Origin of the sequence: Lactobacillus sp. B4026 (assembly GCF_026535825.1) — a bacterium.
GTDB lineage: Bacteria > Bacillota > Bacilli > Lactobacillales > Lactobacillaceae > Lactobacillus > Lactobacillus panisapium.
This window is the reverse complement of sequence record NZ_JAFNPD010000012.1, coordinates 1-57671: the sequence shown is the minus strand read 5'-3', so window position 1 is coordinate 57671 and position 57671 is coordinate 1. Positions and strand designations below refer to the sequence as shown.

The following is a 57671-nucleotide window of genomic DNA, read 5'->3' as shown; positions in this document are numbered from 1 at the left end:
GTCAGGGATAACCAGCGCGTTGAAATTGCAGCTAATTTTGCCAAGATAAATCAGCCAGTAGATCACTCTATCTGGATCATGTCAGCAATTGATGCCAATGCTTGTTACGATCCGCAAAATAACGATGTCACTTTACCGGCAATCATTTTGCAAAAGCCTTTTTATAGTTTAGATCAGGACCGCGCTGCTAATTATGGCGGTTTCGGCACGGTGATTGGTCATGAAATTTCCCATGCTTTTGACAATAATGGAGCTCAGTTTGATGAACTGGGCAATATGAAAAATTGGTGGACAGATAAGGACTTCGCTGAATTTAATCAACGGGTTAAAGCAGAAATTGCTTTGTTTGATGGGGTAGAGGTTGGTTCAGTAAAATTAAACGGCAAATTGTGTGTTTCTGAAAATATTGGCGATCAAGGTGGGTTGACTGTCGCACTTGAGGCCAATAAGAAGGATGGTGGCGATGCAGCCACTTTGTTTAATAGCTATGCTCGGATTTGGGAGACCAATTCAACTACTGAATTTTTACAGTTGCTTACTTCAATTGATGTTCATGCTTTGCCTCAAGCTAGGGTAAATGTTCAAGTGCAGTGCCAAGACGAATTCTACCGGGCTTATGATGTTAACCCAACTGATGGTATGTGGCTTGAACCCGCTAAACGAGTACAGATCTGGTAAAGCTGACAGATATAATCCTATAGAAAGTAAACTTAACAGAGGATTGCTAAAACTATTTAAAATAATTTTAAAAAGTTAATAATCTAACTATAATTCAATAAATCTCATTGTTAGAATATATTTATGTTAATTTATTTTTGAAATTTTGATAGGAGAAAGTTATGAGATTAGTGCAAAAAATAATGGAAATACTGGCAATTGTTTTGTGGATTTTAGTAATTGGCACATTTGCTGTGGCAATTGTTAAACATCAATTATGGAGCATGGGACCAATAATAACGTATAATCGGCCGCGTAACTTTCTTGGTTGGATGATTGTTGGTGCAATTGCTTCAACAGCAGTCAGTGCGGTTTTAAAATTGGTGCAAGGAAAGTAAATATTATAAATGGATAAAAAGTATTACACTACGAAACTGGGTCAAATTGCATATTCCGGTAGAGCAGGCAAGCCACTAATTGTTTTTCTCAATAGTTTTGGCAGCTTTGATACTGCGCAGAGTTTTAGCAAAGTAATCGACGAGTTGTCCGCAGAAGATGGCATATTTGCACCTGATTATTTGAATACCGGCTTTAGCGGCAAATCAACTGTGTCTTACACAATCACAGCAGAAGCAGATGAACTAGCCAAAATGATTAATAGTTTTAATGCCGCAAAAGTAATCATCGTGGCGCACAGTATTGGCGGCGTTTATGCTTTTCAAATGCAAGCAAAAGTAAAAAATCTGCGTGCCCTCATTTTGATTGAACCAACGACGAGGGAAATAATATTAAATCCGCCAAGAGAGCAGGGCTATCTTGACCAGGAAAAACAAGAACGCAATGCAGAACAGTTTATTCATGACAAAATTTTTAGCTTATTTTCTGAACAAGAGGCAATGGCTTTTTGGCAAACTACAGAAAAGAATGCAGATCAGTTTGATGACCAAGCAAGCCAAAATGCCATTAGTGCGATGAAAAACGACCATTTCTGGCAGTCAACTATGCGAATGAACGATGACATTCCGGTATTTATTTTTACGGAGGCATACCGCCAAAAAGAATACGAACGTTCAGAATACAATAATCGCAAAGCTAAAATTATCCCGTTAGGTACATTTCATTATATTCAGTGGGAATATCCTGAAGAAATTGCTCAAGCAGTTATCTTGTCTTCTGGCAGTTAATTTACTAAAACGAATAACTGACTTTATTAAAAAAGCGCCTTAGTATAATCTGATTCCCTAATCTTTCTTTTTAGGGCCTTGTATTAGTAACGGTAAGTGCGCTTTTTTCTTTTACACATTTTAATTTAGCTGGCTTGATACTTAACTATATCAACGATATCGGTATCAATATATATTTGTAATTAGATCCGCTTAATGTATAATCAATATCATCTTTGATTAATGACAGAAAAATGAGAAATAGTGTGGGCAATCGCTGTGCCTAGCTTAAATATCATTGATTGTCATTTGCAAGTACTAGGTAAAAATTAGTCATAAGCATAAATAATCTGATTACTTTGCTAATGTCAGGCTACTATAGCCTTCAAGTTGATACGGAGAAAATAATAATGGATAAAAAGTATTACGCTACGAAATTGGGCCAAATCGCATATGCTGGTAAAGAAGGCAAGCCACTAATTGTTTTTCTTAATGTTTTTGGCACTATGGATACCGAGCAAAATTTTGCTAAAGTAATTGCTAGACTGCCTAAAGAATATGGCATTTTTGCCCCTGACTATCTGAATACGGGCTTTAGCGGAAAATCAAGTGCACCATATTCACTCACAACGGAAGCAGACGAATTGGCCGCAATAATTAATGGTTTTAATGCCGCAAAAGTAATTATCGTGGCGCACAGTGTGGGTGGTGTTTATGCGTTTCAAATGCAAGCTAAGATTAAGAATTTACACGCACTTATCTTTATTGAACCAACCACGAGGGAAATAATATTAAATCCGCCAAAAGAAAAAAGTTATCTGGATCATGATAAAAAAACCGCTGATACTGATCAATTTATTCATGATAAAATTTTTGCATTGTTTTCTGACCGAGAAGCAAATAATTTTTGGCAAACAACATTGGCAAATGAGGCTCGTTTCGATGAGCAATCTGAGCAGGAGCTTGCTAGTGCGATAGAAGATGATCGCTTTTGGCAGTCAAGTAAAAAACTAGATGGTAAAGTACCCGTGACTATTTTTACGGAGGCATACCGGCAAAAAGAATATGAGCGTTCAGAATACAATAATCAAAATGCTAAGATCATTCCGTTAGGTACATTTCATTACATCCAGTGGGAATATCCTGAAGAAATTGCTCAAGAGATTATCTCGGCGAGTGCTGATTAATCAATAGTGAACTGGCATGGTTTTAAACCAAAAAAGTTTAAAACGATCCTCATTGTGTAAGCTTTTAGCTAAACTTTGGGGAAGCACAATCGAATAGTATAATGAGTTTCAAAGTTGTTTAGACTTTGAAACTTTTTTGCTAAATTGGTGGTGATCCATATGAACAAAGGGCATAAATTCACTTATATTTTGTTGGTACTAATTGCTTTACTAGTAAGCTATCTCTGGTATTTTTTTCACTCGGAATTATATATTTCCTATGAGTTAGACTATCAAGTTAACGCGATGATCAAAAATCATGATATTAAAAAGATGAGAGCGGTATCTAAAGACAAAAAGATTTATACTTTCTTAGTTCATCTTAATAAGAATGATTCTTGCCAAAATACCTCTGATTACCAGGGCGGAACTCAGAATATTTATTGGTATGGAACAGAAATCAAGAAAAAGGCAATAGGAGTTGATATGAAAAAAGAAAATAACATCTACTGGAAAGTGGACAAACTATATTTTACGAAAAGATAAAGTAGTGCTGTTAAAGCAGGAAGGAATACTTAAAATTAGATTGTGACGAGATAAAGAATGGAGTTTAGTAATATAATGATTAAATATAAAACTACTATCGCTGAGCATCTGTTAACACCACATGCTTATAAAATTATACGGTGGATTGCGCTATGCGAATTCGTAATAGTTTTAATCTTACCGTGGTTTAAGCTAATGGATTTAAGCATCGGTGCTTTAGGCTGTCATTCGCTGACTTTAATGGATTTGTTGACAGAATTCTTTCAGCGTCACCATATTAATTTCTTTATAAGCTTGTTTTTAGGAACAATTTTGACTCTAATAGTTTGTGTTATTTTTCTTGTTTATATTATCTGGGCTTCAGGCAATATGTACTTTGAAAAATAAGAGATAATATTGAAAATAACTGCCACTATTTGTTAACACTGCCGATTATGTTAATTCAATGAAGTGGCAGATAAGAGGTTTACTAGACGAGAGGGGCGATCCACATATGGATCGCTTTTTTATTGGCTTTATTAGATTTCAAACAAAAATTTGCGCGCATCCTGGGTAATACCAAGGAGCCAAAAATAATTTTTTAGTAACTTGCGGTGGTCTTCTCAGTCACCCCTTTAGTGGGTAAATCTTGAAAAGGAAAAGCAAAAAAAGCCTTGACAACTATTGGGAAGCGCATACAATATGAACTATAAACTTTGTTAACCGGTTAACAAGAAATAAACACAAATCACTGTAAAGGAGCTGATTAAAAACTGGCACGCAAAATTTGCTGAGTCGGAATCAATTTTAAAGTGGGCTGACGCAGCAGCTTATGTTCAAGCTTTTGCTTAAGAATGTGCATAGCAACTTTACCAATGGAATATGAATCTTGGTGGATGCAGCTAATTGCTGGTGTCATTACTTGCATCCAGTCAAATTCTTCATAAGTTGCTACACCATAGTCTTGAGGGTAAGAATAACCGAGTTGCTGCATTGCCTGAAGTAGACGTAAAAGTACGCGAGCATTCATACAAAAGAAACCAATCTTGCTGGTATTATTGCGCTGCATGATTGAACTGATATTTTGCGTGAATTGCTGATATTCAATTTCTTTACCGTGATGAGGCACGGCAATCAAATGGTTTAGAGTTGAATAATTTGTCGCCTTGATAAATCCTTCGTAGCGCTGGGTTCTAGTACTGATATTTTGGAACGGCCAAGTGACAAAATAAAGGTTGTCATAATCTTTGTTTTTCATCTGTTCAACCAAATTTTGAACGGATGTCATATTATCTGTTGCCACGGTATCAATAATTAATTTATTAGACTGGCGGTCAACCATTACTGTATTTTGGTTTGATAAGGATTCATAAATGGGGCTATCAGGATTAACCGGATCAACAATAATTCCGGCAACACCTTCATTTTGTAAACGTGTAATATTATCAATTTCTTTTTGCTCACTATTACCAGCATTAGTGAATAGGACACGGTAGCGGTAATTATCGCACTGCTCATAAATACCTGATAAAACCTGTGAAGTGAACGGGTTGGTAATATCTGCAATGGAAACGCCAATAGTTTTATTTTCGTTTTTTGCTAAATTGCGAGCGGTAGAATTAGGCCGAAACTTAGTATCACTAATTATTTGACTGAGATTTTTACGCGTTTCTAAAGACATGTGATCATAATTGCCATTAAGGTAATTTGATACAGTAGCAGTTGAAACATTAGCCATCGTAGCAATGTCTTTGATTGTTAGTTTTCCCATAATTATTCCTCAATAAATACTTTATATATTAAGTATAACAAGTATAGCGTACTTTTTTATGACTTAAAGGGATAAATCTCGTAAATTTGTTAACCGATTAACATTGATCACAACTGATCAATGTTGCTGAATGGCAACCATGAATTTGGTAAAGATAGCCGATCACAGCAGAAATCAGCCGCAAATTTACGGTTGGTTAAATAATTTCCTTTTTAAAAAAGGGGGATGAGGTTATGTTAGAAACTGTTAATCGCATTTTTCAAATTTTTGGTGCTAGCGTTGTAGTACCACTGATGATTTTTATAGTTGCATTATGTTTAAGAGTTAAACCAAAAACGGCGATGATGAGCGCTTTTTATGCAGGCGTTGGCTTAACCGGCTTTGGCTGGATAATTCAAGCCTTTACGCCCACTATCACTAAGATTATTAGGCAAATGGTGAGTATTACCGGCATTAAATTACCAATTGTTGATATTGGCTGGCAAGCCGGCTCACTTGCTTCCTTCGGCTCAACGGTCGGACTTAGTTTCTTTGTTTTTGGGTTGATCGCTGAAGTTTTACTGTTTGCCTTGGGCGTAACCAAAATATTTATGGCTTCCAATTTGTGGAATAACTTTGGTTTTATGATTTGGGGCACGATGTGTTATTACGTTACCCATAATTTTTGGTTGTCACTGGGCTTATCATTTTTTATGTTGCTTTACGCACTAGTTTTAGCAGAAATCCAGGCGGATCGTTGGTCAGATTATTATGGTGTAAAAAACGCTTCGGTTGCCTCCCTGCATAATATTGAGCAGGTTATCCCGGCGATCTTGCTAGATCCACTGTGGAATCTGCTTGGATTCAATAAGGTAAAAATGACGCCGGAATATTTTAAAAACAAACTTGGCGTTTTCGGCGAACCAACGACCCTAGGAGCGCTATTAGGTTTGTTAATCGGTATTTTAGGTAATTTAACGAGTCTGGGTAAACTGCAAGCCTGGGGTCAAATCTTAACGGTAGCAGTTCAATTGTCAGCTGTTATGACCATTTTTCCATTAATTACTAACGTTTTTTCTAAAGCTTTTACGCCATTAGCTGATGAAATTGATAAAAATACGCATAAAAATGCATCGGCTTCAAAGGCAGATGCAGTGGCTGCAACGAGTAAAAAGCGGTGGTTCTTGGGCGTTGATGATGGTGTTGGTTATGGCGAGCCCGCAACGATTATTGCCGGCGTCATTCTAATTCCGATTATGGTAGTGATTGCCTTCATTCTTCCCGGTAATAAAACATTACCCATTGTGGATTTGATTTCTTTGCCCTTTATGGTGGAATCAATCGTTGCTTTAACTCGTGGTAATATTTTAAAGGTAATTGCTAACGGAATTGTTTGGTTCAGTTTGGGCTTATATGCGTCAAGCTGGCTTGGCACTTTTTACACTGGGGCGGTAGCACATTATGGCGTTGCTTTACCTGCTGGCATTGTTTTGATTACCAGTTTTAACTTGATGGCACGGCCACTAAATGCTTTAGTATTTGCGGCTTTTGTATCACAAAATCCGCTTTATATTGGCTTAGCTATCTTAGTTTATTTGGCTTTATTGTACGGCTTGCGGCGCTATCGACCTCAGATTTGGCAATACTTAGACAAAATGTCTGCCAAAAATGTTGGCTATTCTGGGAGTAATGAAAAGATAACTTATTAATAAAAAGGAGATAATTACGATGAAGAGAATTGATGGACACTTGCATTTGGTTCGGTCAGTGGCGGGCTTATCTGCTAAGGGCCGAATGACGCCTTTAGGCAATGGCAAGGCGATTTGGGATAACGGCATGTTCTTAAACCTGATCCCAGAAGGCTGGGGTGATCATGATTTTACGGCTGAATCGGCATTGAAGGTAATGCAAGAAAATGATGTCGAAAAAGCTGTGCTGCTTCAGGGCAGTTTATACGGTTTTCAAAATTATTATTCTTACCAGGCTGCTAAAAAATATCCCGATAAGTTTATTGCCGCTTTTTCAGTCGATCCGTTTGCGGATAATGCCATGGAAATTGTCAGACGTCATGTTGAGGATTTGGGCTTTCGGGCAATTAAGTTTGAGATTAGTCAGGGTGGGGGTCTGCACGGCTACCACAAGCCATTCCGTCTGGATACGTCACCCGAATTGGGAAAAATCTTCCATTTCTTCGCTGATTATCCTGGCTTTGTCATAACCGTTGATTACGGCGACTACACGCAATATAGCTATGAGCCAGAGGCAATTGTTAATTTGGCGCAAAGGTACCCTAAATTAGATTTTGTCGTCTGTCACCTATCGTTTCCGAATGCCGATCATTTAAATCGTTTGGAAAACGCACTTCAGCAGTGGGAGCCGTATGATAACATCTACACCGAGATTTCCGCAATTCAAGATATTGAAAAAGAAACAGAATTTCCGTTTCCACGTTGTCAAAAAGATGTTGCTTTAGCTAAAAAGGTGCTAGGTGCTAAAAGAATCTTTTGGGGAACCGATTCGCCATGGTCATCAACGTTCAATTCCTATCACAACTTAGCAACATGGTTAGAAGCAACGGATATCTTTACTGAATCAGAATTAGAAGACGTTATGTATAATAATGCCAACCGCATTTACTTTAAGCCGCAAAACGTGCAAGCAATGCGTGATAGTGAAGATCCAGTTTTTAAAAACAAATAAAGGAGCTAGAAGATGAGCAAAATAAAAGTATTGGTAACAGGGATTATTCCCGAGGCAGGACTTACCGAATTAAGGAAAAACTTTGATGTAACCTATGAGCCTGAGAAGGAAACGCGCGAATGGGTGTTAGAGCATTTATCTGAATATGAGGGCCTACTTATTATGGGGCTGAAAGGTGACCGTGAATTGATTGATGCGGGAACAAATCTCAAAATTATTACCGCTAACGGCGTGGGCTTTGATCATATTGATATTGAATATGCTAAACAAAAAGGGATTGTTGTCGCTAATTGTCCGCAAGGCGTCCGGATTCCAACTGCTGAAATGACCTTTACCCTATTATTAGCTACTGTGCGTCATTTGCATTTTTACGATAAAGTCGTGCGCTCAGGTAACTGGATTGATGTTTCAGAACCCAAATATATGGGGATGAGCTTACAGGGGAAAACACTAGGTGTTTATGGTATGGGCAGAATTGGCTCTGAAGTTGCTAAATTTGCTCAGGTATTCGGCATGAAAGTAATTTATAATGATGCGCATCGCTTGGATAGTGCATTAGAAACAAAGCTTGACGTTAAGTACGTTGATTTTGCCACAATGGTTAAAAATTCAGATGTGATTACGCTGCATGCGCCAGCGCTACCATCAACTACGGGAATTTTTAATGCGGAAGTCTTTAAGGAAATGAAAAACTCGGCTTATATCATCAATGCTGCGCGGGGTCAGCTGATTAAACAGGATGATTTAATTGCAGCCCTTAAAAATGGTGACATTGCTGGTGCTGGTCTGGACGTTTATGAAACAGAACCAAATATTCCGCAAGCACTGCGTGACTTAGATAATGTAGTTTTATCCCCACACGCTGGAACCGGAACTTTAGAAGCAAGGACTGCGATTGCGGCTGAAGCATCACAGAACTTGATTTCTTATTTACGAGATCATCAACCGTTAAACCAAGTTAACCAGTAAAATTTTTCTAGCTCTTAGGTCAAGGTGCTTGATTGCTAGTGCATTCACAGAGCAATCTCCAAGTTCATCCGGGGATTGCTTTTTTTAAAGTTAATTACTTGAGGTAAATAGATGAAATTTAGCAAAATTTTTAGTGACCAGTTGGATCACTGTTATGCAATCATGCGTCTGCAAGCTTTAGACCGTGATTTTATCATTGTCGCTTCGGAAGAAAACCAACCATGTTACGCCTATGATTTGGATAATCACTTTAAAAAAACGACGGTTTGGTCAACTGTTGGTGGCACAATGACTTTAGTGCCGCTACCGGGAAGTCTGAATTTTTTAGCTACACAAAAGTTCTATCCCGGTTTCAACTCCCAGCATTGCCGCATTGTGAAGGAGACCTTTAACGGGACAGGCTGGGACCAAACTGTCATCGGCGAATTTCCGTATATTCACCGTTTTGACCTGATTCCGCAATCTGAAAGTGGTGCTTACTGGTACGTTGGCTGTTCGATTGCCAATTCCAAAAAATTTACTGATGATTGGTCGGATCCTGGCAAAGTCTGGGTTGGCACTTATGACGATGAGCAAGCAAAATTGACGGATTTACGTGCTTTGCCAATTAGAATTACTAAAAATCACGGCTATCACCGCATGGCGGGTTATTCACTAATTACCGGTGCTGAGGGTATTTTCAGGCTTGATTATCCCAGCCAAACGAGTGATTGGCACTTGCAGCAGTTAGCACAAAAAGAAACTTCAGATATTGCCGCAGCAGATATTAACGGTGATGGTCAACTGGAATATTTGGCAATTGAGGGCTTCCATGGCTCACGTTTGCGAATGTATGATGCGAATTTTAATTCTGTAGCAACTAGCAAATTTGCAACACCGTTTGGTCACGCAATTTGGGGTGGAGAAATTGCTGGACGTGATTATTTCTTATTCGGCTGGCGTGCAGGAAAGCAGGGCCTTGAATTAATTAAAGATCTTCAGTTAGACGCGACACTGATTGGTGAGCACTTAGGACCAAGTAATGTGACCGTTTTTGCCAAAAATAAGCAGCAATATTTATTATCCGCCAACCGCGAAGCTAATGAAGTAGCGGTTTATCAAATCAGTACTAAATAGGGTGAATAAAATGAATTACTTTTTAACCATTGATAATGGAGGAACTAATACTAAGGCAATCATTATTGATGCACAAGGTCACCAGCTAGGTAAGGCGTCATTTGGCACTAAGAGACTAACACCTCAGCCTGATTTTCAAGAAATTGCTCTAACTACGCTGTTAACCGATATTGGTCATGTCATTCAAAAGGCCTTGCAAAATGCCCAGATTATGCCCGAGCAAGTTAGTGCGGTAGCCGTTGTTGGACACGGTAAGGGATTATACGTGCTTGATCAAAATGGCAAGATTTTTATGAACGGTATTTTGTCAACGGATAATCGTGCTAAAAAGATTGCCGCAGCGTTAAATCGGCAAGTAGCACGGATTTATCCGCTTAGCCATCAACAAGTTATGGCTAGTCAGGCACCGGTTATTTTGCACTGGTTAAAAGAAAACCAACCAGAAAAGTATCGACGGATTGGTTATGTTTTATCCAATAAAGATTTTATCCGCTATTTATTAACGGGAAAAATTTACCAGGAATTGGGTGATGCTTCTGGTAATAACCTAGTTAATTTGGATACCGGTTCGTATGATTTACACCTGTTAGACTTTTTTGGAATACCAGAAATTTATCCTAAACTGCCACCAATCATTCATGCAACTGATTATGCTGGTGAAATTACTGCTGCGGCTGCCCAAGCTACTGGTTTACGGCAAGAAACGCCGGTTTATGGTGGGATGTTTGATATTGATGCTTGTGCCCTGGCAACAGGAGTGTTGGATGAGCAATTATTCAGTATGATTGCTGGGACGTGGAACATGAACATTTTTCCTAGCAAGAAGCAAGCTCCGATTACGGCAGGCCTAATGAATTCAATCTTTCCAACGGGTGAAAATCTCATCGAAGCTTCTAGTCCGACTTCCGCTGGTAACCTTGATTTGATGCTGAAAATGTTGCTAGCAGACGAAAGTCAAAACGCCCAAGCCAATCACAAATCAATCTATGATTATTTGGAAACAATGCTCGAAAACACTAATGCAAATTATGCACAGCTAGTGTTTTTCCCATTTTTATACGGTAGTAACGTTGATCCAAACGCTGAAGGTGCCTTTATAGGGATTCAAAGCTCAACAACGAAGTCAGAAATGATTAGGGCCGTTTATGAAGGAATCTGTTTTGCCCATCATTATCACGTTGATCAGTTGTTAAAGGTTTTAGGGCATCCACCAGTTGCCATTCGCATGTCTGGGGGAGCTTGCAATTCTAAACAATGGGTTCAAATGTTTGCGGATGTTTTAAATTTACCGATTGAGCTCACGGCAGCAACCGAACTTGGTGGGTTAGGTGGCGCGATTGCTTGTGCCGTCGGTTCTGGTGTTTATCCGAATTTTCTAACGGCAGTGAGCAAAATGACCCGGGTAGTTGCGCGCTACGAGCCGCGCGAAGCAGCAACAAAGATATATGAGCAAAAATATCATGTGTACAGATCCTTATTGCAGGCGCTTGATGGCAATTGGGCTGGATTAAACGACTTAAAAAGGAGTTGAATAGTAATTATGACCGTTAATTCACTAGGTATTTATGAAAAAGCCCTGCCACAAGACCTATCTTGGCAGGAAACCTTTGAACTCACCCATGAACTGGGCTTTAATTTTTACGAATTTTCCGTTGATGAAAGCGATGCTCGCTTGGCCCGGCTTGACTGGAGCCACGAAGAACGCAGCCGCATGCGCAGCTTAATGTGGCAAACGGGGATGCGGATCAACAATCTGATGTTATCAGGGCACCGCCGTTTTCCACTGGGGTCAAAGGATCCTGCTGTCCAGCAAAAGTCTGTGCAGATGCTGGCTAAAGCCGTCGACTTATGCGTTGATTTAGGCATTCACAATATTCAGATGGCCGGCTATGATGTCTATTATGAGGACAAAAGCGCCTTATCGCGCGAATTATACGTTGAAAATCTAACGAAGTGTGTGCACCTAGCAGCTAAAAAGAATGTGATGCTATCAATTGAAACCATGGATGACCCGTTTATTAATAACCTGGCCAAGATCAGTCACTACCATGACTTGGTCAAAAGCCCGTGGCTGCAGGCCTACCCTGACTTGGGCAATCTAAGCGCCTGGCCTGAAAATGATGTCCCGGTAGAATTAGAAAACTACATTGACACCATTTGCGCAATCCACTTAAAGGACAGTAAACCGGTAACGGTCACTTCTAAGGGGCAGTTCAAGAACGTGCCCTTTGGCCAGGGCTGCGTTGATTTTGCTGGCCTGCTGCGGCTGCTTGTCCGGTTAAACTACAGTGGTAGTTTTACCATTGAAATGTGGTCCGGTGATAATGGCGATGAACAGGCAGTGGAAGAAGTCAAGGCTGCCAAAGCCTTTTTTGATCAAATTTTTGCTCAAGTAGGGATTAAGCAGGAAGCAATTTAAGTAAGAGAGGAGCCAAAGATGCTCGAACAATTAAAACAAGAAGTCTATGAAGCCAACATGCAGCTGCCTAAGCTGGATCTAGTTACCTTTACCTGGGGCAATGTTTCTGGCATTGACCGCAAGCAGGGATTATTCGTTATTAAGCCTTCTGGTGTGCCATACGAAGAACTGACGCCCGAGGATTTGGTCGTGGTTAATTTAAAGGGCGAAGTGGTGGAAGGCAGCCGCAACCCGTCGAGCGACACGCCGACACACACTTATTTATACAATCATTTTCCTAAGATTGGCGGAATCGTCCACACGCATTCACCATGGGCGGTAGCCTTTGCGGCGGCACAACTGGATATTCCGGCACTAAACACGACGCATGCCGATACCTTCTATACTGATGTCCCGGCCGCTGATGCTCTGACTAAAGCCGAAATCGAAGAAGACTATGAGGGCAACACTGGCAAGACGATTGTGCGCACCTTCAAAGAGCGTCACCTCGATTATGAAGCAACGCCGGGCTGTTTGGTCAGTCAGCACGGCCCGTTTACTTGGGGTGAAACTGCTGCTAAGGCGGTTTATAATGCGAAGGTCTTAGAAGTAGTGGCTGAGGAAGATTACCACACCTTGCAATTAACGCGGGCAAACAGCCACTTGCCGCAATATCTGCTGGATAAGCATTACTACCGCAAGCACGGTCAAAATGCGTATTACGGACAGGACAATGCGCAATCAAAAACACATGCTAAACGAAAATAAGGTTAATTAATAATAAAAAGTAGGCCTAGATACCATGAGAATGATGATAGAAGGTCTACTTTTTCTTTTTGGCTATTGAAACATGTTTCATAAATTAATTGACTTTTTGAAACAAAATGCTATTATTTAATGTAAGCGATTGCAAATATTAGCAGTCACAAATTAATTTGTAGGAGTAGATAAAAATGGCTGAAAACAATAAGGAGAATTTTCTTAATGAGAAAGTAATTCCCTTTTTTAACCGCATTTCGAGTGCTAGACACATGGTTGCCTTACGTGACGGGATGACTGCCGCAGTGCCAATGATTATAATTGGTTCTCTTTTTATGATTGTGGGGCAGTTCCCTGTCAAAGGCTATCTGGACTTTATGGCACATATTTTTGGTCCTAACTGGGCGAATGTTGTGCAGTATGTTACTAATGCATCGTTTAATATTATGGGCTTAATTGCTGTTGCCGGGATTTCTTATAGCTTAGCTAAAAGCTACCGCGACATTGATCCTTTTTCCGCGATGATTGTGGCGATTGCTGCCTTTATTTTGACCATTCCACTTCAGGTCGGTAAAGATGGCGGATTGCTGATTCCGTTGAAACAGTTTGACTCATCAGGTCTGTTTACTGCCTTGTTAGTAGGGTTATTTGTTACCGACCTATATGTTTGGTTGATGCATAAAAATCTGGTTTTCAAAATGCCAGATACGGTTCCGCCAGCAGTCAGCAATTCTTTTGCAGCTCTGTTTCCGGGGGCAATTTCCTTATTCGTAGTTTGGCTAATTAGAATTGGTGTTGAAGCGACGCCAATGAAAAGCATCCCTAACGTTATTACCTTCTTCTTGCAAGACCCAATGAGCAAGGTAACCAATACTCTTGGCGGTGCCTTAGTTATTGAACTAGTTATTTGTATCTTGTGGTTCTTCGGTATCCATGGTGCCAACGCAATTTCCGGTATCATTGATCCAATTATGTATGCGGCACTTGCTGCTAATGCTGCTGCAATGAAGGCTCACCAACCATTACCTAACATTATTACGAAAACCTTTTTTGATAATTTTGTTCATATCGGTGGTTGTGGTGCTACCTTGGGCTTTGTCATTTTGATGACTTTTGTTGCTAAAGACCAGGAAATGAAGGCATTAGGAAAACTATCAATTGCTCCAGCCTTTTTTAACATTAATGAACCGGTTATTTTTGGGGTACCAATTGTTTTAAACTACCGCATTATTATTCCATTTATTTTGGCACCAATGGCCAATATCGTTGCCACATATTTTGCCATGAAAATGGGCTGGGTAGCTAAGACAATCGGTATTTATCCGCCATGGACCACGCCACCATTTTTATCAGGAATTTTGGCAACGGGTCACATCTCCGGTGGTATAATGCAATTGTTTAACATTGTCATGGATACAATAATTTACTATGGTTTCTTTAAGAGCATGGATCGCGCTAAATTAAAAGTTGAACAAAAAGCGACCGATTAATTAAGATTGAGCTGAAGGTGTAAAGGTGCGCAAAAATAAGAAGCTGACGGCCACGCAGTCACAGATTTACAATTACATCGTGGCTAACAAAGAACAGGTAATAACTATTACCTTACGCGAACTGGCACAGATTTTACACGTTGCACCAGCTTCTGTTGTGCGCACTCTGACAGCCTTAGGATACAAGCATTACTATGAATTGCAAAGCCAAATTAGGGAAGAGTTAAGTCGAAATAAGGTTGTCGACGACATTACGTATCAAGCACAATATTATTTTTCAGCGAACTTTTTGCCGGATTATGAAGAAAAAATTGAGCAGTTTAAGCAATTTGCCCGTGAAACTAAGGACTTTATCTTTTTCGGAATTGGCACTTCTGGAGATTTATGTGATTATGGCGCACGCCAATTTGTTAACAATGGCCGTAATGCCTTTGCAATCGGTGACCCATATTATCCTATCGAACTTAGTCGTGACTCTTATCAAAATAAAACGGTTATTGTCCTATCTGTCAGTGGTGAAGGACAGCCGACAATTGACCAAGTCAAGCATTTTCGCGAGCAAGGTGCTAAGATTGTTAGCATTACTAATGATGAGGATAATACGATTGCTAATCTTTCGGATCTTAATTTTTCCTATCATTTAGAGTTCAAAATTATTGATCGGACAATTAATTTAACTACGCAGGTTCCGGTTGTCTACCTACTTGAGCGGCTATCACGGGCCCTTGCTGGATGACTAATGAAATTTAATTAAGCTGATGAATCATTCTGATTTGTTGGCTTTTTGTTTTAGCGAGTGCTATTTTTTCAGCGCAATGACATTCTTCAACAGTCATATTTTGATTAGAGACGGGAGTGACAGAGCTACTAATCAATGATATAGTAATAAAAATATTGACTTAATTAGCTATTGAATTGCAGTTAATAAGCTGTCTACTTAAAAATAAAATAGTAAAAGTCTAAAGGGGATAACATGGAAAAAGTTTTTTTAGCATCATACTTTGCCGGCGTAACCGCACAATTTCAAGATTTTATTAAGAGCAAAGCAATTACCGACCGAGAAATTGTCTTTATCCCAACTGCGGGTAATGTTGAGGATTATACTGACTATATTGATGAAGGACGAGCAGCTTTAGCGGCAATGGGCTATCAAGTTGACGAATTAGATGTTGCTAGTGAAAGCCAAGCTGCAGCAATTGCCAAAATAAAGGCTGCGCAAATAATTTATATTAGCGGCGGCAATACGTTTTATTTATTACAAGAATTAAAGCGCAAGCAGTTATTGCCCGTAATTAATGAGAAAATCAATGCTGGAATACCCTACATTGGCGAATCAGCCGGGGCGATTATTATGGCACCTAACATTGAATATAATAGTTTGATGGACGATACAAGTGTAGCTCCTGATTTAACCGATTACTCTGCTTTAGCACAAACTGATTTTTATACGCTGCCGCACTTTGAGGAAGAGCCGTTTGTTGAAGCAGATGAAAAAGTTATTGCCACCTATCAAAATCAAATTAATTTAGTACCGATTAATAATTCTCAGGCAATTATTAGTGATGGTGAAACCTATCAAATAGTTTAAGTTTAACCTAACTTTCTGCTAAGTTCGTGCACAGATTGCATAAATAGTCCTAAACTAATTTTAGAAGTAAAAGACTTTAAGTGATGCATGGAGGTGCGTTATGGGCTTTTGGATAATGATTTTGTCTCTTGTCATTGGAATTGCACTGATCGTTATGGCTTTTAAGCGGGACTTTTCAAACACAAAAAATGTTTTACTTTTAAAAGCATCATTAACAGTCTTAGGTGCCATATTAGTAGTATTTGCAGTTTTTTTGGCTACTCCTTTTGGGGCGGAGATTATTATGGAATTAACCTAGCAAATGTAGTGTACTAATTTAAAACTGCGAATTTGATTGTATTTTAAAGGGGTCACGATGTTGACTCCTTTTTATTATTTAAAATTTGGATTGCGCTAATTATTTTTGTAGTGCGGAGTATTTGAAGTGATACATGCAGTAGAATCAACCGAACTTGCAGCTTTAATTTCGGAAAAAGGCCGATTGGATGATATTATCAAATTGAATAATAGTGGGGCGATGAATGTGGAAAAAGATGGAGTACTGAAACGATATTTAGATGCCAATGGAGTAGTTAAAGCCTGGCCAGGTAAAGCCCAAAATAGGTTGGTAATTTTAGAATACTTAGCTTCTAAGTTTAAACCAGGAAAGCAGTATTCGGAGCAGGAAATTAATTTGATTTTGATGAAGTACCTTGATGATTACGTCACGCGAAGACGCGATTTAATTGAGTATCATTTTTTAACCCGGACTGATGACGGTCGTTTTTACTGGGTTAACCAACAAAAGCAAAAAAATGCTGATTAATGACAAGAAAAAATAATTTTAACTTTTTGAATTTCGAAAGAATCCTGTTCTAGAGCCAATCTCGCCTATTACTGCTGTTATCGATGCTAAAAGTTTAAATATTAACCGTGATTTTTTAACTTAATTGTGTTTAAATAAATCATAGGAAGAATGATTATGCAAACAAAAAACTGGTAAGTCTTTTAGATTTATCAGTTTTTTGCTGTCTATTTTTGTAATATAAGTATTTAGTGAATCCGCTTATTATAGCAGTGCCAGTTAATGTACTTTTTTCAATGCATCATCAACTGCACTTTTGACGGCTTTAGCGGCTTAATCACTTTTTTGCGCTTGTTCCACAAAATAATCCTCTCGCAAGTAAACGTCAATTGGCGTTAACCGATTTTGACCGTCAAAGCTTGATTTTCATTGATAATAACATCGCCGGAGTCGAATTAATTAGGCTACAAAATAAGGTTAAAAATACTTGTCAAACGCTTAATATTACCTATACTAACGATATTGCCAGTGCCTTAATTCTAGTCAATGCCTTACAGGGTATCACATTTGGACTCAATTTTATTTATACTGGGTTAAATGAAGCACTCACCCAGGTGCCGTTACAGACTAGCCCAGAGGTAACTTATGGAGCTGTGATCAACAGCCATAATGAACGTAAAATCGTCAAGGAATTTATTAAGTTTATTCAAAATGAAGTCTAGAATTGACGCCAATACTATGCCTTTTTAGAGGCACCTGAACTAGCATCTACCGTCTTCTTAGTTTCATCGGGCACCAATTTTTGGCCAGTTTGATCTAGGTACCAGTTAATAATCGGTAATAAATCAACAATCCATTCTGTTACGCCAGCGTATTGGTCATTTTTATCCTTCATATCCTTGAATGAAGCAACCATGTATTCATTTTCACTCGGCTTAACTAGCTCATAGGTCTTGCCCGTTTTGGCATAATCCATGATTGCTTGAACATGGGGCAGAGAAGAACTTTGATGAACTTGAGCCAAAGTTTGTCCTAATTTTTCTGGCCAGCGGGGTGATAAAAGCATCTTCTTTGGAATTTCATTATTGCAGTAAACGTAGCGATCATCTTTATCGATTGTAATCAGTTCAAGTGGCAAGCAGTTAAAAACCGCATCAATTTGGTCAACCGTCATTAAGCCTTGATCTAGTTCAACGTAATCTGAACCTTTAGCAGCATTAACTTTTTTAGAAGTCTCAGTAACCCAACTACTGGTGGACTCTTCCGTATGTTCAACCATTTTTAATCCTCCATAATTTTTCCAAATTCAATTACACCAAAAGTATATTTTATTTATACTTATAAGTGAAATTAATATCAGTTATTAATAATAGGAATTACTTATAAGGAAAATACGATGGATATTAAACGATTAGTAACATTTATAAATTTAGTTGAAACACAGAATTTTACGCAAACCGCTAAAATAATGCACGTAACGCAGCCAACGGTTACTAACGATATCAATGCAATTGAGGACGAGCTAGGGGTAAAATTGTTTAATCGTAATAAGCGGTCTGTACATGTTACGCCAAACGGCTGGGCGTTTTGCCAGAAAGTTAGACCACTTATTAATAGTTATTATTCCGCGGTGCAAGATATTCAGAAAAAGAATGCGGAGGATAGCTCACAGATAACTCTCGGTTATTCGTATTCCCTTTTTAATGACTTGTATTTACCGATTTGGATTAAACAATTTAAAAGAATTCACCCGGAAGTAAAATTTGTTTTAGAAAATCTTACTCATAATGAGTTAAAGCAGCGTCTATTGGCAGGTGAATTAGACGTAATGATCACAACCAGTAAAGAAAGTGCGGATTTAAGTAGCATTAAAAGCTATCAGATTGAGTCGGAGACTTTTCAAGCAATTGTACCTAAAGCTAATCCTCTTAGTAAGCGGTCCTCATTAAAATTAGACGACTTTCAGGGCGAAAGAATGCTATTTTTAGATGGTAATTGGGCGGCGATTGATTTAATTAGTTTGCAAAATCGCATGATTCAGCTAAATGATCAACTAAACGTTACTTATGCGAGCGATTTGCCGTCTCTTAATATCCTTATTAAAAGTGGTCAGGGAATTGCAGTAGGACTGTATTGTATCTACGCAGAGCTTGATGCCAGTTTGACATATGTACCGCTAGAATGGGAGCCAACAGTTGATTTAATAATGATTATGCAAAAAAATAATGACCAAAGACTACCACATCAATTTATCAGGTTCATTCAAGACTTTGAGAAGCAGCGCATACAAAAAAAGACACTTTAAGGTGCCTTTTTTTGTTAGTTTCACGTGAAACTTTATAACTATGATTTACTTAATGGAACTATAACTAGCTAGAAGATGCTTGCCGGTCATTCACTGTTCAAGATAATAGATTGTCTATTCAACTGTGTTTATTAAGTAGAAGAAAAAAAGATAATGAAAATATTGAGCTTGCGATAGTCACAAATAACTAATTGACACTTGTCTAGACAAGCTATATAATTTCTAAGAAAGCGTTATCATTATCGTAATAGGCAAGATAAGCAAAAGAGGTTGAAAGATGAATAAGAAGATTAAATTGCTGGCACCAACTGCTGGCGAGGTTATTAATCTCAGCGATGTTAGTGATCCAGTTTTTGCACAAAAGACACTGGGTGAAGGCTTCGCGCTAAAGCCTAGTTCGGGAGAAATTGTCTCTCCGGTGAGTGGTCAGGTAGTGATGGTTGCTGAGACTAAGCATGCAATAGGCTTCAAAACAGCTGAAGGCATGGAGATACTAATCCATCTAGGTATTGATACAGTTGAACTTGACGGCAAGCCATTTACGATTAACGTCAAAGCAAATGACCAAGTTGAGGCTGGTCAGAGCTTAGGGAAAATGGACTTAGATGCAATTAGTGCAGCTGGTAAAGAAAACACGGTAATTGTTGCGGTAACCAATACGGCAACAGTTTTAGCTGATATTGAGCTTAAAAAGGGGCAAGTTGCTGCAGGCGATTGTGCCGCAGTAGTTACCCTGAAAGAAGCAAAACAAGCGACGAAAAATTCTAAGGAATCAAAATACCAAACAACGGCTAAAGCAATCGTTGATGCAGTAGGCGGTGCAGATAATGTTAAGAGTGTTATTCATTGTTTTACAAGGTTGCGCTTTACTTTAAAAGACGACAGCATTCCTAATGACGATGAAGTTAGTCAAATAAGTGGAGTCTTAGACGTAGCCCGTGCTAATAACCAGTACCAAGTTGTGATTGGGCAAACTGTTGACGATGTTTATGACGAAGTGATTAAGCTGCTAGGGCCAGATTTTGCGGTCCAAGAGCAAACCGGCACCGTTGACAATTCGGCTGCTAAACAAAACTTGAGTTTTGGTGGCAAAATCAAGAATGCCTTCTTCCAATTAATCGGGGTTATTACGGGATCAATGATGCCGGTAATTGGGTTGTTAGCTGCCAGTGGTATGTTAAAAGGTATTCTTAATATCTTAACCAATTTTTGCCACATGTCGACGAATTCGCCAACATATACCATTATTAATGCGATGGGGGATGCAGCCTTTTACTTTTTGCCTTTAATCGTTGGCTTTACTGCAGCCCAAAAATTAGGCTCTAACCCAGTTATTGTTGCTATTATTGGTGGTTTTCTAATTTATCCTGATTTAGTAAAAATTTATGCCAGTGGCAAGTTTAGCTATTTCCTTGCTGGTGTAGGGATTAATGCCAACTTCTTCGGTATTCCAATTCATATTCCGCAATACACCTATTCAATCTTTCCGATGATTTTTGCAGCTTGGATGGCTGCCAAAATTGAACCGTGGATTAAAAAATGGATGCCAGTTACATTACGGCAGATTTTTACCCCGTTGGTTGAAATTTTCTTAGTTGGGATGACGGTTTTAATTATCGTAGGGCCAGTGATTTCCTTTATTTCTGAAGGAATTGCAACAGTTCTGCAATGGTTATTAACTGTTAACACCGCATTGTCTGGTTTGATTATTGGTGCATTCTACCAAGTTCTGGTTATTTTTGGCCTGCATTGGGCGGTCATCCCAATTATTGCCAATGATATTGCATCTACCGGACACAGTGTTTTGAATGGAATCGTTTCGGTAACGATGATTGCGCAAGGTGCTGGTGCCTTAGCCGTTTGGTTCAAGACTAAGCATAATCCTGAATTAAAAGGTTTATCACTTAGTGCAGCTATTTCAGCAGCAGTTGGTATCACTGAGCCAGCGATGTATGGGGTCAACCTAAAATATGGTCGCGTCTTTATTACTTCCAGCATTGGAGCAGCGATCGGTGGTTTAGTCAATGGCCTACTAAAAGTTGATATGTATGGCTTTACTGGTAGTTTGATTGGTTTTCCATCGTTTGTTGCTAAGGCAGGGCAAGGCAACCCGAACAACCTGCTTAACTTCTGGATTGCTTCAATCGTGACAATTATTGCTGCCTTTTTGCTAACCTACTTCTTTGGTTACCAAGAAGGCGATGCAACTAGTCCAAAACAGGCACCGAAAAAGAAAAATCTAGCTGATCTATAAGCAATTATTTTAAGTAAAAAAGCTTAATTAATTTGATAAACCATATGGAAAAAAACTAACTCAGATAAATTAATCTAGTCATGCTAAAATATAGTCATAAAGGAAAAGAATTCTTGCAAAGGCAAGACCTCTTATCTGAATTTCAAGCAGCCGCTTTAAAGGCGGTTGACTAAGTTATAGGTTAATCAAAAAGACCTGTCCCATAACTCGCCAAAGTTATTGTGGGGACGGTCTTTTTGTTTATTTGCGTTTGTCGATATACGTCAACAAGACAATAATAAACGTGGCAAATGCCAGCACTAATTCTAGTGTATGTTGCACGCTAGTCACATAACTTCCGAATATCTGCTACATTGACTCACTCAAAAACTGTTTAGGCGACATACCATAGACTGAATAAAATGCATTGTACAAATTGCGGTAAGTTTTAAAGCCGGTTTCTTGTGCAATCTGCTCAAGAGAGCGTTTGCCCTTTTGTGCCTCGAGTACTACTTTTTCAAGTCTAATAATATCCAGAATTTCTTTAAAATTAGTTCCTAGGTTTTTCTTAATGACTTTAGAACAATAACTTGGTGAATAGCCCAAAAACTTTGCCATATCAGTTAAAGTAATACTTTTGGAATAATTGATATTAATGTAATCAATTGCCTTGCTTAAAATGCTGATGCTTTTATCATCAGCATTATTTTTATTTACTTTAACAGAATATGAGGAAATGAGCTCTTTTAAAATCAGTAGACCAGAAGAATATAAGTCTAAAAAGTATTGAATATTTTTGGGATGATTTTCGGTTTGATATATTGCCTGATTAAATAATGCAATTATTCGCTCACTAGCTTTTTGCTCAGTAGGGAAGTTAATGTCTTTAAAGATAAATACTTTATCAAATTGATTATTCGTGACTAGTTTCAAAAAAGATAATGGCAACTGAATACAAAGTACCCAGTTTTTAGATAGGCTCCTAGTTGAATGAATAATGTTGGGATTAATAACTACAAATTCATTTTTATGTAGAAGATAAGTTTTATTTTGTAGGGTAATCTTTAGTGTACCTTCTTTAACAAAAAGAATTTCAGTGCTTTGATGCCAATGCGGTGCAATAATGCGATCAAGATTTTTTGCTCTGAAACTGAAAATCTTAAAAGGAATCATTGCCGCATGTGTAATTTCTTCATATTTAATCATTAGTTAAAACCTCTATTGCTAGTATTTTACTTTAATAGAACAAAAAGTTACAGGTTAGTCTGCTTTTTTATGTATGTTGAACAAGTAAAATCAAAATTATAATAGTTAATAAGTAAATAAGCGCTTAACAGCTTTAAAAAGGTAATGATAAAAATGAATCAAAAAGAAATAATACGTTTGTTAAAAGACATGAGTTTAGACGAAAAAATAGGTCAACTAATTCAATTATCTGGTGAGTTTTTTAGTGCTAATGATATCTCAATTGGGCCAATTGAGAAACTAGGAATTTCAAAGAAAATGGTTGACTTGACAGGTTCAATACTCAATGTAGTCGGTGCAAAAGAAACGCATGAAGTACAAGAAAGACAGATGCAAAAGCAACCCCATCATATCCCAGTGTTATTCATGTCAGATGTAATTTACGGTTATAAAACAATTTTACCGATTCCTTTGGGCTTGGGAGCAACTTGGGATTTAAAAAATGTGCGCCAAGCTTTTGTAAACGCTGCTGATGAAGCTTCGGCAGCTGGCAATCACGTTGCCTTTGCACCGATGGTTGACGTTGTTCGTGATGCTAGATGGGGACGAGTGCTTGAGTCGCCAGGTGAGGATCCGTATTTAAATGCTAGATTTGCGGAAAACATGGTTAACGGCCTACAAGAAAATTTAAAAAATAAAAAAGGCCAGGCTGCTTGCGTTAAGCACTATGCTGCTTATGGTGCAGTTGAAGGTGGTAAAGAATATAACTCAGTAGATATGTCGATAAGCAATCTGTTTCAGAACTATTTACCGCCTTATAAAGCGGCTGTTGCTGCTGGCAGCGAAATGGTGATGACATCTTTAACAACACTTAACGGTGTGCCAGCCACTGCTAGTAAAGCACTTTTATCTACAATTTTGCGCCAAAAATGGGGCTTTGATGGTGTGATTATTTCAGATTATGCTTCGATTTTTGAACTGATTAAGCACGGATTTGCAGCAAATGAGATTCAGGCAAGTGAAGAAGCTTTCAACGCTAGCGTTGATATTGATATGAAATCGCCATGTTATGCCAATGGCTTACAGCCCCTAGTTACTAACGGCCAACTTGATGAAGAAAAAATCGATCAGGCTGTTTTACGTGTTCTTAATTTGAAAAATCGGTTGGGCCTTTTTGAAGATCCATTCTACGGTGCAAGTCCTGAGCGTGAGGCTAAAAGCATTCTAACCTCTTCGAAAAGACAACTTGCGCGAAAATTAAGTCAAGAATCACTGGTTTTATTGCAAAATGATAACCACGTCTTGCCCCTAAATAAAGAGCAAAAAGTTGTGCTAATTGGTCCATATGCTAGTCGTAAGACCCTAATTGGCATGTGGGCGATTCATGGCAATCCGCAAGATACAATTACTATTGCTGATGGAATGAAGAGATTTATTCCTGATTTGAAAGTATATCAAGGGACAGATCTGCAGAGAAGTAAAAAGCTACTGAAGAATCTTGGCTTTCTTAATGAAAAAGAAATTGCTGAAGCTATTTCAACGCCGAAGCAGGAACAAAAAAATAATCAAGAAGCACTTGAAGCTGCTAAAAAGGCTGACACAGTGGTATTAGCTTTAGGCGAAGAAACTTATGAGGATGGAGAAGCAGGTTCTAAAACAGACTTGCGCTTACCGAAAAATCAACGTCAATTAATTGATCAATTGGCTAATTTAGGCAAGAAGATTATTTTGGTTTTAATAAATGGTAGACCGCTAGTCTTAAATGATATTAAAGATAAAGTTGATGCAATAATTGAGGCTTGGTTCCCAGGAACAGAGGGGGGAAATGCGATTGCCGATGTACTTTTTGGGGAATGCAATCCTTCTGGCAGGCTGACAATGGAATTTCCTTATTCTAGTGCTGAAGAGCCGTTATATTACAATCATTTATCAACTGGTAGGCCAGAAAGCAACTCACAGCATAAAGGCAGATTTGTTTCTAAGTATTTAGATTGTCCGTCAGGTGCATTGTATCCATTTGGCTATGGTTTGTCTTATTGCGATGTGGACTACAGTAGTCTGCAATTAAGCGCAAACGAAATTACACCTGATCAGGATATCAAGGTTTCAATTAACGTGACTAATACTGGAAAATGTTCAACAACTGAAACGGTGCAGCTATATTTTAGAGATGAGGTAGCATCTGTTGCTCAGCCAGTTAAGCGATTAATTAATTTTCAAAAAGTCCAGTTAAAGCCAATGGAAAAGAAGCGTGTAGAATTTGTACTTTCGCTCAGTGAATTAAGCTTTTTTGATAACACTGGAAATGAAAAAATAGAGCCAGGATTTTTCACAATTATGGTGGGACCCAACTCTCGGGATGTTTCTTCTGCTAGATTGTATTTTGCTGGTTAAACACAAATGACAATTTTTTACATGTTTTTAGCGTGAAACATGTATAGGATTAAGCTTATCAAGCGCTTACAATTATCGTGCAAAGTAAAAATTGTACTTAAGGAGGAGAGAATGATGGCTTCAAAAGAGAACCAAAAAATTGCCAAACAAGTCTTTGACGCGATTGGTGGCAAAAATAATATTGTGTCAACTGCTCATTGTGCTACGAGGCTAAGGCTAGTCGTTCATGACCGAACAAAAGTTGATGAAAAGAAGTTAGATCAAATCGATAAAGCTAAAGGACATTTTTTTACGTCTGGGCAGTATCAAATCATTTTTGGAACGGGACTCGTTAATGACGTCTATGAGGCAGTTAAAGAAGCAGGCGCAGCAACGACAAGTAGCGCAGATTTAAATGATGTTGCCGCAGAAAAATCAGGTTGGTTCCGCAAGGCAATCAGAATGTTTGCAGATGTTTTTGTTCCGATTATTCCAGCACTAGTTGCAACGGGTTTGTTTATGGGACTAAAAGGGCTGATTACTCAACCGCAGATCCTGCAAATTTTTGGCATGACGCCTAAACAAATACCAGCACAATTTAATACTTATTTTAGTATTCTTACCGGAACTGCTTTTGACTTCTTACCTGTCTTGGTCTGCTGGTCAGCATTTCGCGTATTTGGCGGTAGTCCTATTTTAGGGGTATTACTAGGGCTAATGTTAGTTAATCCGTCTTTGCCATCTGCTTGGGATGTCGCCCAGGGAACTAAGCCTGCATTAATGTTTTTCGGTGTGATTCCAGTTGCAGGGTACCAGGCCTCTGTTTTACCAGCTTTTATTCTGGGCTTTTTAGGAGCAAAAACAGAAAAGTGGATTCATAAACATGTAGTCAATTCCTTGGACTTAATCGTGACGCCTTTTGCGACGCTACTGATAATGAGTATGCTGGGGCTGTTTATTGTTGGTCCCATCTTTAGATCAGTAGAGCGGGGAATACTTTATGCGACTGAGTGGATTGTTCAACTACCATATGGTTTAGGCGGCCTCATTTGGGGCGGTATTAATCAGATGGTTGTCGTTACTGGATTGCATCATGCCTTGAATATTGTTGAAATTCAATTGCTAGCGAATACGCACTGGAATCAGGTTAATCCTATCAGTTCTGCTTCAATTGCAGCGCAAGCTGGTGCAGTTCTTGCGGTCGCTGTAAAAAGCCATTCAAGTAAGATTAAGCAAATAGCTTTTCCATCAACCATTTCAGCTTTACTTGGTATCACTGAACCGGCAATTTACGGCATAAATATTAGATTCTTAAAGCCATTTTTGTTTGGCTGTGTTGGAGGAGCAGCAGGAGGATTTCTTTCAAGTATTTTCAACTTAAGGGCAACAGGCATGTCAATTACGGTTATTCCCGGAATATTACTATTTCTTAATCAGCAATTGCCTTTATATATCTTGGTTTGCCTAGTTGGCTTTGGGGTTGCATTTACACTAACTTACTTTTTTGGCTATAACGATCGGATGTTAAAAGAAGAACAATAGAAAATAAATAAAGGACTGTTTGATTACCAATAATTAAACGGTCTTTTTGTTGTTGAGGATAATTAAATGACTGATAGAAGAAAAGAGTTTAGAAATTTAGTATCTAATTTAAGTTCGGTACCCCAAAATGTGATAACTGAGCAAAAAAAGCGTGTTGGCCAATCTCCATATCGTCAGCAATTTCATCTGGAAAGTATAATGGGGCAGCTAAATGATCCTAATGGTTTTTCTTTTTTTGCTGGCTATTACCACTTGTTTTATCAATCTTTCCCCCTTAAATTTACGCAAAATCCCACTTATTTTGAGCAGGGTTGGCAACACTTAAAATCAAGAAACTTAATTGATTGGCAGGATTTAGGCCAAGCAATGGCAAATAACACTAAATATGATCAATATGGCGTTTATTCAGGAAGTGCAATTCAAGCCAATAATCGTTTATTTTTAATGTATACGGGAAATTCGTGGATTGGGACTAACACGCCACACTGGCACCGGATGCCGACTCAATTAGGAGCATGGATGGATCGAAATGATTGTGTAACTAAATTAAAAAGTCCCTTAATTAAGGGTCGAATCAAAGGCTATACTGGTCACTTTAGAGATCCAAAGATTTTTCAGAAAAAAGGAATATATTATGCTGTGATTGGGGCACAGAAAACTAATCAAAAAGGGACAGTTCTGCTATATAAGAGTCAAGACTTATTGACTTGGAAAAAAATAGGAGAAGTTAAAACCAATTTTGATAAAAACATGGGCTATATGTGTGAATGTCCAGATTATTTTGAACTTGCGCATCATGGCATTCTCCTTTTTTGCCCGCAAGGACTTAATACGAAAAATAATCGTTTTCTTAATCAATACCAGGCTTGTTATTCTATCGGACAACCCTTAAATCTAAATACTGGCCAGTTTACCGGCACCGAGTTTAATGAGATTGATCAGGGATTTGACTTTTATGCTCCGCAAACAATGCTCACACCTGATGGGAGAAGGGTTTTAATTGCTTGGATGAGTATCTTAAATGGTAATGATCCAACAGTAGATTATGACTATACTGGCTGCTTAACTTTTCCACGGGAATTAACTTGTGATGGCAAGTATCTTTACCAAAAGCCAATTGATGAGATTAAAGACTTAGCCATTGCACAATTGATTGCCGAAAAAACGGTTAGGCAAGAGGAAAAAATTGCCGAGGGCAGGAATCAACGAGACCTAAAATTGACCATAAAATGTGGCTCAAAATCAATTTTTGTCCTTGATTTATTTAGCGATGATAAAAATAGTAAACACTTGCGCCTAATACTAAATGCTATTAAAAATCGCTTTATCGTTAATCGAGCTAATGCAGGTGCTAATTTTGAAGATGAATATGGAACTGAACGCAGTTGTGCAATTGATTTGAGTAAAGAAATTCAATTACGAATTTTGCAGGACACGTCTTCTGCCGAAATCTTTTTAGAAAATGGTAAACATGTTTTTACGATGAGAGTTTTTACTTCAATTGAACAAAATAAAATATTCGTAACAAGTTTGAATGAAGTGACCAAAATTAAGTATGAAATTAATTGTTTGCGAGCAATAAAGAGGACTGGTGATTAGAGACTTGCCCGTTTTATTTGCAGGCCTAAATTGCCTAAAAGTTGTCACCGTGATTAAATAAAGAAAATATAGATTAGTATTGAACGGGAGATAAACCATGAAAATTTTGGTAATTGGAGCACATGGTCAGATTGGCCGGCAGTTAGTACAGATTTTACAAGCAAAGGAAAACTGCCAAGTAATTGCGGGCTTGCGCTCAGCTAGCCAACAAGAAGAATATCAACAACAAAATATTATGACTGCGTATGTTGATTTGACAAAAGCGCAAGCACAACTTGAACAAGTGATGCAAGGAGTTGACGTGGTCGTATTTGCTGCTGGCTCAGGTGGAAAAACTGGTGCGGATGCAACGATGATGATTGACCTTGATGGTGCGGTTAAAGCAATTAATGCTGCTAAAAAAACAAATGTTAGTCGGTTCATCATGATTAGTTCAATTAAGGCCAATGACCGGGGCTTTTGGTCAGATAATGTTCCACCTAGAGCTCCAGAAAGCTATTATTATGCAGCTAAGTACTATGCTGATGAGTGGCTTTTGCACAGTTCTTTGGATTACACGATTCTGCGGCCAGCAAGATTAATTAATCAACCTGCTACTGGAAAAATTCAGATAGCTTCACAATTAACGCAATCAATAGATGATATAAGTATTACTAGAGCAGATGTTGCCGAAACGGTTGCTACAATTATTGAATGTTCTAGATTGCATAAGCAGCAATTTGATTTAGCTAACGGTGATACACCAATTGCGCAGGCAGTTGAGCAATTCAACTAAACAAGTTATTAATTTAGGTGAATAAAAATGATAATCGATACCAAAAAACTCCAGAAGGAAGTTCTTGATAATAAAAGAAGACATAATTTTAATACGACAGATATCAAATTTGAATTGCTGCTATTGTATGGCGAAGTAAATGAGCTGTTTAAAGGATGGCTTAAGCAAGATGATGATAATATCAATGAAGAATTAGCAGATGTTGGTATTTTTTTGCTGGGTATATCCGAAATGTTGGGAAGCGACTTAGGAAAAGACATAGTTGATAAAATTGAAATAAATAAAAACAGGATTTATAAAAACGGAGTAAAAGTAAGTAAAAAATAGTCCGAAAACAAAGAGTCTGGGAAGAAACTAGCTCTTTAAGCAAAAAAGAAGCAGCCAAAACACCGAAAAAGTGTTTTAGCTGCTTTTTGCTTCTTTCTGTCCGCCAAAGTTGACTATTAGGACCACGCCTATGCCAATATTTTTTCATATTCTTTTGCCTTTTGACGTTGCATTAATTCTGTTAGCCTAAATAAGAATGATAATATTAAAAATAAATGATATAATTAATCAAGACTTTTATGACTGGCTCATTATAGGTTGTGTCAATTTTGTTGTGGGGATGAAATTGACAGTTTAATCTTATTGAGTGGAGACATAATGATAATTAAAACGGAAAATTTAACAAAACAATATCAGAAAGTAACTTCCGTCGACTTTTTTCACCGAACAAAACAAACTATTGCTGCGGTTAAAAATGTTTCTTTGCAAATTAACCAAGGCGATCATGTGGGCCTTGTCGGCCTGAATGGTTCAGGCAAATCCACCTTAATCAAAATGATCTTAGGAATTTTGCAGCCTAATGGAGGTAAAATTACAACTTTTGGTGTGAATCCAGTTGATAATCGACAAATAAATGCCCGCAAAATTGGTGTAGTGTTTGGGCAAAGAAGTCAGTTACGCTGGGACTTGCCGGTAATGGATACCTTGCTATTAAACCGGGAACTTTACCAAGTAGATAACAAAGACTTTCATAGCAGGCTGAACCAATTAACTAAAACGCTTGGTGCTGAGGACTTTCTAAGTCAGCCAGTGCGTACGCTTAGTTTAGGTCAACGAATGAAAGCAGAATTTATTGCGGCCTTAATTCATGATCCTGAACTAATTATTCTTGATGAACCAACAATCGGTCTTGATATTTTAACTAAAAATAGTCTGATTGCTTTTTTAAAAAGGCTAACAAATAAAACAATTATTTTTACCTCGCATGATCTAATTGAAGTGGAGCAGACGTGCTCCCGAATCATGATTATGAATGAGGGTAATTTGGTGCTCAATCTTGACAGCGCAAAAATTGCCAATTTAGCAGTACCAGCGACGATTACTTTTACTAGTAGCAGCAGTAACTATGCTGATTTACGCCAAACGTGGCCTCAATTAATGCAGCTTACAAACGGTGACTTTCAACTAGCTGACATTGAACAAAAAAATATTAAAGAAATTCTGAGCCAATTAACTGCCAGTGTTCCAATTGAGAATATTGAAGTTAAAAATAATAAGCTTGAATACTTGCTCAGTCGTATTGCAGGGGGTAATGCCCATGAAATATAGATTGACCTTAATGAAAATAGGTATCAAAAATGGTTTTGCATCGAAATCTGCCTTAGTTTTTTGGCTTTTTTCAGCGCTAATTTCATTTATTGTCCAGTATTTTTTGTGGAAAGCTGTTTTAATAGGACGGCCAAATGCAGTTTTTCGGCAGACAGTTAGTTATCTGTTATTAATGCAGTTATTAACGATTTTGTTTCCTAAATCTAGCTATACGCTTAACGATAAGGTACGTTCGGGTGATATTGCGCTTGATTTGCTAAAGCCACTGGCTGTTCGAACTCAGTTACTCTGGGAAAGTTTAGGTTATTCTATTGCTAAGTTTTTAGTAATTGGCTTAGTCATTTTAGTACTTTATTTTTGGCTCTTAAACTTCCAAGTCTCTTTATCAGCGATATTAATGGTCGTAGTAGCTGGTTGCTTAGCGTACTTTTTATATTTTGAGTTAGAACTAATTCTGGGAACATTTTCTTTTTATACATACAGTATTTGGGGAATTTCTACCTTTAAAGAAGCAGTTTTGCTTGTTCTTGCCGGAAATGTTTTTCCAGCTAACTTCTATCCAGATGCTTTAAAAACACTGTCTTCTTATTTGCCGTTTCAGTATTCGTTTGGTGCGGTCGGAATGTTGGCCGAAACACCATCTTGGTCATTTTTTAGCCAAGTAGTGCTGATCCAAATTTTATATTTATTACTATTTAGCTTCGTGTATAAGTACCTTTTTAAACATGCAGTTACTAAAACAGTAGTTCAAGGAGGCTAAAAATGAGATATCTAAAATTGTTTTTTGCCTATTTAAAAGTTAATTTAAAATCTCTTGCTGTTTATGATCTTGATTTTTACTTTGCGATTGCTGGCATGATTATTCAGAATGTACTTAATATTGTTGCTCTGAGGTTTATTTTCAATTTAGTACCACGAATCAAGGGCTATAGTTTTGAGCAATTACTGCTTACTTATGCCTTGGCGACGCTGGCATTTGCAATCTTTCGCTGCTTTTTTATCAATGCGCTTAATATTTCGGACTATCTTCATCAGGGTAAGCTTGATACGATTCTAATTAAACCGGTTAGCCCGCTTTTCCAGCTAGTCAATGAGCGTGTAGATGAAGACGCGTGGGGTGATTTGCTGGTTGCACTTTTATTATTAGTGCTGGTTGATATTCGGCTACATAATCCCTGGTACATAACGGTGATGTTTATTTTTATTTCACTGTTTACTTCTTTAATTTTCTTAAGCTTAGCAATTCTGGGCAATATTGTCTCACTTTGGTCTAATGGCTTAGCCGACCTAGCTGAAACCACGTTTGACTTTTTTGAGATGAGCAAGTACCCGTTATCAATCTATGCGGAAGGGTTTAGATTGGTTTTAACTTTTGTGTTGCCATTAGGTTGGGTAGCCTCAATTCCGCAAGAAAAAATTGCTCAAGAGCATGAATGGATTTGGCTGGGAATTATTCCGGCAGTTTGTGTTTTATTCTTTTTACTTATTTACCAATTGTGGCGACTCTTTTTGCAGAGATACCAAAGTACTGGTAGCTAATTTAAGTAAGTAAAAAGCCTTTGATTTTTCAGTCAAAGGCTTTTTTCTTAGGAGTTTTCTTCGGCTAATTGACCTGCAGCCTGATGAATTACTTGCACACTATTGATAACAAAAGGAAAACCAACGTAAGGCAAAAGCTGGATTACTGACCAAATTAATTCACTTTCGGTATTGCCAGCCCTTAAGCTTCCGCGTGCATGGGCCTTGATTTGAAATTCAACATTTAATGTAATAAGAGCTAGTAATTCATAGCGTTCACGGTCGCGAACCGGTAAAGTCTTCCGGTTATAAAAATCATTAAAAAAGTGCTGCGTTAACGCATGTGGAATAAATTGACCGGCTTCATCGGGCAAATCTTTTAGTAAGTTCTTGATTTCTGTACCGTAAAGCCTACTTTGCACTCTAGCGCCAAAATCTTGATCGGTGGCGGTTTCGGTTAGAGACAGCTGAACTTGATGCTGAGCAAAAACTTTTTGAATAGAAGATAATGCCTGCTCAACTTTTAACGTGCCGATAACAGGCACTAATTGGTAAATTACTTCGGCAATTGTTTCAGGCTCAACCTGCTTATTTAGTGCTTGCTCAACTTGATCAGGTAGCTGCTTAATTATTCCCTGGGTAATACTAGCAATTATTGGAATTAAAAAGCGATCTTTTTGTAAATGCTTTGCACAATGATTGTTAACATCACTAACAAAAGGGGTAACTAGTTGGTTAAATTCTTCGATAAGTGCTTTATTCACAGTATTCTCTCCTTTATTAACTAAATTCTAGTGTGAATTATTTGTAGTGTAAAATGCTTATCGTGCATGATCAAAGATAATTTTAAGTAATTATAACGGTTAAAAGATTGATTCCTTTAGCAATTTTAAAAATAGTTCCGCTACAGGTGATAGACTGACCTCGCGTTTCCAGACGACTTTAATTGGGTATTGCAACTGGGGCACAAGCTTTCTAAAAGTGACGCCAGAGCCGGATGAAGTGTTAACTAGGTTATCCAGGGTTAGCATCAGTGCAGCATTATTTTTGACCAGCAAAGTGCCATTGAAGTTTAGGTTATAAGTACCAATAAAGTTGACCTTTTCTTTGTAATTACCCAGCCAATTTTGAAAAGTATGAAAATTGACCGCCTGCTGTGAATTTAAAACTGACCGACCAGCTAAGTCCTGCGGCGTAATCATTTCTTGTTTGACTAGCGCGTCGCTAGTATTCATTAATACGCCCCAAGTGTCTTTTTCAGGCAAAGTTAAAGAGGCGTAATTTGGTGTGGGTGCATCCCCAATAATAACCGCAAAATCAACTGTGCCGTTGGTTAGTTTACGTTCAGCATAACTATAGTCGCCGCTTAAAAGGTGAATTTTAACGGTTGGGTGTTCTTTAATAATCGCACTCACAACATTCATAATGCGCTGCATACCAATACTTTCGCCAGCAGCAATTGTTAAGTCGCCACTAATAAAAGAAGATGATTCTAGATTGCTTTTAGTCTTGGCAGTTAAAGCCAAGATTTCTTTAGCTTGCTCTAGCAGGTATTGTCCAGCAGGAGTAAGCGTCAATCGCCGTGACTTGCGGCTAAATAACTTAACGCCTAATTCATCTTCTAGATCCGCAATTTGTCTAGACAATGCGGGTTGGGAGATTAACAGTTTTTGTGCTGCGTGTGTCATATTGCCTTCTTGTGCAACCGCAACGAAGTAATTTAAAACTCGTAATTCCATTTTCCTTCTCTTTATATGTTTATCTGTTTTTAGTTAGTGATTTTTGACTATTTTTTAATGCAAATTGGTTATGTTTAGTAATCATTAATGAGTATTTCACATCGGTAAAGTAAGTATCTACAATTAAGATATCATCATCTTTTAACTAGTATTGAAAGGAGTCTTTCAAATGAATGAATGGTCAAAAGCGGTCCTAGATAATTTTATTCATGACGAGGCGATTAAAATTGAGCCTTTTTATGAAGATGGCAAAACTCACGCCACACCGGTAACGATTTGGTTTGTGATTATTGCAGGTAGAATTTATATTAGGGCATATCACGGACACGATTCTAAGTGGTATCAAGCAGCCGTAAAGCAAGGTGCAGGTCAAATCACAGCTGGCAATCAAACTTATCAAGTTAACTTTACCGCTGTTAGCAACAATACTGAAATAGATCAGCGAATAAATCAGGCATATCATCAAAAGTATGAGGGTCAGAGCCCATTAGAAGGGATGACTTCTCCGGCGGCAATTAAAGCAGCGATATGTATTACGCCAAAGCAAGATTAAGCTAGTCTAGAAGATATTAGTAAGCGAAAAGCTCCAACTACTAGGAAGTTTAAAGTGCTAAATTGGAATAGTAGTAAGCCGGATCCGATCAACTGTGCAACCAAATAAATGATACCATTAATGCTATTTTTCAAAGCCTTCGGCTTCAGCAAGTTCTTCGGTATCAACAATTAGAGGCATTTCGAGCCTACCGGAATAAAAGCCGGCAATATCTGACATTAGATTAATTCCGATAACAATTAAAACTAAATTACTACCAGTGAAGTCACGTCTAAAAAGAAAACTAACAATGATATATGGTCTAAAGCAAATGCTGGCTAAGAACCTAGCGATTGTAAGTTTTTGCCAGCTTTTTTACAAAATAGCCATAGTTTTATACCTCCTAATCAATAAGAAATTTAAGTGCTTGTCAATATATAAGATATAACATGGGTATAATCAATATGGATTGAAGAATAGAAAAAAACAATAGGACGATTTTAAAGCAGTATTGAATAGATTATGGTAGGTTGTTAATTTGAAGTTAATAACAAAATATTATTGTTAAGAAAGGGAGATTTTTTGTCAGTAGGGGAATTACTTAAAAAATATCGAATCGAGAAGATGAAGACACAAAAAGAATGGGCTGGCAATGTAATTAGTCCATCATTTTATGCCAAGGTGGAAAAATATTCATCATATATTTGTAGAAGATCTACTTGCGTTACTTCATTTTAATTATATACTTAAGACATAAACGAATAGGTATATACATCTAAATTAAGAAGCAATATTATGAATGATTCGTTACGAGGCACACCAATTATTATTTTTTTCAGTGAATGAAATCGCATTTTGGAAATTAATGATGTTGACAGATGTGCAATAAGTTTAGATGGATTACTTATAAAGTTTAGGCAAAAATAATTAGATTTTATAAGGTATAAATTATGAAGATAAAACTTAGTAAAATTTTTCCTATTTCAATAGGCATTATATTATTAATAATTGCGATAAAAGATTTTTCTCCTTGGCGTAGTCCAAGGGAAATAATAATAGCACTACTAACATTAGCAGTGGCATTATGGCCCACAAGTAAAAACCAAAAATCAACTTCTTCTGAAACGGATTATTTAGTTGATCACAAAGTTGTAGTTTATTCAGAGCGTATTTATTTGGCGATGTTCTTCGTCTTTATAGTTTTATACTACTTAGATGGGAAAAATATCTTACTGGGTGTTATATCTATTTATTCATTATTACTTTGGCTTGTTCAGCAAGTAATAATAATTGTTTTAGACTTATTAAAAAGTAAAAGAAAATAATTAATTTTAGAGGCATACTCTATAAAAAGGCTAGCTTAATTCCGCCAATAAAGCGCAAAGACGGCATTAGAAGTATATAGGTGCTTTTGTCTTTTGGGCCGCGTAAAAGACTTATTGTTAAGTCAAATTATACTTTGTTTAAAGTAAAAAATTGGGAGATTAACAGGATGAAAATAGCAGAAGCAGCACAAAAAACTAATGTAACTCCATACCCTGCGCTATTATGAAAAAGTTGGCTTAATTCCGCCAATAGAGCGTAAGGACGGCATTAGAAATTATAGTGAAGCTGATATAAACTGGATTGACTTTATCAGATGCATGCGTCAAGTGAGAATTCCCATTAATGACTTACTCGAATATACTAAATTAGTTCAAAAGGGCACGGATACTAGAAAAACCCGGCGCGCAATTTTAGTTAAAGAATTAGAAAAGCTTGAACAAGAAAATCACAACATCCAGCAAACAATTACGCGCTTAAAAACTAAAATCACTTTGTATGATCAGGGCAAAATTAAGTAAAGTGTTATTTTTTATTTTGCCCATAAAAATTTAACCAGTAATTGAGCTACCTGCTTGTTTTCATGTAGCTTGCTGTGCTGAGCGTTTTGCCCGTGAAATTCGTGTTCTTGGTAAGAACGTGCGCGTTTACTAACTAAGTAACGGTAAGAGCGGGAAGAGTTATTGTCAACTGAACCATCTGTTCCGTTACCAGTATTACCGTAGATATTTAGTACGCGGGCATTTTGCGGGAAAGTCCTTCTTAAAGGCAGTAGTCCTTTGTAGCCAGTATCCATTTTTTCTGGCTTACCATTTTTAGTTAAAATAGTATGCTTGGGTGCGCCGAGTTCGCCGAGATAGCCGTTATAATGGCCTGCAATAGAAACTTGTTTATTCAATTGCGGCATTTTGGAATTAGCTGCATTATTTTTTAAATAATAGGCAATTTGCAGGTTGCCCATTGAGTGCCCGACTAAATTGATTTTATTAAAATGGTATTTCTTCTGCAGCGCTACTACTACGTCTTTAATGTAATTACTACTTTTAGTTAAAGCACGAGCCTGATCGGTTTCATCTGGGAAAATACTTTTATTATTAAGTAAGTTAACCTCAATGATGGGATTTTTAGCATTAGTACTGATGGTTTTATCAAACGTAACTTTGCCGTCTTGACTAACGTCAGCTCTTATAATTGAGTTAGTCGCGTTACAAGCGCGGGCATAATTTGCCATGCTTTCTTCTGCACGATAGCTGCTGCCCCAACCATGAACAAAGATGGTGGGAGTAGCAATTGTTTTAGCTGGATTTTGCTTTTGCTCTGCCTTATTAAAGAAGAGCCACCAGCAAGCTAGTAACACCAGAATTGCTAATAGCCCACTCAGAACTATCTTGCTTTTTTTCGTCATTTTTTATCCTTAGTAGACTTTGAGAGTCTAAAGTATATTTTTAATATCAGCTGTAATTTGCTTAACCGTTAAATGATTATCCTGGTAGATTTGCTCAACAGGAGTTTGATCGGTATAAACCCGCTTTTGCCCGTAATTAAGGACTTTGACATCTTTTTGACCAAGATAAGAAGCTACTTTTTGACCAAAACCGCCGTCTAAGGTGTTATCTTCCAAGGTAACAATGACTTCGTGGTTAGCTGCTAGTTTGTCTAAAGCTGCCTGATCTAAAATATTGGCGGAAATAGGATTGACTAACGTTGCATTTAGCGCGGCAGCAACTTGCTTTCCGAGGCTATAGAAGTCGCCTAGGGCAAGAATTGCAACCTTTTGCCCAGGATTGATGCGGTATTTTAGTTCGCTATAATCGGTGGCAACTTCTTGGTCATCACTGACAGGAACGTTAGCGGGCAATTTAATGGCAACTGGATGCTTTCTTTGCTTGATTGCCCATTCAAGCATTGCTTGTTCTTCTTTTAAAGTCGTTGGAGCTAAGTAAAGCCAGTTGGGCAAGTTGGCAACCATTACTTGATCAAAAATGCCAAGGTGAGTCTTAGAACCATTTGAAATTCGGCCACCAGCAACAAGCATGACTACTGGCAGGTCGTTGGCTGCAACGTCATGAGAAAGCTGGTCAAAAGCGCGCTGTAAGAAGGTGGAATTTTCCATTAAAACTGGAATACCGCCTTCTTTAGCAAAACCAGCAGCAAATGCAACTGATTCCTGCTCGGCAATGCCAACATCGGTATAGTTTGCCGGGTACTCTTGCTTAAAGTGGTCAAGATCAAATACGCCGGGAATGGCAGCATTAATTGCCATGATTTTTTGGCCAGACTTGATATGTTTCTTGATGACATCTAGGGCAATTGAATTAGGAGTCGGTGCAGATGAAGCTGCGGCTGTCGGTTGATCAGTAGTTAAATTAAAAGGACTAACCCAATGGTGGGCCTCTTCGTCTTGAATGGCAGGCTTATAGCCTTTACCCTTAAGCGTGTTGATATGCAGCAAGATTGGGTGATCGACATCTTTGACCGCTTTAAAAGCGTTAATCATTGCTTGAAGGTCATTACCATCTGCGACGTAACGGTAATCAAAGCCCATTGCCTTGAAAGGATTTTCTGCCGCTTCGCCATTAGAATCACGCAATTTCTGCAGTGCCGTAACTAGTCCACCAACATTTTTATCAATTGACCACTGATTATCATTAACGACGACAACTAGGTTATGTTGCTCAATTGCGGCATTATTAAGACCTTCAAAAGCTAAGCCGCCAGTCATTGACCCGTCACCAATTAAAGCCATGATGTTTTCATGTCCGCCTAGTAAATCACGTGCCTTGGCCATTCCGGTTGCCAGAGCAATTGAGGTTGAAGTGTGGCCGATTGAGTAATAATCATAGGGACTTTCATCAGGATTAGTATATGGCGTAACGTCTTCATAATGATCAGGATCAAGCCAAGCTTTTGCTCGTCCTGTTAGCATTTTATGGGGATAAGTTTGATGGGAAACATCCCAGACGATCTTGTCTTTTGGCGCATTAAATACGTAGTGATAGGCGATGGTTGCTTCAACAATTCCTAAGTCAGGGCCGAGGTGTCCGCCTTCATATGCGTCTTTTTCCAAAATTAGTGTCCTAATTTCTGTGGCTAATTGTTCCATTTCTGCGATACTTAATTTTTTAAGGTCTTGGGGACCAGAAATTTTATTTAATAAAAAATCTTCATGCTTATTCATGAAAAAGTGCCTCCCTGCACAATTAAATAGATGATTGTTGACTGCTTTAATTATAAAATACTTTATTTGGGATGAAGAAAGTTCGTAGGTTAATTTACGATCTGGATACCCGCAATAAAGCGATTAATTATTAAAATTGTAATACTTAGAGCTAAGGTTAAGTCAAATATTAATTGCAAATTTTTTAACCAGTTTTTAGTATTATAATCATTATTAAGAATAATGTTTGGAACTAAAATAATGGGATAGCAAAATGACAATTGGCGCTTTATTAAAACAGTACCGACTTGAAAACGGCAAGACGCAAAAAGAATGGGCGGCTGGCATTGTCAGCCCTTCGTATTATTCAAAAGTTGAACAAAATAAGCATCGCATTACCGCCGAAGACTTGATTGCAGTCTTGCGCGCAAACCAAATTGGCTTGTGGGATTTCTTTCAAAGGCTGGATGATAGTGAACAGCAACAATTTGATGAATTTAAATTTGTTGATCATGCAATTAACCAAGCATGGTATCAAAATGATCAGGCCAAGCTGAAAGAAATTAGGCAATATGTTGAAGATAGTACAATGGCCAATCAAGACAAATGGCTGCTTTACCTTGATGCAGTCGAGGTGGAAATTAATAATCAGCCAGAAAAATTAAGTGCAGAAAAACGTGCACGATTACAAGAATGGCTGTTTGATTTTACTGATTTTGACGAAACCAAATTACGAGTTTATATCAATTTGATGCCATTTTATGACCTTGACAGCAACCTTCTCTTTAGCAAAAAAGTTATTGCTAAATTGCAAAAGTCGGATAAGTCGCGGCATCAAACAGAATTATTAGGCATAATTGGCAATTTGTTGATTGATTTAATTAAAGCCAAGCGATATGAGGATACCGGCTGGTTGATTGAAGCAGCAGCTAAGGTGGCAACAAGGCCAGAGCTGTTTTTCTATAAAAACGTCTTGCTGGTGCTTGAAAACATGGTTAATTATCATTTTGACCATCAAGATAAGTATTTGGAAAAGTGTGAATGGGCAATTAAAAACTTTACCTTAATAGGGATGCCTGAGTATGGCAATGAAGTGGATTCTTTTTTCCGCCAATACTGCGATTAGGAGCGCTGGCTAATTATAAAAATCTATTGGCATGCTAGTAAATAAAAAAACTGGTGCTATGATAGGTTTATATATGGAAACCATTGGTTATAAAGGAGTGATTCTTAATGAAAGTTGGTTTTATTGGAACCGGGGTAATGGGAAATGCGATTTGCCTCAATTTATTGCAAGCTGGTCATGAGCTCTGGGTTTACAACCGAACAAAAAGTAAAACGGATAACTTGGTTGCTAAGGGTGCGACTTGGTGTGAAAGTCCAAAAGCGGTAGTTGAACAAGCCGAAGTGATCTTTTCAATCGTCGGTTTTCCTAAAGATGTCGAGCAAGTTTACTTTGGCGAAAATGGGATTTTGACAGCAACAGTTAAGGATAAGTACTTGGTTGACATGACCACATCAAAACCGGCACTTGCTCAGCGCATTTTTACTGAAGGTGAAAAGCTTGGCGCTAAAGTTTTAGATGCACCTGTATCTGGTGGTGATTTGGGTGCTAAAAATGGTACGCTGACGATTATGGTCGGTGGTGATAAGGCAGCCTACGATGATTTGGTAGATCTTTTTAAAGACTTTGGCAAGTCAGTTCATTATTTTGGCCCAGCTGGTTCAGGACAAAATACAAAGATGGCTAATCAAATTATGATTGCAGGTACAATGACTGGAATGACAGAGATGCTGGTTTATGCCAAGAAGGCTGGACTTGATCTTAATGCCGTGCTAGAAACTGTGGGTGCTGGTAGTGCGGCAAACTGGAGTTTAAGTAATTATGGTCCCCGAGTTTTAAAGGGTGATTACACTCCAGGCTTTTTTAGCAAGCACTTTTTGAAAGATCTCAGAATTGCGCTAGATACGGCTAAGGAAATGAAACTTGAGTTGCCGGCAACCGAGAAAGCGGCTGAGCTTTACGCTAAACTGGTTGATGAAAAAGGACTAGGCGATTTAGGAACGCAGGGTTTAATTAAACTTTGGTGGAATTAGCTGCGTTAAAATTGCAAACTAAAAAACGACCGATACTAATGGGGGTTCTTATCAGTATCAGTCGTTTTTTTAATACCTACTAACTTATAGTTTGCTTTTAACTTCTGCTACGCCGTCCAAAACGTTCGCGTAACGAGCCAAAATAAAAAGATAGTCAGATAATCGGTTAATGTATTTTAAGCAAGCAGGAGCCAATTTTTGCTCTTCAGCGTCCAATTTAACCATTGCTCGCTCAGCTCGTCTGGCAATTGTGCGAGCATAATGTAAGTGTGATGCTGTTAGTGATCCGCCGGGTAAAATAAAGTGGGTTGTTTTTGGAATTTGCTGGTTAAGCTCATCGATTTGTTTTTCAAGCGCGGTAACTTTAGCGCTAGTAATCTGCTCATGCCGTTTGACAACAATGTCACTTTCAAGTTCGTATAGATCACGTTGCAAATTTTGCACTGGCGCCAATAACTTTTGGCAATTAGCGGATAAACTTGCGGCTACAACGCCGAGATATGAATCAAGTTCATCAATATCACCTACGGCAACAATTTGGAGGTCATATTTGGGTACCATTTTGCCCGTAACTTGTTTGGTAAAACCATGATCGCCAACTTTGGTATAAATTTTGATAGTCATGATAGCCTCTTTTGGTAATGATCAAGTGCGATGTTAAGGGGTTTGTATAAAATAGGATAAAAAACTAAATTACCAATGGCATGGTAAGTATCAAAGGTCAGGCTGCCGGCCCAATAAGCTAGGAAGGCCTGGAAGCCGCCAAAAATGGACATCCCGAAATCAACAAAACAACCATATTCCCAGCCTAAGAACGTGACAAGTATCAGTTGCAAAATAAAGTGCTTTTTTAATGGCGTAAATTTTGCAAATAACGCCACGGTTAGAACACAGCCGCCATAGGCAAGAACCTGCGAAACGGTCCAAATGCCAAAGCCCAGATAGATGTTAGAAACGACCATCGTTAAAATGGCCAAAGCAAAACCAAAAGTAAAGCCCAAATTTAGCGTAACGATCATTAAAATTGCAGTAACTGGTTGAACATTAGGTACAGGAATAATCTTAAAAATTCTAAGCGCCACGCACATTGCGGTTAAGATCGCAAGTAGTGCTATTTTTTTGGTTGAGTTGTGCATAATTAATTAGTTCATCTTAGCTAAAGTGAATTTAACCTTGTCTTTATTACCCACTCTTTGCTCAGTTGCGCCTTTGTTAGCGAATTTACCGTTAATGGTATATGTCCAGTAAACGTGTTTTGCCTTATTTTGACTCTTACCAGCAATCGAAGTAATAAAGCCGTTAGTGCTCTTTACGTGCCATAATTTTCTAAGTCCTTGCATAACCGTTGAATGCTTAGCTAATTTAACCGTCCGTTTTTTATAATTCTTGTTATTTACTTTAAGAGTGTAGGTAACGTGAATTTTGCTTGCTGCACTAACCGTAGTAGGTGTTTGCGTAGTTTCATAACCTGCAAAGGTAAAAGTGAAAATTGTTGCTAAACCGGTAATGACTGCTAATTTATTTTTTTTCATGATAAAAACTCCTCGTAATATTTTTCTGATAACGTAATAATTTGTAATTTTGACTATTTAACTGGGCAAGCGCCGTTTTCACAATCTTCTTGATCAACAAGTTCTAAGTCTTTTTGATCGTCGTGTTGTTTGGCAAAGACACTGGCAACATCGCCTGAAATCTGGGCTTTGCGCTTTTCATAAGTTTCCTTATCAATTGGCTCTTTTGGTGCTTGTTCTAATGAACCACCATAATAAGGCAATAAAGAAGTTGACTTAATTACATGACGGTATTGCTTAAACAGCGAATTAATCTTATCGCCTTCCTCTTTTTGGAAGGTAACGGTACAACTAACAGCGTTGTCGGACCAGTATGTTTGTAAAAACGCTTGGGTGGCAAATTGCTCTTCGATTGAAACCGTTCCGGCAGAAGCAAAGTTTTCACTATCCGCATGGGCTGCCCGTAATGGAAATTCAACACAAGTAGTGTTTGGTGAATAAATATCGGGTTCAGAATAATAGCCGCAAGCTGCTAATGCTTTTAATAATGGGTCGGAAGCTTGGAAACGAATTCGCTGAATTAAATAGCCAGCATAGTGGAAGTGCATTCCTTCAGATGCACCTGCAAGTTTAGCTACAGTTCCTGATGGCTTAACAGTAGTATGCTTAATTGATGGCTCGCAGTGCAGCGCCTTGCTATACTCATTGTCTGCATCAACAACGGCTTGATATGCAGAAGTAACCATTTTGATTCCTTTAGGATCGTAGATCGGCACCTTGATTTTTTCACCAGTTTCTTGATCGACCTCATCCTTAAAGCCAGTGACAACCCGGTGGCCTAGATCATTTAAGAGCCAATCTTGAATTCCTGACATGGAAACACCGATACGCCGGTTTTTATAAATAATCTGGCGAGAAATCTCCCAGTCGTAGGCACTAAAGGTTACGCGCTTGGTGTAGCGTGCGGCGAGCTTGAAGACATCTTGAAGATTCCAGCCTTGTTTTTCAGCGATATAAGGGAAAACTTCAAATAGGTTGCATGGCTCGCCATTTCCAAGCGAGATCTCACCACACGGATTGGTTCCCTCAACTTCGCCATCAATGTCTTTTTGATAGCCATCAATTATACGGCCGTAATTACGCGATAAATCAAGGTTAACAATTCCCGGCTCACCGTTTTCCCGAATACCATTGGCGATAGGCTCATAATCATTAAATTCAGCGTCGATTGCGACACTATTATTAGAAGCCCAGCGATGATGATAGAGCTTATCTTTATCCTGTTTCATTGTGATGAAGTCTTGGTCATCATTTGAACCAAGTGCCAATTCTGCTGATCTTCTGACATTGCCAGCAACAACGGTTTTACCGATTAAATTGCAGATATCGGTGCCATCAACGGAAGTTAGGTGACCGCCAACGCGATCGTTAATAATTTGGTTAATTTCAAAAACCATTTCTACTAGTGGCATTGGTCCTGAAGCTGTTCCGCCAAAACCATGAATCTTGGCACCATAAGGCCGAATATCACTGATATCCAAAACTAGCTTTTGCTTGTTTTCAGGATTGGTTTGGTTAAAGTGCATATCAATTAGGCGTGCATTAGCCAAAACCCAGCCTTCGCGAGTATCGGGCAGCTTATAGTAAACATAATCGGTAGCGCCGCCGTTTTGCTCTTCCCAAGTTGCTTTGTCAGTTGCACCTAACTTAACTGAGTCTTGGTAAGAAGCACTCTTCTTATCAATTACAACAGTTAAATCAACTTTTTGATCAACTGGTGGAATTTTGGCAATATTTTCTTTTACGACAGAAAAACCAACACCGCCGCCTTTCATAAGCTGATCAAAAACAAAAGAAAAAGGCATTGAAACAGCTTGTTCATCCTTAGATAAGTACGAAGGAACAATATGACTGTCACCGTATTTTTGCGGTCGAATTGCGATAAACCAGCAATTGTTTAGTGAGTCACCGTTGCGTTTTTGGTAATCAGTTCCAGAAACCCAGAGATTACGTCCAGATGGAGTGGCGGCAAGCCCATAAACTAGCCGGTACAATTCACGGGCCTCATTGGTTAATTCAGTAATGACTTCCTCAGAAGGTGAGTCTGCAAGCCGTGGGTCAAGGTTAATATTTCCTTCAACCACACGTTTGACGGTTTCGTCCCACTCTTCGGACCGGTTTTCTTGTGGAAGCCACCGGGCATAAGTCCGCTTGTAGGTGACCCAGCCTAATTCGCCCCAGTGAGGTGAAATATTTTGTTTCACTTGATCAATATAAGCCTGATCTAAGCTTATTGTTGTGTTTTTCATGTGTAAAATAGCTCCTAAAAACTAACAATTGTTTCACACATACATTATGTATGGCTACAGAAAGAACTATACCACAATATCTTGTATTTGATAGTCGATATGCTACACTAAAACACGAACAAAAAACTCTAACTAAAGTGGGAGTAAGATTCGGCGGAAATAAAAAAATCATATAGGAATAACTGTACACAAAAAGCACGACAAGTATAAGATATTACTTATCGTGCTTAGCTAATCTTTAGTGGATTTTTATTTAAGAACCTAATTTAAGAACCTAATAGTGCAAAGGCAATAAAAATTATAGCTCCTAGTATGATTAACGGAACTAACAGGTGAATGAAAAAAACAAATACAAAACCGCAAGCCAGCAAGAAAAATAGGATTTTGAGCGTCCCGATCCCTAGCTTAACAAAAGCCCATATTAGAAAAATAATCAATAAAAGAGTAAGCATGTTTAATTATTCCTCCAAGTCATAGTTTTAGGGCATTATATGCGTCATTATTAAGATAAAGTAGTCTTTTGCCTAAATTTAAGAAAAAGATAATTTTCTCATTATAAATAAAATACTGGTATAATAATTTTCCATGTTAGTATGTGTTATTTCCTAGGAAATAACTAGAAAGGATGAAGTTACTTGTACTTCAAACAGATTATATTTGATGTTGATGATACATTGATTGATTTTGCCGATACGGAGAATTTTGCTCTTCATAGCCTTTTTAATGCACATCAATGGGAACTTACGGATGAAATCCAGCGGCAATATCATGCGTATAATCAGGGGCTTTGGCGTCAGCTAGAAAATGGCGCTCTTACTTATCAAGAATTAAGTGAAATGGTTTTTCATAATTTTCTGAAAGATACTTTTAATATTGAAGTTAATGGTCTCGCTGTCATGGATGAATATCGTTCTTATTTTTCTCGTGCGTATAAGCTTTTACCGGGTGTCGAGGACACTTTGCGTTTTGCTCAGAAACAAAATCTGGAATTAACAATTTTGACTAATGGCGAGACTTTTATGCAGAGACATCGCCTTGAACTGGCTGGAATTAAAGATTATTTTGATTTAATCGTTACTTCTGAAGAGGCTGGCTATTCTAAGCCAGATAGTCGCATTTTTGATTATTTCTTTGCTCGGACCAAGTTTGGCCCAGAAGATACGGTCTTCTTTGGTGATGGACTGCAGTCTGATATCTTAGGCGCGGAGAATTATGGTTTTAGCAGTATTTGGTATAATCATCGTCATCGGAAAAATAACATGAATTTGCATCCGCTGTTTGAAGTAACAACTTATCCACAATTTGTAAAACTTCTTAAAAACAATTTCCAAAAGTAGTCGAAATCTGTTAATGTATTAATGATATCAATATTTAATTTGCTAAAATATAACGAATCGAGAGGTGAAAATAATGACTGTTGATATTCATTCTATGTCTGACACCTACCAATTAAATAACGGAGTTAAGATTCCAGCTATTGGACTAGGTACATGGCAAACGCCAGACGGCGATATTGCAAAAAATGCTGTCAAAGACGCTATTAATTTGGGCTATCGACTAATTGATACTGCCGCAGCTTATGGTAATGAAGTAAGTATTGGTAAAGGAATTAGAGAAAGCGGTGTTAACCGTTATGACTTATTTATTACGACTAAGCTGTGGAATGATATGCATGGCTACAAGAAGACCAATGAAGCAATTGATAAAAGCTTAGAAAAGTTAGATGTAGATTATATTGATCTGTATTTAATCCATTGGCCTAATCCTGTCGGTATTCGCGACCACTGGGCAGAATTAAATGCAGAAAGTTGGCGTGCAATGGAGGAAGCTCAGATTGCTGGGAAAATTCGTGCAATTGGTGTATCAAACTTTAGGCGAGAACACCTCGATGAAATACTAAAAACGGCATCTCTTCGTCCGGCGGTTAATCAAATTTATCTTAATCCAAGCGACATGCAAGAAGATGTAACTTCATATAATGAAGAATTGGGAATTCTTAATGAAGCTTATAGTCCTTTAGGACGAGGCGGCTTATTTAACAATGAGACTGTTGTCGAAGTTGCTAAGCATTATGATAAGACTCCTGCACAAATTTTGTTGCGCTGGTCATTGCAGCATCAATTTGTACCTTTGCCTAAGTCTGTCCACCGTGACCGAATGAAAGAAAACGCCGCTATTTTCGATTTCGCAATTAGTGAAGAAGATATGCAAGCTTTAGATCATTTACATGGTGTAGCAGAAATGGCTACTGATCCAGATAATACTGATTTTTAATAAGATAAATTTTAAGGTGATAAATGATGAAAGTAGGATTTATTGGAACTGGCAAAATTGGTAAGGCAATTATTTTGGGCTTATTACAAGGTAAGACGGCTAGTCAAGATATTTATGTTTTTGACGGTGGTCACCGGTCAGCACAAAAGGTTGCAGCTGAACTGAATTTGCACCTAGTAGATGACTATGCTGCTTTTAACGACTGCCAGGCAGTGATTGTGGCTGTCGGTGGCTCAGTTATAACATCAATTTTTCATGAACTTGGGCAAAAGTATCATGGTATCATTTTGTCAACTGGTGGTGGTGATCTTACTACAATCAACCAGGAATTACCGGATGATTCTTCTTTTGTCAAAATTGTTCCTAATACGCCAGTTCAAATTGGTGAGGGAATCACAGCGATGAGCTTTGTTCCCGGAGAAAAGAAGCAGGTAATTAACACTGTTAAAGCTCTGTTTGAGCAAATGGGCAGTGTTTATGTCGTTCCTGCGGATTTATTAGGAATTTATGGGACTGTTGCAGGTTGCACACCAGCATATGTTAATATGATGATTGAGGCCCTAAGCGACGCTGCTGTCCAAAATGGCGTTAAGCGGGCTGAATCTTACCAAATTGTGGAACAGATGCTGGTAGGCACTGCGAAACTTGCATTATCTAGCAAGAAATTGCCTGAGGAATTAAAGGATGAAGTAACTACTCCAGGTGGATCCACCATAAGAGGTGTAGTTAAATTGGAACAGGAAGGTTTCAGAAATGCCTTAATTCAGGCAGTTAATGCTTCAGCTAATTAAAAAATAAAAGTATTTGGAAAAAGACTGTTTGTAATTAAAACTACAACAATATTTATAAGCAAAAAACTGATAAATCAGCTAGATTTATCAGTTTTTTTATTTACTATTATGTATGTGTTGCTCTTAAAAATTAGTTTTCAATTCGCGAAAAAGCTGAAGAAAATGTTTCTAAATCACGATTTACGATTAGTTCTTGCGGAAAATCAATTTCTTCTAGCATTTTTAGCGCCTCAGTAAAGTTACCAATATTACTGGCAAAATGTGCATCAGAACTAACGGTAACTCTTACGCCGTATTTTTTACAAAGCTCCTTTAATTAAAATGCTTGTACTTGTACATACATGTTGTCAATCAGCTAGAAAAGATAGATATTTCGGGGCTAATAAATAATAATTAATTTAATTTCGCTCTTGTACAGACATCATTGGATATAATAGAATAAAAGTGAAAGGATTTAAAAAATGACAGATTCAAAAGCAACCTTAATTGCCCAAGATATTGCAGAAAAAATCCGGCATAAGCAATTTAAAGTAGGTAGTTTCCTTCCAAGTGAAAACCAGTTGACTAAGCTATACGGCACTTCACGCGAAACTGTGAGAAAGGCATTAGAGCAACTTAATTCTTTAGGAATGATTCAAAAAATTCAGGGAAAAGGCTCAATGGTGTTAGATTTAGGCAGGTATTCGTTTCCTATTTCTGGCATTGAAAGCTTTGCTGAGCTTAATAAATCATTGGGAATGAACGCTGAAACCAAAGTTTTAAATTTGACTAAAACCAAAATGCTACCTGGTCTATTTGCAGAGAAATTTCCCCAAGAAAAGCAAAATGAGGGAATATATCTTGAGCGGCTGCGTTTACTAGCAAATGAACCGGCTGTTTTGGACTGTGATTTTTTATTTACACCCCCAATTGCTGAATTACCGCTATCGGCAGCCCAAAATTCAATTTATCAATATCTTGAAAACGATTTGGGGTTAGAAGTTTCTTATGCCACTAAGACAATTACGGTTGAAAAGGCAACTGAAAATCTTCGGCGAAAGCTAGCACTTGAAAATGATATGGTTGTTTTAGTAGCAAGTCGCAGCTTTTTAAGCGATACAACGCCGTTTCAATTGACCCTGTCCTTTCACAACCCAGCAAAATTCAAATTCGTTGATTTTGCACGCAGGCAGAATATTAAGCCGCAATAATTAGGAGAAAAGTATGACCGCTCTGGGAAAAAAAGTAATTTATCAGATCTATCCTAAGTCTTTCTATGATTCAAATAATGACGGAATTGGTGACCTTCGGGGCATTATTGCTAAGATTGATTACATTAAAAAATTAAATGTTGATATGATTTGGTTTAACCCCTTTTTTGTGTCACCACAAAATGATAATGGCTATGATGTAGCGGACTATTACAAGATTGATCCGCTATTTGGTACCATGGCCGACTTTGAAGAACTAGTTGCTAAGCTAAAAGAAATTAACGTTGGCATTATGCTGGATATGGTACTTAATCATTGCTCAACTTCTAATGAATGGTTTCAAAAGGCACTGGCAGGTGATAAAAAATATCAAGACTATTTTTATTTGCGTAAAGCCAAAAAAGATGGCAGCTTGCCAACTAATTGGCAAAGTAAATTCGGGGGCCCGGCTTGGAGCAAGTTTGGTCAAACGGATTATTATTATCTTCATCTTTATGATCCGAGCCAAGCTGACTTAGATTGGCATAATCCAGAAGTGAGAAAAGAAGTTGCCAAAGTAGTTAATTTTTGGCGAGGAAAAGGTGTGCAAGGATTCCGCTTTGATGTCATTAATGTCACCGGAAAAGCAGAAACGCTCGTTGATTCGACCAATCCGGTTGAAGAAAAAGCTTTATATACTGATACGCCAGTGGTTCATCAATATCTCAAAGAATTAAATCGAGCTAGCTTTGGCCAAGATCAAAATAGTGTTACTGTTGGCGAAATGTCATCGACAACTATTGAGAATTCAATTGAGTATACGAAACCAAGCGAGCATGAGTTATCGATGGTTTTTAATTTTCATCATTTAAAGGTCGATTATCAAAATGGCCAGAAATGGACAAAAGAACCATTTGACTTTATGCAATTAAAGCAAATTTTCACTTCGTGGCAGGAAAAAATGGACGAAGGAGGAGGCTGGAACGCACTCTTTTGGAATAATCATGACCAGCCAATGGCCATTAACCGGTTCGGGGCAACGGGCAAGTACCGTGTGAAATCTGCTGAGATGCTCGCTGCAGCCCTACATTTAATGCGTGGAACGCCATTTATTTATATGGGTGAAGAAATTGGGGCGGTCAACCCAACTTATTCGTCAATGAAAGACTATGTCGATATTGAGAGTATTAATGCATTTACCGAATTAAAAAAGGCCGGAATGAGTGAGCAAGAAGCCTTTGAGATTGTTAAAACAAAATCTCGCGATAATTCGCGGACACCAATGCATTGGACTAATAATCAGTATGCAGGCTTTAGCAAGCATAAGCCGTGGCTAATGCCAACAGGTCAAGCTGAAATTAACGTTGCACAAGAATTGAAAGATGGTGAAATCTTCAATTTTTACCAAAAGCTGATCCAATTGCGTAAGAGTGAGGAGTTAATTTCGGACGGACATATCAAAATGTTTTTAAACAATGATCCACAAGTTTTTGCTTATGTCCGTTATTTACAGCACCAGTCGCAAAAGATTGTTGTGTTCAGTAACTTTTATGGTAAAAAACATGAAGTGGAGCTGCCAGACGGCTTGAAAAATCAGCAAGTCGAAATTTTGCTTAGTAATTATGCCAAGACTAGCTCTACTTTAGGGGAGAAAATTAGTCTTCGACCATATGAAACTTTAACCGTTAAACTGGCAAAGTGATTTTTAGCATAATAAAAAGACGCCTAGATTTTTAAGTAAATTCTAGACGTCTTTTTTAAGTAAAAGAGGTATCAAGTAAGTAAATTGCTACCTTTTTTTAAAGTCAAATCATTAAATGTGTTTAAGAAGGGAAATAAGTTTATGAAATTAAAATTCTTTATCTAAATCAACTGGAGTATCAGGCTTTTCACCATTGATTAACTTCAAGTTGTTGTCAAATGAATTGATAACCATGTTACGAACAGCATGTGTTGTGTAGAAAGCTGTGTGTGGAGTTACCAAAACGTTTGGACGAGCAATTAAATCTGCTAAACGCTTATCAGGCAATTCTTTGTTGCTGAAATCTTCGTTGAAGATACCAACTTCACCTTCGTAAGTATCCATTACAAAGCCGAAGATTTTACCTGAATCAAGACCACGAACAATAGCATCAGTGTCAACAAGTGGACCACGTGATACGTTAACGATAACTACGTCGTCTTTCATCTTCTTGATTGAGTCGTCATTGATCATGTGGATGTTTTCAGGAACATCAGGTACGTGAAGTGAAATGACATCAGATTGAGCATAAAGTTCGTCTAAAGTATCAACGTAGTAGCCCTTCTTCTTAAGAATAGGGTTTTGGAAGATATCATAAGCGATAACCTTAGCGCCAAAGCCTTCCATAATTCTCATAAATACTTGACCAATGTGACCAGTACCGATAACACCAACAGTTTGGTCACGAACTTCACGACCAATTGTAGGTGCCCAACGGAAGTCGTGCTTGGCAAGTTTTTCATCCATTGCCTTGTCTTGACGTAAAACTCTTGCAGCTTGAATAGCAGCGTGTTCAGCAATAGCATCTGGTGAGTAAACTGGTACGTTAGTTAACTTGAAGCCAAGTTCTTTAGCTTTCTTCAAGTCAATGTTGTCAATACCAACGTTACGAATTGACCAGTTGTGAATACCAAGCTTGTCTAAAGCTTCAATGGTATCTGCCTTATAGTCTAATTGTTGGTAAGTTACAACACCATCAGCACCGTTAGCTAATTCAGCAGTTTCTGGAGTCAAAAGTTGATCAGTGTAATCAACTTCGACATCTGGATGAGCGTCTTTCCACTCGTGGACATATGGCTCTTCGTCTTTACGAATCGCATAAGCATAAATTTTAGTCATAAAATCTAACCTCCATAAATCGTTATTACTATCTCTTGTGCTATTATACACTTGTACTAGACGAATTAAAAATACAAAATTGTGAAATGGATCATTTTGAAAAAACGCTCAGTTTGTAACAACCGCTTACATTTGCAGAGTACCAGTTAATCAAGAAAGAAAAATAATTTATTGGATTTTTACCTAAAGTCGTGAAATTTGTAACAATTTTATAATTACTTAAATATTTTTAAATGTGCTTAAAATGATTTTTGGGGTTAGGCTGCTGGCAGAATTATGTTCTGTTTACTAAAAATTGCCAAATTAAGTTAATGAAGTTGTGAGTCCGTTTTAAAAAACTATATAATGTATAAGATGGATACAAAGGAGAAAAATATGATCTTAATTTCGTGGAATATTGATTCACTGAATGCTGCGTTAACGGGGACTTCTTCTAGGGCTGTAGAAACACGGAAAGTTTTAGAAAAAATCCATGAGCAAAACGCGGATATTATTGCAATTCAAGAAACTAAACTTCGGTCAACAGGACCAACAAAAAAGCATTTAGAAGTGTTAACAAATGAGTTTCCGGAATATGAAATTGTATGGCGTTCGTCAGAAGAGCCCGCTCGTAAAGGCTATGCTGGTACGATGTACTTATATAAAAAGGATTTAGAGCCGACGGTTACTTTTCCTGAAATTGGCGCACCAGAACCAATGGACCAGGAAGGCAGAATCATTACGCTAGAATTTCCCGCTTATTTTGTTACACAAGTTTACACGCCTAATTCAGGAAACGGGTTGAAACGTCTAAGTGAACGACAAGTTTGGGATGAAAAATACATCGCTTATTTGAAGCAGCTGGATAAACAAAAACCGGTGCTAGCTTGTGGCGATTATAACTGTGCTCATGAAGAAATTGACCTGAAGCACCCCGAAACAAATCATCACTCTGCTGGTTTTACTGATGAAGAGCGTGAAGATTTTACCCAACTTCTTAATGCCGGTTTTACTGACTCTTTTAGAAAAATCAATGGTGACGTTGAAGGCGTTTATTCTTGGTGGGCGCAAAGAGTTAGAACGGCTAAGGCGAATAACTCAGGCTGGAGAATCGATTATTGGATTACAAGCAATCGAATTGCCGATAAGGTGACTCGCTCAGAAATGATGGATACTGGTGTACGTGCAGACCACTGTCCAATATTGTTAGATATTGACTTGTAAATAAAATTTGAGAGAAATCCTAATGACTGGATTTCTTTTTCTTTATATTATAGATAGAAAAATAAGAAATTTAGAGGCATAAAAATCAATGAATGAACCACTGCAAGATGCCATACTTAATGGTCTCTATGATCAATCATACCCTGGCCATGAGCTTCTCAGTCCTAAATTGTTGCAGAATAATCAAAACGACAACATTTGGTTAACCTTGCGGCAGGAACTGCTCAGTTGCCGCTCATTCACATGGGCAGTTGCATTTATCACACAGGATATGCTCGTCCCCTTAAAAGTCGTTTTGGCGGATTTGGCACGAAAAAATGTTTCCGGGACCTTAATTACAGGTGATTATTTAGCTTTTAATAATCCCCGCGTTTTTCATGAATTAATGAAAATTACTAATCTGACGGTTAAAATTGCCCCTAATACGGGCTTTCACGCAAAAGGCTATCTTTTTGATCATGAGAATTGGGAAACTCTTGTGATAGGTAGCGCCAATTTCACGCGAGCAGCTCTTCTTAGTAATTATGAGTGGGCGCTAAAAGTCAGTTCGAAAGAAAATGCAGCTTTAACTGAGCAAATTAAGCAGCAATTAGTGCAACTTGATGAAACTAGCCAGCCATTAACTACTGCTTGGTTAAGTGAATACGAAGCTAACTGGGTTAGCCCTAAGCCAAATGCTATTCAGACTCGCTTTACCACAACAAAAGCACAGAAGATAACCCCGAATCAGATGCAAAAAGAGGCTCTAAAGGAGCTAACGGGCTTAATTGCTTCGGGACAAAAGCGGGGATTGATTGTTTCGGCGACCGGTACCGGTAAGACATATTTGGGAGCTTTTGCGGTCAAGGATTTTCATCCTAAGAAATTTTTGTATGTGGTACACCGCGAACAAATTGCCAAGAAGGCATTAGAAAGTTTTTATCAGGTAATTGGCGGTGATCGCAAAGATTATGGTCTATTGACAGGGCACAAGCACCAACTTGAACGAAAGTATGTTTTTGCCACTGTCCAAACTTTAAGCCAGCCTGAAATGCTCGCTAATTTAAATGTAACGGAATTTGATTATATTCTAATTGATGAAGCCCACCGGGCAGCGGCTCCCAGCTATCAGCGGGTCTTTGCTAAATTTGCGCCGCAGTTTTGGCTGGGGATGACGGCTACGCCCGAACGAATGGATGACCAAGATGTTTACCAGTTATTTGATTATAATTTAGCTTATGAAATTCGGCTCCGTGGCGCATTAGAAAATAAGATGCTTGCACCATTTCATTATGTTGGGGTAGAAGACTATGAAGCAGATGGGGAAAGCATTGATGAAACGACTAATTTGCGTAGGCTCCTTGCACCTAAGCGGGTTGATTACGTACTAAAGCAGCTCGATTATTATGGTTATTGTGGTAAGCAGGCTAAAGGCCTGATTTTTTGCAGTAGGCAGGAAGAAGCCCGCGAATTAGCGCAGATTTTTACGGCTAAAAACCATCCGGCAATTGCCCTGACTAATGAAGATAGTGAAAAGCGGCGAATGCAGGTAGTTAAGCAGCTCGAGCAAGGAAACATTGAATATATCGTTACTGTTGATCTTTTTAACGAGGGAATTGATATTCCGGCACTGAATCAAATAATTATGTTGCGCAATACCCAGTCTAGTATTGTTTTTATCCAACAGTTAGGCCGAGGATTGCGTAAATATCCGGGCAAGGACTACGTAACTGTCATTGACTTTATTGGTAATTATAAAAACAATTATTTAATTCCAATTTCTTTAAATCAAGATAATAGTCGAGACCTGGACAAGGCACGTGAGGAAAGCAAACTGCCAGGATTTATTGATGTTTCAACTATTAACTTCAGCCAGGTGGCTTCGGCAAAGATTTTAGCTTCGCTAGATCGCATTAAACTTGATAGTATGAAAGAATTGCGTCAGTCATATTTGGATTTAAAGGAAAAAATTGGACGACCACCGCTTTTGCTTGATTTTTATCATTATGGTTCAACCTCGCCAATGGTTTTTGCTAGTAATCATGCCTTAAAGCACTACGGCCAATTTCTAGTAAAAATGGGTGAACCGGTTGCCTTGAATAAAGAACAAAGTGCTATTTTATCTTTTGTTACGAAAGAATTACTTAATGGCAAGAGACCGCATGAATTAGTTTTATTACAATTATTATTAGAAAAAGACAAGGTAACTCAATCAGAATTTGAAGAAGCGTTAGCTACATATAATGCATATATTAATCCTGAAGTACTCAACTCCGTTGAAGATATTCTGACATTAAGCTTTTTTGACATTAAGCAGGGTAAAACGACCAAAAAAGAACAGTATGGCAATCACGCTTTAATCGAACGCCCAGATTTGTTTACTTATCTGCTCGCACCTGAATTGAAACAAGCGCTACATGATAGTCAAGATTTTTACCGGCTGTTTTTGGATGCAGTTAAAACTGGCTTGGCGCTTAACCAAGACTATGATAACCAAGAGCAATTTACGCTTTATCAGCAATATGATCGTAAAGATGCTTGCCGCCTATTAAATTGGCCTAAGGATGTTTCGGCCCCGATGTATGGCTACCGGGTTGATAAAAATGAAACCCCAATTTTTATTACTTATAAGAAAGATTCTGCCAAAAAGCGAAGTGCTTTGTACCATAATACGCTTGAAGATGGACGCTCTTTGCGGTGGTATACGCGCTCGCCAAGGCACTTGGATTCTGATGAAGTAAAGCGATTGTTAAATACGCCCGACATGAAATTACACATTTTTGTTAAAAAAAGCGATGCAATCGGTAAGCAGTTTTTCTATTTGGGCCAAGCTAATATTCAAAAAGAAACGGTTAAAGAAGAGCAGTTGGGACCAAAGAAAAAAGCGACTGTGGGGATGAACCTGCTGCTTAATAAACCACTACAAGCTAAAATGTACGAATTATTATTTGCAGACTAAAAATTTATCAATTGAACTAAAAAACTCCTATCTGGTATTTGTTGTTACCAAATAGGAGTTTTGATTTTTAACAAAAAAGAGATTATTTAACGTGAGACAAATGTATTTGGCTTAATATGTTGAAGGATTTCGTAACCAACATCTTTTTCGGCATTTTCATTATCATTAGTTTGATTTAAAAACATGACGATGCCATTTTGATTATCGGTAGTCAATTGTACCCACGTGCCAAAGTGCATACCGTAGAAACTTCCGTATGCGCTTTTTAGCGATTCGTTTTGCTTGAGATACATTCCCCCGCAATACTCAGTAATTTTGCTGTTTAAGTGCGTCAAATAGTGAAAATCACTTTTATCTAAAATTGAACCGTCGCTTAACCCAACTTGAATGCGGTAGTATTCATCTGGCGTAGTAAATAAGTTGCCGGCTCCTGGTATTTGTGAGGCGAGGCTTGCTTTGATGTAATTGGCATTTTGATAATTTTTTCCGCCATTTGAATAATAAGAAATAGGATCTGTTATTCCTTTAGGGATGTTCTGGTAAAGGTAAGTATTCTTAAGACCTAATTTTTGAATTATTCTGGTTTGGATGTTTTGTTCATAAGATAGTCCGGTAATTTGGCGAATAATTCCAGTTAACAAAATAAAATTGCTGTTGTTGTAATGATAAGTTCCAACATTATCAGAAGGCGAATTATTGATATTTTTGACGACCCAATCAAGAGCGTCTGCTTCTGAATAAACAATTCCCCGGTTTATTTCTGTTTTAGCAGCTGTGATGCCAGATGTATGCGTCATCAAGTTGCCAACAGAAATATTATTGGCATTTTTCAAGTTAGGGTACCAACGTGAAATTTTAGTGTTTTGGTTAAATGCCTTGTCAGTATTTTTGGTTTCGTTAATTAGCTGGACAATGATTGCAGCGGTGATTACTTTTTGTAAAGAAGCTGTTGGATAAGTGACCTTGGGGTTACCATTGCCTATTCGTTTGCCATACCAGGCATAACCGTAACTAATTGTTTGTGGAACGCCGTTTTTGACGACGGTAACTACGCCTCTTACGTGGTGCTTTTTGAAAGTGTTTCTAACAAAATTATACATTTCTGTTTGACTGTTTTGCGTGGTTGTAGTTGCTGCCTGCACTGTGATTGCCCCAGTTGCTAATGGAGCTGAGGCTCCAAGCATCAAAGCGGTAGCAAGAGTGAAAAATTTATGTTTCAAAATATTATTTTCTCCCTTTTGAAGATATTAGAAGTATTATAAATCGTTATCATTAACAAAGAAATGCTAAAAGGTTAAGATTCTTTAACAATCTTTGTAAACGTGAAGTAACAATTGAAACGCTGTAAATTTAGAAAAATAGCAGAGATTAATTAAGTAAGCAGCGGCAATTAAAGTAACACTCAGTACTAATTAGTTGAATAAGCTAGCCAAAACATACTTAAAAAAACGCTAATATTAAGGCTTTATTACTAGAATCAAAAATAAATTACAAAAAAGACTTGCAAAAGTAAAAAAGAGTTGCTAATATTAATAACTGTCGTCGGGCGCAAGGCAAGAGCCAAGCGGAAGAGGGCG

55 protein-coding genes and 2 pseudogenes (1 of these 57 running past the window's edge) are annotated in these 57671 nt (G+C 38.0%); 42 read left to right on the top strand and 15 right to left on the bottom strand.

All coding sequences use genetic code 11. The features are described from left to right. From J3U69_RS09390 to J3U69_RS09365, 6 genes are all read left to right on the top strand, one after another. Positions 1–678, top strand: the end of a protein-coding gene (locus J3U69_RS09390) for a M13 family metallopeptidase (protein WP_267413879.1). Its footprint begins 1269 nt before the window's first position; 678 of the gene's 1947 nt are visible here — the last part of the coding sequence; its start codon lies off the left edge, out of view; the stop codon is at positions 676–678. A 161-nt stretch (positions 679–839) separates the two neighbouring features. After that, positions 840–1055 carry a hypothetical protein gene (locus J3U69_RS09385; protein WP_220220454.1) on the top strand — a complete coding sequence of 72 codons (216 nt, stop codon included), beginning with the start codon at positions 840–842 and terminating at the stop codon, positions 1053–1055. Between the two features lie 9 nt (positions 1056–1064). Then, complete coding sequence (locus J3U69_RS09380; protein WP_267413878.1) at positions 1065–1841, top strand: alpha/beta hydrolase; 777 nt, start codon at positions 1065–1067, stop codon at positions 1839–1841. Positions 1842–2230: 389 nt separating this feature from the next. Further along, the gene (locus J3U69_RS09375; RefSeq protein WP_267413877.1) at positions 2231–3007 is read left to right on the top strand and encodes an alpha/beta hydrolase; all 777 of its coding nucleotides are present in this window, start codon (positions 2231–2233) and stop codon (positions 3005–3007) included. Positions 3008–3166: 159 nt separating this feature from the next. Continuing rightward, a complete protein-coding gene (locus J3U69_RS09370; protein ID WP_220232546.1) occupies positions 3167–3532 on the top strand; it encodes a hypothetical protein in 366 nt (121 codons plus the stop codon). A 75-nt stretch (positions 3533–3607) separates the two neighbouring features. After that, a complete protein-coding gene (locus J3U69_RS09365; protein ID WP_267413876.1) occupies positions 3608–3919 on the top strand; it encodes a hypothetical protein in 312 nt (103 codons plus the stop codon). A 358-nt stretch (positions 3920–4277) separates the two neighbouring features. Here J3U69_RS09365 and J3U69_RS09360 read toward each other — a convergent pair whose 3' ends face one another. Next, on the bottom strand, positions 4278–5282 hold the full coding sequence (locus J3U69_RS09360; protein WP_267413875.1) for a substrate-binding domain-containing protein: 1005 nt from the start codon (positions 5280–5282) through the stop codon (positions 4278–4280). 233 nt (positions 5283–5515) lie between these two features. On the opposite strand from J3U69_RS09360, the gene J3U69_RS09355 reads away from it, so the two are divergent. The 13 genes from J3U69_RS09355 to J3U69_RS09295 all read left to right on the top strand — a co-directional run bounded on the left by J3U69_RS09355 (position 5516) and on the right by J3U69_RS09295 (position 17787). Further along, positions 5516–6970: a PTS galactitol transporter subunit IIC gene (locus J3U69_RS09355; protein WP_267413874.1), complete on the top strand. Its 1455-nt coding sequence runs from the start codon at positions 5516–5518 to the stop codon at positions 6968–6970. A gap of 19 nt (positions 6971–6989) precedes the next feature. Continuing rightward, positions 6990–7961 (top strand): amidohydrolase family protein, encoded by a 972-nt coding sequence (locus tag J3U69_RS09350; RefSeq protein ID WP_267413873.1) that lies wholly within the window; start codon positions 6990–6992, stop codon positions 7959–7961. Between the two features lie 12 nt (positions 7962–7973). Then, positions 7974–8930 carry an NAD(P)-dependent oxidoreductase gene (locus tag J3U69_RS09345; RefSeq protein ID WP_267413872.1) on the top strand — a complete coding sequence of 319 codons (957 nt, stop codon included), beginning with the start codon at positions 7974–7976 and terminating at the stop codon, positions 8928–8930. Between the two features lie 111 nt (positions 8931–9041). Beyond that, positions 9042–10046 carry a hypothetical protein gene (locus J3U69_RS09340; protein WP_267413871.1) on the top strand — a complete coding sequence of 335 codons (1005 nt, stop codon included), beginning with the start codon at positions 9042–9044 and terminating at the stop codon, positions 10044–10046. Positions 10047–10056: 10 nt separating this feature from the next. Next, a complete protein-coding gene (locus J3U69_RS09335) occupies positions 10057–11577 on the top strand; it encodes an FGGY-family carbohydrate kinase (protein WP_267413870.1) in 1521 nt (506 codons plus the stop codon). 9 nt (positions 11578–11586) lie between these two features. Further along, positions 11587–12465, top strand: coding sequence for an L-ribulose-5-phosphate 3-epimerase (locus tag J3U69_RS09330; protein ID WP_267413869.1), 879 nt, complete (start codon positions 11587–11589; stop codon positions 12463–12465). A gap of 18 nt (positions 12466–12483) precedes the next feature. Further along, positions 12484–13212 (top strand): L-ribulose-5-phosphate 4-epimerase, encoded by a 729-nt coding sequence (locus J3U69_RS09325; protein WP_267413867.1) that lies wholly within the window; start codon positions 12484–12486, stop codon positions 13210–13212. 185 nt (positions 13213–13397) lie between these two features. After that, positions 13398–14693: a PTS cellobiose transporter subunit IIC gene (celB, locus tag J3U69_RS09320; RefSeq protein WP_267413865.1), complete on the top strand. Its 1296-nt coding sequence runs from the start codon at positions 13398–13400 to the stop codon at positions 14691–14693. A gap of 25 nt (positions 14694–14718) precedes the next feature. Next, entirely contained in the window at positions 14719–15429 is a 711-nt protein-coding gene (locus J3U69_RS09315) for a MurR/RpiR family transcriptional regulator (RefSeq protein ID WP_220220468.1), read from the top strand. Positions 15430–15666: 237 nt separating this feature from the next. Beyond that, positions 15667–16281 (top strand): Type 1 glutamine amidotransferase-like domain-containing protein, encoded by a 615-nt coding sequence (locus J3U69_RS09310; RefSeq protein ID WP_267413862.1) that lies wholly within the window; start codon positions 15667–15669, stop codon positions 16279–16281. A gap of 100 nt (positions 16282–16381) precedes the next feature. Then, positions 16382–16579 carry a hypothetical protein gene (locus tag J3U69_RS09305; RefSeq protein ID WP_220220469.1) on the top strand — a complete coding sequence of 66 codons (198 nt, stop codon included), beginning with the start codon at positions 16382–16384 and terminating at the stop codon, positions 16577–16579. 126 nt (positions 16580–16705) lie between these two features. Then, on the top strand, positions 16706–17086 hold the full coding sequence (locus J3U69_RS09300; protein ID WP_267413860.1) for a DUF2087 domain-containing protein: 381 nt from the start codon (positions 16706–16708) through the stop codon (positions 17084–17086). A 368-nt stretch (positions 17087–17454) separates the two neighbouring features. After that, positions 17455–17787 carry a hypothetical protein gene (locus tag J3U69_RS09295; protein ID WP_267413859.1) on the top strand — a complete coding sequence of 111 codons (333 nt, stop codon included), beginning with the start codon at positions 17455–17457 and terminating at the stop codon, positions 17785–17787. A gap of 14 nt (positions 17788–17801) precedes the next feature. Here J3U69_RS09295 and J3U69_RS09290 read toward each other — a convergent pair whose 3' ends face one another. Then, positions 17802–18344, bottom strand: a complete 543-nt coding sequence (locus J3U69_RS09290) for a PAS domain-containing protein (RefSeq protein WP_220220474.1) — start codon at positions 18342–18344, stop codon at positions 17802–17804. 117 nt (positions 18345–18461) lie between these two features. Here J3U69_RS09290 and J3U69_RS09285 point away from each other — a divergent pair, with 117 nt between their 5' ends. Then, positions 18462–19370 (top strand): LysR family transcriptional regulator, encoded by a 909-nt coding sequence (locus J3U69_RS09285; protein ID WP_267413858.1) that lies wholly within the window; start codon positions 18462–18464, stop codon positions 19368–19370. A 277-nt stretch (positions 19371–19647) separates the two neighbouring features. Further along, positions 19648–21624: a glucose PTS transporter subunit IIA gene (locus tag J3U69_RS09280; protein WP_267413856.1), complete on the top strand. Its 1977-nt coding sequence runs from the start codon at positions 19648–19650 to the stop codon at positions 21622–21624. Positions 21625–21864: 240 nt separating this feature from the next. Here J3U69_RS09280 and J3U69_RS10450 read toward each other — a convergent pair whose 3' ends face one another. Then, on the bottom strand, positions 21865–21945 hold the full coding sequence (locus J3U69_RS10450; protein ID WP_416381940.1) for a putative holin-like toxin: 81 nt from the start codon (positions 21943–21945) through the stop codon (positions 21865–21867). Between the two features lie 27 nt (positions 21946–21972). After that, on the bottom strand, positions 21973–22809 hold the full coding sequence (locus tag J3U69_RS09275; protein ID WP_267413854.1) for an AraC family transcriptional regulator: 837 nt from the start codon (positions 22807–22809) through the stop codon (positions 21973–21975). 153 nt (positions 22810–22962) lie between these two features. Here J3U69_RS09275 and bglX point away from each other — a divergent pair, with 153 nt between their 5' ends. From bglX to J3U69_RS09235, 8 genes are all read left to right on the top strand, one after another. Next, the gene (gene bglX, locus J3U69_RS09270) at positions 22963–25182 is read left to right on the top strand and encodes a beta-glucosidase BglX (RefSeq protein ID WP_267413853.1); all 2220 of its coding nucleotides are present in this window, start codon (positions 22963–22965) and stop codon (positions 25180–25182) included. A gap of 111 nt (positions 25183–25293) precedes the next feature. After that, positions 25294–26703: a sucrose-specific PTS transporter subunit IIBC gene (locus J3U69_RS09265; protein WP_267413852.1), complete on the top strand. Its 1410-nt coding sequence runs from the start codon at positions 25294–25296 to the stop codon at positions 26701–26703. A gap of 66 nt (positions 26704–26769) precedes the next feature. Continuing rightward, the gene (locus J3U69_RS09260) at positions 26770–28302 is read left to right on the top strand and encodes a sucrose-6-phosphate hydrolase (protein ID WP_267413851.1); all 1533 of its coding nucleotides are present in this window, start codon (positions 26770–26772) and stop codon (positions 28300–28302) included. Between the two features lie 97 nt (positions 28303–28399). Further along, positions 28400–29077 (top strand): SDR family oxidoreductase, encoded by a 678-nt coding sequence (locus J3U69_RS09255; RefSeq protein ID WP_267413850.1) that lies wholly within the window; start codon positions 28400–28402, stop codon positions 29075–29077. 27 nt (positions 29078–29104) lie between these two features. Then, positions 29105–29404 (top strand): MazG-like family protein, encoded by a 300-nt coding sequence (locus tag J3U69_RS09250; RefSeq protein WP_103752673.1) that lies wholly within the window; start codon positions 29105–29107, stop codon positions 29402–29404. 318 nt (positions 29405–29722) lie between these two features. Next, the gene (locus J3U69_RS09245) at positions 29723–30673 is read left to right on the top strand and encodes an ABC transporter ATP-binding protein (protein ID WP_267413848.1); all 951 of its coding nucleotides are present in this window, start codon (positions 29723–29725) and stop codon (positions 30671–30673) included. Further along, complete coding sequence (locus tag J3U69_RS09240) at positions 30663–31433, top strand: ABC transporter permease (protein WP_267410276.1); 771 nt, start codon at positions 30663–30665, stop codon at positions 31431–31433. The genes J3U69_RS09245 and J3U69_RS09240 overlap by 11 nt, the downstream gene beginning before the upstream one ends. A gap of 2 nt (positions 31434–31435) precedes the next feature. After that, positions 31436–32212: an ABC transporter permease gene (locus J3U69_RS09235; protein WP_267413846.1), complete on the top strand. Its 777-nt coding sequence runs from the start codon at positions 31436–31438 to the stop codon at positions 32210–32212. 47 nt (positions 32213–32259) lie between these two features. Here the strand turns inward: J3U69_RS09235 and J3U69_RS09230 are convergent, their stop codons facing one another. After that, positions 32260–32955 (bottom strand): carboxymuconolactone decarboxylase family protein, encoded by a 696-nt coding sequence (locus J3U69_RS09230; RefSeq protein WP_267413844.1) that lies wholly within the window; start codon positions 32953–32955, stop codon positions 32260–32262. A 99-nt stretch (positions 32956–33054) separates the two neighbouring features. Continuing rightward, positions 33055–33930 carry a LysR family transcriptional regulator gene (locus J3U69_RS09225; protein ID WP_267413842.1) on the bottom strand — a complete coding sequence of 292 codons (876 nt, stop codon included), beginning with the start codon at positions 33928–33930 and terminating at the stop codon, positions 33055–33057. Between the two features lie 169 nt (positions 33931–34099). Between J3U69_RS09225 and J3U69_RS09220 the strand changes: the two genes are divergently transcribed. From J3U69_RS09220 to J3U69_RS09210, 4 genes and pseudogenes are all read left to right on the top strand, one after another. Next, complete coding sequence (locus J3U69_RS09220) at positions 34100–34483, top strand: DUF2255 family protein (protein WP_267413840.1); 384 nt, start codon at positions 34100–34102, stop codon at positions 34481–34483. A 929-nt stretch (positions 34484–35412) separates the two neighbouring features. Further along, on the top strand, positions 35413–35787 hold the full coding sequence (locus tag J3U69_RS09215; protein ID WP_220235016.1) for a hypothetical protein: 375 nt from the start codon (positions 35413–35415) through the stop codon (positions 35785–35787). A 213-nt stretch (positions 35788–36000) separates the two neighbouring features. Then, positions 36001–36078: pseudogene (locus J3U69_RS10445) on the top strand (MerR family transcriptional regulator); the annotation flags it as partial. 36 nt (positions 36079–36114) lie between these two features. Continuing rightward, the gene (locus J3U69_RS09210) at positions 36115–36306 is read left to right on the top strand and encodes a hypothetical protein (RefSeq protein WP_267413838.1); all 192 of its coding nucleotides are present in this window, start codon (positions 36115–36117) and stop codon (positions 36304–36306) included. Positions 36307–36317: 11 nt separating this feature from the next. Here J3U69_RS09210 and J3U69_RS09205 read toward each other — a convergent pair whose 3' ends face one another. Further along, positions 36318–37190: an alpha/beta hydrolase gene (locus J3U69_RS09205; protein WP_267413836.1), complete on the bottom strand. Its 873-nt coding sequence runs from the start codon at positions 37188–37190 to the stop codon at positions 36318–36320. A gap of 27 nt (positions 37191–37217) precedes the next feature. After that, positions 37218–38963: a 1-deoxy-D-xylulose-5-phosphate synthase gene (locus J3U69_RS09200; RefSeq protein ID WP_267413834.1), complete on the bottom strand. Its 1746-nt coding sequence runs from the start codon at positions 38961–38963 to the stop codon at positions 37218–37220. 253 nt (positions 38964–39216) lie between these two features. On the opposite strand from J3U69_RS09200, the gene J3U69_RS09195 reads away from it, so the two are divergent. Together J3U69_RS09195 and J3U69_RS09190 are read left to right on the top strand one after the other, a co-directional pair. Next, a complete protein-coding gene (locus J3U69_RS09195; protein ID WP_267413832.1) occupies positions 39217–40068 on the top strand; it encodes a helix-turn-helix domain-containing protein in 852 nt (283 codons plus the stop codon). A 107-nt stretch (positions 40069–40175) separates the two neighbouring features. Next, positions 40176–41039, top strand: coding sequence for an NAD(P)-dependent oxidoreductase (locus J3U69_RS09190; protein ID WP_220235021.1), 864 nt, complete (start codon positions 40176–40178; stop codon positions 41037–41039). An 84-nt stretch (positions 41040–41123) separates the two neighbouring features. On the opposite strand, the gene J3U69_RS09185 is transcribed toward J3U69_RS09190, so the two are convergent. From J3U69_RS09185 to nrdJ, 4 genes are read right to left on the bottom strand one after another with little or no spacing between them, the layout of a single operon-like run. Then, a complete protein-coding gene (locus tag J3U69_RS09185) occupies positions 41124–41663 on the bottom strand; it encodes a cob(I)yrinic acid a,c-diamide adenosyltransferase (RefSeq protein ID WP_220220493.1) in 540 nt (179 codons plus the stop codon). Then, positions 41660–42175, bottom strand: coding sequence for an ECF transporter S component (locus J3U69_RS09180; RefSeq protein WP_103752689.1), 516 nt, complete (start codon positions 42173–42175; stop codon positions 41660–41662). The genes J3U69_RS09185 and J3U69_RS09180 overlap by 4 nt, the downstream gene beginning before the upstream one ends. A gap of 6 nt (positions 42176–42181) precedes the next feature. Further along, positions 42182–42571 (bottom strand): DUF4430 domain-containing protein, encoded by a 390-nt coding sequence (locus J3U69_RS09175; RefSeq protein ID WP_103752690.1) that lies wholly within the window; start codon positions 42569–42571, stop codon positions 42182–42184. 53 nt (positions 42572–42624) lie between these two features. Then, a complete protein-coding gene (gene nrdJ, locus J3U69_RS09170; RefSeq protein WP_267413829.1) occupies positions 42625–44859 on the bottom strand; it encodes a ribonucleoside-triphosphate reductase, adenosylcobalamin-dependent in 2235 nt (744 codons plus the stop codon). Positions 44860–45494: 635 nt separating this feature from the next. On the opposite strand from nrdJ, the gene J3U69_RS09165 reads away from it, so the two are divergent. The 3 genes from J3U69_RS09165 to proC all read left to right on the top strand — a co-directional run bounded on the left by J3U69_RS09165 (position 45495) and on the right by proC (position 47924). Further along, positions 45495–46196 (top strand): YjjG family noncanonical pyrimidine nucleotidase, encoded by a 702-nt coding sequence (locus tag J3U69_RS09165; protein ID WP_220220495.1) that lies wholly within the window; start codon positions 45495–45497, stop codon positions 46194–46196. A gap of 73 nt (positions 46197–46269) precedes the next feature. After that, complete coding sequence (locus J3U69_RS09160) at positions 46270–47133, top strand: aldo/keto reductase (RefSeq protein WP_220232580.1); 864 nt, start codon at positions 46270–46272, stop codon at positions 47131–47133. A gap of 26 nt (positions 47134–47159) precedes the next feature. Next, the gene (gene proC, locus J3U69_RS09155; protein ID WP_267413826.1) at positions 47160–47924 is read left to right on the top strand and encodes a pyrroline-5-carboxylate reductase; all 765 of its coding nucleotides are present in this window, start codon (positions 47160–47162) and stop codon (positions 47922–47924) included. 244 nt (positions 47925–48168) lie between these two features. Here the strand turns inward: proC and J3U69_RS10440 are convergent. After that, positions 48169–48222: pseudogene (locus J3U69_RS10440) on the bottom strand (hypothetical protein); the annotation flags it as partial. Positions 48223–48385: 163 nt separating this feature from the next. Between J3U69_RS10440 and treR the strand changes: the two are divergent. Together treR and treC are read left to right on the top strand one after the other, a co-directional pair. Further along, positions 48386–49114: a trehalose operon repressor gene (gene treR, locus J3U69_RS09150; protein WP_220220500.1), complete on the top strand. Its 729-nt coding sequence runs from the start codon at positions 48386–48388 to the stop codon at positions 49112–49114. Positions 49115–49127: 13 nt separating this feature from the next. Continuing rightward, complete coding sequence (treC, locus tag J3U69_RS09145; RefSeq protein WP_267413822.1) at positions 49128–50795, top strand: alpha,alpha-phosphotrehalase; 1668 nt, start codon at positions 49128–49130, stop codon at positions 50793–50795. A 147-nt stretch (positions 50796–50942) separates the two neighbouring features. On the opposite strand, the gene J3U69_RS09140 is transcribed toward treC, so the two are convergent. Next, positions 50943–51953: a D-2-hydroxyacid dehydrogenase gene (locus tag J3U69_RS09140; protein WP_220220502.1), complete on the bottom strand. Its 1011-nt coding sequence runs from the start codon at positions 51951–51953 to the stop codon at positions 50943–50945. A 375-nt stretch (positions 51954–52328) separates the two neighbouring features. On the opposite strand from J3U69_RS09140, the gene J3U69_RS09135 reads away from it, so the two are divergent. Both J3U69_RS09135 and J3U69_RS09130 read left to right on the top strand, forming a co-directional pair. Continuing rightward, on the top strand, positions 52329–53156 hold the full coding sequence (locus J3U69_RS09135) for an exodeoxyribonuclease III (RefSeq protein ID WP_220220503.1): 828 nt from the start codon (positions 52329–52331) through the stop codon (positions 53154–53156). A gap of 88 nt (positions 53157–53244) precedes the next feature. Further along, positions 53245–56094: a DUF3427 domain-containing protein gene (locus J3U69_RS09130; RefSeq protein WP_267413817.1), complete on the top strand. Its 2850-nt coding sequence runs from the start codon at positions 53245–53247 to the stop codon at positions 56092–56094. Positions 56095–56180: 86 nt separating this feature from the next. On the opposite strand, the gene J3U69_RS09125 is transcribed toward J3U69_RS09130, so the two are convergent. Next, positions 56181–57314 (bottom strand): serine hydrolase domain-containing protein, encoded by a 1134-nt coding sequence (locus J3U69_RS09125; protein WP_244986832.1) that lies wholly within the window; start codon positions 57312–57314, stop codon positions 56181–56183. Positions 57315–57671 lie beyond the last annotated feature (357 nt).

Bases quoted from the DNA above. Each gene is read 5' to 3' on its own strand.
- J3U69_RS09385 (WP_220220454.1), top strand. From the start codon at position 840: ATGAGATTAGTGCAAAAAATAATGGAAATACTGGCAATTGTTTTGTGG.
- J3U69_RS09380 (WP_267413878.1), top strand. From the start codon at position 1,065: ATGGATAAAAAGTATTACACTACGAAACTGGGTCAAATTGCATATTCC.
- J3U69_RS09375 (WP_267413877.1), top strand. From the start codon at position 2,231: ATGGATAAAAAGTATTACGCTACGAAATTGGGCCAAATCGCATATGCT.
- J3U69_RS09370 (WP_220232546.1), top strand. From the start codon at position 3,167: ATGAACAAAGGGCATAAATTCACTTATATTTTGTTGGTACTAATTGCT.
- J3U69_RS09365 (WP_267413876.1), top strand. From the start codon at position 3,608: ATGATTAAATATAAAACTACTATCGCTGAGCATCTGTTAACACCACAT.
- J3U69_RS09360 (WP_267413875.1), bottom strand. From the start codon at position 5,282: ATGGGAAAACTAACAATCAAAGACATTGCTACGATGGCTAATGTTTCA.
- J3U69_RS09355 (WP_267413874.1), top strand. From the start codon at position 5,516: ATGTTAGAAACTGTTAATCGCATTTTTCAAATTTTTGGTGCTAGCGTT.
- J3U69_RS09350 (WP_267413873.1), top strand. From the start codon at position 6,990: ATGAAGAGAATTGATGGACACTTGCATTTGGTTCGGTCAGTGGCGGGC.
- J3U69_RS09345 (WP_267413872.1), top strand. From the start codon at position 7,974: ATGAGCAAAATAAAAGTATTGGTAACAGGGATTATTCCCGAGGCAGGA.
- J3U69_RS09340 (WP_267413871.1), top strand. From the start codon at position 9,042: ATGAAATTTAGCAAAATTTTTAGTGACCAGTTGGATCACTGTTATGCA.
- J3U69_RS09335 (WP_267413870.1), top strand. From the start codon at position 10,057: ATGAATTACTTTTTAACCATTGATAATGGAGGAACTAATACTAAGGCA.
- J3U69_RS09330 (WP_267413869.1), top strand. From the start codon at position 11,587: ATGACCGTTAATTCACTAGGTATTTATGAAAAAGCCCTGCCACAAGAC.
- J3U69_RS09325 (WP_267413867.1), top strand. From the start codon at position 12,484: ATGCTCGAACAATTAAAACAAGAAGTCTATGAAGCCAACATGCAGCTG.
- celB (WP_267413865.1), top strand. From the start codon at position 13,398: ATGGCTGAAAACAATAAGGAGAATTTTCTTAATGAGAAAGTAATTCCC.
- J3U69_RS09310 (WP_267413862.1), top strand. From the start codon at position 15,667: ATGGAAAAAGTTTTTTTAGCATCATACTTTGCCGGCGTAACCGCACAA.
- J3U69_RS09305 (WP_220220469.1), top strand. From the start codon at position 16,382: ATGGGCTTTTGGATAATGATTTTGTCTCTTGTCATTGGAATTGCACTG.
- J3U69_RS09290 (WP_220220474.1), bottom strand. From the start codon at position 18,344: ATGGTTGAACATACGGAAGAGTCCACCAGTAGTTGGGTTACTGAGACT.
- J3U69_RS09285 (WP_267413858.1), top strand. From the start codon at position 18,462: ATGGATATTAAACGATTAGTAACATTTATAAATTTAGTTGAAACACAG.
- J3U69_RS09280 (WP_267413856.1), top strand. From the start codon at position 19,648: ATGAATAAGAAGATTAAATTGCTGGCACCAACTGCTGGCGAGGTTATT.
- J3U69_RS09275 (WP_267413854.1), bottom strand. From the start codon at position 22,809: ATGATTAAATATGAAGAAATTACACATGCGGCAATGATTCCTTTTAAG.
- bglX (WP_267413853.1), top strand. From the start codon at position 22,963: ATGAATCAAAAAGAAATAATACGTTTGTTAAAAGACATGAGTTTAGAC.
- J3U69_RS09265 (WP_267413852.1), top strand. From the start codon at position 25,294: ATGATGGCTTCAAAAGAGAACCAAAAAATTGCCAAACAAGTCTTTGAC.
- J3U69_RS09260 (WP_267413851.1), top strand. From the start codon at position 26,770: ATGACTGATAGAAGAAAAGAGTTTAGAAATTTAGTATCTAATTTAAGT.
- J3U69_RS09255 (WP_267413850.1), top strand. From the start codon at position 28,400: ATGAAAATTTTGGTAATTGGAGCACATGGTCAGATTGGCCGGCAGTTA.
- J3U69_RS09250 (WP_103752673.1), top strand. From the start codon at position 29,105: ATGATAATCGATACCAAAAAACTCCAGAAGGAAGTTCTTGATAATAAA.
- J3U69_RS09245 (WP_267413848.1), top strand. From the start codon at position 29,723: ATGATAATTAAAACGGAAAATTTAACAAAACAATATCAGAAAGTAACT.
- J3U69_RS09240 (WP_267410276.1), top strand. From the start codon at position 30,663: ATGAAATATAGATTGACCTTAATGAAAATAGGTATCAAAAATGGTTTT.
- J3U69_RS09235 (WP_267413846.1), top strand. From the start codon at position 31,436: ATGAGATATCTAAAATTGTTTTTTGCCTATTTAAAAGTTAATTTAAAA.
- J3U69_RS09225 (WP_267413842.1), bottom strand. From the start codon at position 33,930: ATGGAATTACGAGTTTTAAATTACTTCGTTGCGGTTGCACAAGAAGGC.
- J3U69_RS09220 (WP_267413840.1), top strand. From the start codon at position 34,100: ATGAATGAATGGTCAAAAGCGGTCCTAGATAATTTTATTCATGACGAG.
- J3U69_RS09215 (WP_220235016.1), top strand. From the start codon at position 35,413: ATGAAGATAAAACTTAGTAAAATTTTTCCTATTTCAATAGGCATTATA.
- J3U69_RS09205 (WP_267413836.1), bottom strand. From the start codon at position 37,190: ATGACGAAAAAAAGCAAGATAGTTCTGAGTGGGCTATTAGCAATTCTG.
- J3U69_RS09200 (WP_267413834.1), bottom strand. From the start codon at position 38,963: ATGAATAAGCATGAAGATTTTTTATTAAATAAAATTTCTGGTCCCCAA.
- J3U69_RS09195 (WP_267413832.1), top strand. From the start codon at position 39,217: ATGACAATTGGCGCTTTATTAAAACAGTACCGACTTGAAAACGGCAAG.
- J3U69_RS09190 (WP_220235021.1), top strand. From the start codon at position 40,176: ATGAAAGTTGGTTTTATTGGAACCGGGGTAATGGGAAATGCGATTTGC.
- J3U69_RS09185 (WP_220220493.1), bottom strand. From the start codon at position 41,663: ATGACTATCAAAATTTATACCAAAGTTGGCGATCATGGTTTTACCAAA.
- J3U69_RS09180 (WP_103752689.1), bottom strand. From the start codon at position 42,175: ATGCACAACTCAACCAAAAAAATAGCACTACTTGCGATCTTAACCGCA.
- J3U69_RS09175 (WP_103752690.1), bottom strand. From the start codon at position 42,571: ATGAAAAAAAATAAATTAGCAGTCATTACCGGTTTAGCAACAATTTTC.
- nrdJ (WP_267413829.1), bottom strand. From the start codon at position 44,859: ATGAAAAACACAACAATAAGCTTAGATCAGGCTTATATTGATCAAGTG.
- J3U69_RS09160 (WP_220232580.1), top strand. From the start codon at position 46,270: ATGACTGTTGATATTCATTCTATGTCTGACACCTACCAATTAAATAAC.
- proC (WP_267413826.1), top strand. From the start codon at position 47,160: ATGAAAGTAGGATTTATTGGAACTGGCAAAATTGGTAAGGCAATTATT.
- treR (WP_220220500.1), top strand. From the start codon at position 48,386: ATGACAGATTCAAAAGCAACCTTAATTGCCCAAGATATTGCAGAAAAA.
- treC (WP_267413822.1), top strand. From the start codon at position 49,128: ATGACCGCTCTGGGAAAAAAAGTAATTTATCAGATCTATCCTAAGTCT.
- J3U69_RS09140 (WP_220220502.1), bottom strand. From the start codon at position 51,953: ATGACTAAAATTTATGCTTATGCGATTCGTAAAGACGAAGAGCCATAT.
- J3U69_RS09135 (WP_220220503.1), top strand. From the start codon at position 52,329: ATGATCTTAATTTCGTGGAATATTGATTCACTGAATGCTGCGTTAACG.
- J3U69_RS09130 (WP_267413817.1), top strand. From the start codon at position 53,245: ATGAATGAACCACTGCAAGATGCCATACTTAATGGTCTCTATGATCAA.